The 43,558-nt window shown below is 70.0% G+C and carries 33 protein-coding genes and 1 tRNA gene; 23 read left to right on the top strand and 11 right to left on the bottom strand.

What is annotated here, in order from left to right; all coding sequences use genetic code 11:
• From gltB to pyk, 3 genes are all read left to right on the top strand, one after another.
• A partial coding sequence (gene gltB, locus JWN97_RS06000; RefSeq protein ID WP_297619850.1) for a glutamate synthase large subunit occupies positions 1 to 3,762 on the top strand: 3,762 nt, incomplete at its 5' end.
• Complete coding sequence (locus JWN97_RS05995; RefSeq protein WP_297619847.1) at positions 3,755 to 5,224, top strand: glutamate synthase subunit beta; 1,470 nt, start codon at positions 3,755 to 3,757, stop codon at positions 5,222 to 5,224. The genes gltB and JWN97_RS05995, both read left to right, overlap by 8 nt.
• Positions 5,225 to 5,328: 104 nt before the next feature.
• On the top strand, positions 5,329 to 6,777 hold the full coding sequence (gene pyk / locus JWN97_RS05990; protein ID WP_297619844.1) for a pyruvate kinase: 1,449 nt from the start codon (positions 5,329 to 5,331) through the stop codon (positions 6,775 to 6,777).
• Positions 6,778 to 6,831: 54 nt separating this feature from the next.
• Here the strand turns inward: pyk and JWN97_RS05985 are convergent.
• Positions 6,832 to 6,904 (bottom strand) — tRNA-Leu (locus JWN97_RS05985).
• A 38-nt stretch (positions 6,905 to 6,942) separates the two neighbouring features.
• On the opposite strand from JWN97_RS05985, the gene JWN97_RS05980 reads away from it, so the two are divergent.
• From JWN97_RS05980 to JWN97_RS05950, 7 genes are all read left to right on the top strand, one after another.
• Complete coding sequence (locus JWN97_RS05980) at positions 6,943 to 7,599, top strand: response regulator (protein WP_297619841.1); 657 nt, start codon at positions 6,943 to 6,945, stop codon at positions 7,597 to 7,599.
• Positions 7,600 to 7,773: 174 nt separating this feature from the next.
• Positions 7,774 to 8,931, top strand: a complete 1,158-nt coding sequence (locus JWN97_RS05975; RefSeq protein WP_297619836.1) for a branched-chain amino acid ABC transporter substrate-binding protein — start codon at positions 7,774 to 7,776, stop codon at positions 8,929 to 8,931.
• Between the two features lie 96 nt (positions 8,932 to 9,027).
• Positions 9,028 to 9,999, top strand: coding sequence for a branched-chain amino acid ABC transporter permease (locus JWN97_RS05970; RefSeq protein ID WP_297619833.1), 972 nt, complete (start codon positions 9,028 to 9,030; stop codon positions 9,997 to 9,999).
• Entirely contained in the window at positions 9,996 to 11,129 is a 1,134-nt protein-coding gene (locus JWN97_RS05965) for a branched-chain amino acid ABC transporter permease (RefSeq protein WP_297619830.1), read from the top strand. Before JWN97_RS05970 ends, JWN97_RS05965 begins: the two co-directional genes overlap by 4 nt.
• A complete protein-coding gene (locus tag JWN97_RS05960; protein ID WP_297619827.1) occupies positions 11,122 to 12,075 on the top strand; it encodes an ABC transporter ATP-binding protein in 954 nt (317 codons plus the stop codon). Before JWN97_RS05965 ends, JWN97_RS05960 begins: the two co-directional genes overlap by 8 nt.
• Positions 12,068 to 12,775 (top strand): ABC transporter ATP-binding protein, encoded by a 708-nt coding sequence (locus JWN97_RS05955; protein ID WP_363321257.1) that lies wholly within the window; start codon positions 12,068 to 12,070, stop codon positions 12,773 to 12,775. Before JWN97_RS05960 ends, JWN97_RS05955 begins: the two co-directional genes overlap by 8 nt.
• Before the next feature lie 90 nt (positions 12,776 to 12,865).
• Positions 12,866 to 13,435: a GNAT family N-acetyltransferase gene (locus JWN97_RS05950; RefSeq protein WP_297619821.1), complete on the top strand. Its 570-nt coding sequence runs from the start codon at positions 12,866 to 12,868 to the stop codon at positions 13,433 to 13,435.
• 42 nt (positions 13,436 to 13,477) lie between these two features.
• Here the strand turns inward: JWN97_RS05950 and JWN97_RS05945 are convergent, their stop codons facing one another.
• Positions 13,478 to 13,918 carry a hotdog fold thioesterase gene (locus tag JWN97_RS05945; protein WP_297619818.1) on the bottom strand — a complete coding sequence of 147 codons (441 nt, stop codon included), beginning with the start codon at positions 13,916 to 13,918 and terminating at the stop codon, positions 13,478 to 13,480.
• A gap of 72 nt (positions 13,919 to 13,990) precedes the next feature.
• On the opposite strand from JWN97_RS05945, the gene polA reads away from it, so the two are divergent.
• Entirely contained in the window at positions 13,991 to 16,705 is a 2,715-nt protein-coding gene (gene polA / locus JWN97_RS05940) for a DNA polymerase I (protein ID WP_297619810.1), read from the top strand.
• On the opposite strand, the gene JWN97_RS05935 is transcribed toward polA, so the two are convergent.
• Together JWN97_RS05935 and JWN97_RS05930 are read right to left on the bottom strand one after the other, a co-directional pair.
• Positions 16,664 to 17,956 carry an oligosaccharide flippase family protein gene (locus tag JWN97_RS05935; protein ID WP_297619807.1) on the bottom strand — a complete coding sequence of 431 codons (1,293 nt, stop codon included), beginning with the start codon at positions 17,954 to 17,956 and terminating at the stop codon, positions 16,664 to 16,666. The genes polA and JWN97_RS05935 overlap by 42 nt on opposite strands.
• A complete protein-coding gene (locus JWN97_RS05930) occupies positions 17,953 to 19,200 on the bottom strand; it encodes an oligosaccharide flippase family protein (protein ID WP_297619804.1) in 1,248 nt (415 codons plus the stop codon). The genes JWN97_RS05935 and JWN97_RS05930 overlap by 4 nt, the downstream gene beginning before the upstream one ends.
• 200 nt (positions 19,201 to 19,400) lie before the next feature.
• Between JWN97_RS05930 and JWN97_RS05925 the strand changes: the two genes are divergently transcribed.
• Complete coding sequence (locus tag JWN97_RS05925; RefSeq protein ID WP_297619801.1) at positions 19,401 to 20,666, top strand: PQQ-binding-like beta-propeller repeat protein; 1,266 nt, start codon at positions 19,401 to 19,403, stop codon at positions 20,664 to 20,666.
• Here JWN97_RS05925 and JWN97_RS05920 read toward each other — a convergent pair.
• The gene (locus JWN97_RS05920) at positions 20,660 to 21,349 is read right to left on the bottom strand and encodes a class I SAM-dependent methyltransferase (protein WP_297619798.1); all 690 of its coding nucleotides are present in this window, start codon (positions 21,347 to 21,349) and stop codon (positions 20,660 to 20,662) included. The two genes, JWN97_RS05925 and JWN97_RS05920, sit on opposite strands and share 7 nt — an antisense overlap.
• Positions 21,350 to 21,414: 65 nt before the next feature.
• Here JWN97_RS05920 and JWN97_RS05915 point away from each other — a divergent pair, with 65 nt between their 5' ends.
• Together JWN97_RS05915 and JWN97_RS05910 are read left to right on the top strand one after the other, a co-directional pair.
• A complete protein-coding gene (locus JWN97_RS05915; protein ID WP_297619796.1) occupies positions 21,415 to 23,142 on the top strand; it encodes a hypothetical protein in 1,728 nt (575 codons plus the stop codon).
• 87 nt (positions 23,143 to 23,229) lie between these two features.
• Positions 23,230 to 23,364, top strand: coding sequence for a hypothetical protein (locus JWN97_RS05910; RefSeq protein ID WP_297619793.1), 135 nt, complete (start codon positions 23,230 to 23,232; stop codon positions 23,362 to 23,364).
• Here the strand turns inward: JWN97_RS05910 and JWN97_RS05905 are convergent.
• The 3 genes from JWN97_RS05905 to JWN97_RS05895 form a co-directional block, all read right to left on the bottom strand.
• The gene (locus tag JWN97_RS05905; protein WP_297619790.1) at positions 23,352 to 24,470 is read right to left on the bottom strand and encodes a glycosyltransferase family 4 protein; all 1,119 of its coding nucleotides are present in this window, start codon (positions 24,468 to 24,470) and stop codon (positions 23,352 to 23,354) included. The genes JWN97_RS05910 and JWN97_RS05905 overlap by 13 nt on opposite strands.
• Positions 24,463 to 26,430: a hypothetical protein gene (locus tag JWN97_RS05900; RefSeq protein WP_297619788.1), complete on the bottom strand. Its 1,968-nt coding sequence runs from the start codon at positions 26,428 to 26,430 to the stop codon at positions 24,463 to 24,465. The genes JWN97_RS05905 and JWN97_RS05900 overlap by 8 nt, the downstream gene beginning before the upstream one ends.
• Positions 26,431 to 26,492: 62 nt before the next feature.
• Positions 26,493 to 27,953, bottom strand: a complete 1,461-nt coding sequence (locus JWN97_RS05895; RefSeq protein WP_297619785.1) for a bifunctional glycosyltransferase/class I SAM-dependent methyltransferase — start codon at positions 27,951 to 27,953, stop codon at positions 26,493 to 26,495.
• 90 nt (positions 27,954 to 28,043) lie between these two features.
• On the opposite strand from JWN97_RS05895, the gene JWN97_RS05890 reads away from it, so the two are divergent.
• Entirely contained in the window at positions 28,044 to 28,892 is an 849-nt protein-coding gene (locus JWN97_RS05890) for a 2OG-Fe(II) oxygenase (RefSeq protein WP_297619782.1), read from the top strand.
• Here JWN97_RS05890 and JWN97_RS05885 read toward each other — a convergent pair.
• Positions 28,816 to 30,126: an acyltransferase gene (locus tag JWN97_RS05885; protein WP_297619780.1), complete on the bottom strand. Its 1,311-nt coding sequence runs from the start codon at positions 30,124 to 30,126 to the stop codon at positions 28,816 to 28,818. The two genes, JWN97_RS05890 and JWN97_RS05885, sit on opposite strands and share 77 nt — an antisense overlap.
• A 119-nt stretch (positions 30,127 to 30,245) precedes the next feature.
• On the opposite strand from JWN97_RS05885, the gene JWN97_RS05880 reads away from it, so the two are divergent.
• From JWN97_RS05880 to JWN97_RS05855, 6 genes are all read left to right on the top strand, one after another.
• A complete protein-coding gene (locus tag JWN97_RS05880; protein WP_297619777.1) occupies positions 30,246 to 31,145 on the top strand; it encodes a DUF3068 domain-containing protein in 900 nt (299 codons plus the stop codon).
• Positions 31,063 to 32,343: an acyltransferase gene (locus tag JWN97_RS05875; RefSeq protein ID WP_297619775.1), complete on the top strand. Its 1,281-nt coding sequence runs from the start codon at positions 31,063 to 31,065 to the stop codon at positions 32,341 to 32,343. Before JWN97_RS05880 ends, JWN97_RS05875 begins: the two co-directional genes overlap by 83 nt.
• The gene (locus JWN97_RS05870; protein WP_297619772.1) at positions 32,340 to 33,527 is read left to right on the top strand and encodes a hypothetical protein; all 1,188 of its coding nucleotides are present in this window, start codon (positions 32,340 to 32,342) and stop codon (positions 33,525 to 33,527) included. The genes JWN97_RS05875 and JWN97_RS05870 overlap by 4 nt, the downstream gene beginning before the upstream one ends.
• 98 nt (positions 33,528 to 33,625) lie before the next feature.
• Positions 33,626 to 34,603, top strand: coding sequence for a MoxR family ATPase (locus JWN97_RS05865; protein WP_297619769.1), 978 nt, complete (start codon positions 33,626 to 33,628; stop codon positions 34,601 to 34,603).
• A gap of 62 nt (positions 34,604 to 34,665) precedes the next feature.
• Positions 34,666 to 35,814, top strand: a complete 1,149-nt coding sequence (locus JWN97_RS05860) for a DUF58 domain-containing protein (protein ID WP_297619766.1) — start codon at positions 34,666 to 34,668, stop codon at positions 35,812 to 35,814.
• Positions 35,811 to 38,063: a transglutaminase-like domain-containing protein gene (locus JWN97_RS05855; protein WP_297619763.1), complete on the top strand. Its 2,253-nt coding sequence runs from the start codon at positions 35,811 to 35,813 to the stop codon at positions 38,061 to 38,063. The genes JWN97_RS05860 and JWN97_RS05855 overlap by 4 nt, the downstream gene beginning before the upstream one ends.
• Here JWN97_RS05855 and JWN97_RS05850 read toward each other — a convergent pair.
• Together JWN97_RS05850 and JWN97_RS05845 are read right to left on the bottom strand one after the other, a co-directional pair.
• The gene (locus JWN97_RS05850; RefSeq protein WP_297619760.1) at positions 37,998 to 38,819 is read right to left on the bottom strand and encodes a class I SAM-dependent methyltransferase; all 822 of its coding nucleotides are present in this window, start codon (positions 38,817 to 38,819) and stop codon (positions 37,998 to 38,000) included. The two genes, JWN97_RS05855 and JWN97_RS05850, sit on opposite strands and share 66 nt — an antisense overlap.
• A 68-nt stretch (positions 38,820 to 38,887) precedes the next feature.
• A complete protein-coding gene (locus JWN97_RS05845) occupies positions 38,888 to 41,419 on the bottom strand; it encodes an Ig-like domain-containing protein (protein WP_297619757.1) in 2,532 nt (843 codons plus the stop codon).
• A 180-nt stretch (positions 41,420 to 41,599) separates the two neighbouring features.
• Here JWN97_RS05845 and JWN97_RS05840 point away from each other — a divergent pair, with 180 nt between their 5' ends.
• Both JWN97_RS05840 and JWN97_RS05835 read left to right on the top strand, forming a co-directional pair.
• Entirely contained in the window at positions 41,600 to 42,490 is an 891-nt protein-coding gene (locus JWN97_RS05840) for a phosphotransferase (RefSeq protein WP_297619754.1), read from the top strand.
• Positions 42,491 to 42,731: 241 nt separating this feature from the next.
• The coding region (locus JWN97_RS05835) for a S1 RNA-binding domain-containing protein (protein ID WP_297619751.1) at positions 42,732 to 43,558 on the top strand (827 nt) is incomplete at its 3' end.

Raw genomic sequence — 43,558 nt, 5'->3', positions numbered from 1 at the left:
CTGCTCGAGAGCGACCTGATCCCCGGCGACCTCGAGCGGCTCTTCCCGATCTGCACCCCGGGTGCGTCGGACTCGGCGTCCTTCGACGAGGTCCTCGAGTTGCTGCACCTCGGCGGTCGGTCGCTGCCGCACGCCGTGCTGATGATGATCCCCGAGGCGTGGGAGAACCACCGCGACATGGACGCCCAGCGGCGGGCGTTCTACGAGTTCCACTCGACCCTGATGGAGCCGTGGGACGGCCCGGCCTGCGTCGTCTTCACCGACGGCACCCAGATCGGTGCGGTGCTCGACCGCAACGGCCTGCGCCCCTCGCGCTACTGGGTCACCGACGACGGCCTCGTCGTGCTCGCCTCCGAGGTGGGGGTGCTCGACCTCGACCCCGCCACCGTGGTCCGCAAGGGCCGGCTCCAGCCCGGCCGGATGTTCCTCGTCGACACCGAGGAGCACCGGATCATCGAGGACGAGGAGATCAAGGGCCAGCTCGCCGCCGAGCACCCCTACGACGAGTGGCTGCACGCCGGCCTGATCCACCTCGACGACATCGACGAGCTCGAGCACATCGTCCACACCCACGCGTCGGTCACCCGGCGCCAGCAGATCTTCGGCTACACCGAGGAGGAGCTGCGGGTGCTGCTCAGCCCGATGGCCAACACCGGTGGCGAGGCGCTCGGCTCGATGGGCACCGACACCCCGATCGCGGCCCTCAGCGACAAGCCGCGCCTGCTGTTCGACTACTTCTCCCAGCTCTTCGCCCAGGTGACCAACCCGCCGCTCGACGCGATCCGCGAGGAGCTCGTGACGTCGCTGAGCGGGTCCATCGGGCCGGAGGCCAACCTGCTGGACCCGACCCCCGCGTCGTGCCGCCAGATCGTGCTGCCCTTCCCGGTGTTCTCCAACGACGACCTGGCCAAGATCCGCCACATCAACCGCAACGGCGACATGCCGGGGTTCCAGGTCCACATCGTGCGCGGCCTGTACGACGTCGCCGGGGGAGGGGAGGCCCTGGCCGCCCGCCTCGACGAGCTGTGCGCGGAGGTCTCGGCCGCCATCGCCGACGGCGCCCGCATCATCGTGCTGTCCGACCGCCACTCGACCGCCGACCTGGCACCGATCCCCTCACTCCTGCTCACGGGTGCGGTCCACCACCACCTGGTGCGCGAGAAGACCCGCACCCAGGTCGGGATGCTGGTCGAGGCCGGCGACGTCAGGGAGGTCCACCACGTCGCACTGCTCGTCGGCTACGGCGCCGCCGCGGTCAACCCCTACCTCGCGATGGAGTCGGTCGAGGACCTCGCTCGCGAGGCCTACTACGTCAAGGTCGACCCCGAGAAGGCCGTCGCCAACCTGATCAAGGCGCTCGGCAAGGGCGTGCTCAAGGTGATGTCCAAGATGGGCGTCTCGACGGTGGCCTCCTACACCGGCGCCAAGATCTTCGAGTCGGTCGGCCTGTCCCAGGACGTCGTCGACCGCTACTTCACCGGCACGACGTCCAAGCTCGGCGGGATCGAGCTGTCGACGATCGCCGAGGAGGTGTCGCGTCGCCACGCGATCGCCTACCCCCGCGGCGGCATCGCCCCGGCGCACCGCGAGCTGACCATCGGCGGCGAGTACCAGTGGCGTCGCGAGGGCGAGCCGCACCTGTTCGACCCGGAGACGGTCTTCCGGCTCCAGCACTCCACGCGCACCGGCAGCTACGACATCTTCAAGCAGTACACCGACCGGGTGAACCACCAGTCCCAGCGGTTGATGACGCTGCGCGGCCTGTTCACCTTCAAGGACGGCGTCCGCGAGCCCATCGACATCGACGAGGTCGAGCCGGTCTCGGAGATCGTCAAGCGCTTCTCCACCGGCGCGATGTCCTACGGCTCGATCAGCCAGGAGGCGCACGAGACCCTCGCGATCGCCATGAACCGGCTGGGCGGCAAGTCCAACACCGGTGAGGGAGGCGAGGACCCCGACCGGCTGTACGACGCCGAGCGGCGCTCGTCGATCAAGCAGGTCGCGTCGGGTCGCTTCGGCGTCACGTCCGAATACCTCACCAACGCCGACGACATCCAGATCAAGATGGCGCAGGGCGCCAAGCCCGGCGAGGGTGGTCAGCTGCCGGGCCACAAGGTCTACCCGTGGATCGCCAAGACCCGGCACTCCACCCCCGGCGTCGGCCTGATCAGCCCGCCACCGCACCACGACATCTACTCGATCGAGGACCTGGCCCAGCTGATCCACGACCTCAAGAACGCCAACCCGTCCGCGCGCGTCCACGTGAAGCTCGTGTCGGAGGTCGGCATCGGGACGGTCGCGGCGGGGGTGTCGAAGGCCCACGCCGACGTCGTGCTGGTCTCCGGCCACGACGGTGGCACCGGCGCCTCGCCGCTGACGTCGCTCAAGCACGCGGGCGGCCCGTGGGAGCTCGGCCTCGCCGAGACCCAGCAGACGCTGCTCCTCAACGGGCTGCGCGACCGGATCGTGGTGCAGGCCGACGGCCAGCTCAAGACCGGCCGCGACGTGGTCGTCGCGGCGCTGCTCGGTGCGGAGGAGTTCGGCTTCGCCACCGCGCCCCTCGTCGTCAGCGGCTGCATCATGATGCGGGTCTGCCACCTCGACACCTGCCCGGTGGGGGTCGCCACGCAGAACCCGGTGCTCCGTGAGCGCTACAGCGGCCAGGCCGACTATGTCGTGAACTTCTTCGAGTTCATCGCGCAGGAGGTGCGCGAGCTGCTGGCCGAGCTGGGCTTCCGCAGCATCGCCGAGGCGGTCGGTCAGGTCGGCACCCTCGACATCGCCCAGGCGATCGACCACTGGAAGGCCTCGGGCCTCGACCTGTCGCCGATCCTGCACCAGGCCTCCCGGCACGGCGAGTTCGGCCAGTTCGAGGACCAGGACCTGCGCAACACCAAGGCGCAGGACCACGGCCTCGACAAGGCGCTCGACAACGAGCTGATCGCCATCGCCGCGCCGGCGCTGGACTCCGGCGAGCCGGTGCGCGCTCAGCTCGCGATCCGCAACGTCAACCGCACCGTCGGCACGATGCTCGGCCACGAGGTCACCAAGCGCTACCGCGGCGACGGCCTGCCCGAGGGCACGATCGACATCACCTTCACCGGCTCGGCGGGGCAGTCGTTCGGTGCGTTCGTGCCGCGCGGCATCACGCTGCGGCTCGAGGGCGACGCCAACGACTACGTCGGCAAGGGCCTGTCGGGCGGTCGCCTGGTCGTGCGCCCGGACCGCGCCTCGACCTTCGAGGCGGCCGAGCAGATCATCGCCGGCAACACGATCGGCTACGGCGCCACGTCGGGCCAGATGTTCCTGAGCGGTCGTGCGGGGGAGCGGTTCTGCGTCCGCAACTCCGGCGCGAGCGCGGTCGTGGAGGGGGTGGGCGACCACGCCCTCGAGTACATGACCGGCGGCGTCGTCGTCGTGCTCGGTCCGACGGGACGCAACGTCGCGGCCGGCATGTCCGGCGGCTACGCGTTCGTCCTCGACCTCGACGAGGACCGCGTCAACCCCGAGCTGGTCGAGCTCGCCCCGGTCACCGGCAAGGCCGCCGACGAGCTCAGGTCGCTCGTCGAGCAGCACGCGGAGGAGACCGGGTCCGCGGTCGCCGCCGCGCTGCTGGCCGACTGGGACACGTCACTGGCCCGCTTCACCGAGGTGATGCCGGGCGACTTCAAGCGCGTGCTCGAAGCCCGCGAGGAGGCCCTCGAGGAGGGGCTCAGCGAGGACGAGGCCGCCGCCCGCATCATGGAGGTGCTGCATGGCTGACCCGAAGGGCTTCTTGAAGCACGGTCGCGAGGTCGCCTCGCGCCGTGACGTCGCCGAGCGCGTGCACGACTGGGACGAGGTCTATCCCGACGGCATCGGCCGCGCACTGCTGCCCATCATCACCACCCAGGCCGGGCGCTGCATGGACTGCGGCATCCCGTTCTGCCACCAGGGCTGCCCGCTGGGCAACATCATCCCGGAGTGGAACGACCTGGTCTGGCGCGACGACTGGGACGGCGCGATGGACCGCCTCCACGCGACCAACAACTTCCCGGAGTTCACCGGGCGGCTGTGCCCGGCGCCGTGCGAGACGTCGTGCGTCCTCGGCATCAACCAGGAGCCGGTGACGATCAAGAACGTCGAGGTCTCGATCATCGACCGGGCCTGGGGCTCGGGCTACGTCCGCCCGCAGCCGCCGGAGTGGCTCTCGGGCAAGACCGTCGCCGTGATCGGCTCCGGTCCGGCCGGGCTGGCGGCGGCCCAGCAGCTCACGCGTGCCGGCCACACGGTCGCCGTCTACGAGCGGGCCGACAAGATCGGCGGCCTGCTGCGCTACGGCATCCCCGAGTTCAAGATGGAGAAGAAGCACCTCGACCGGCGCCTCGACCAGATGCGCCGCGAGGGCACCGTCTTCCGGGCCGGCGTCGACGTCGGCGGCGACCTCACGGGACCGCAGCTGCTGGCGCGCTACGACGCGGTCGTGCTGGCGATGGGCGCCACCGACGCCCGCGAGCTCCAGGTCCCGGGCCGTGAGCTCGACGGCATCCACCAGGCGATGGAGTTCCTGCCCCAGGCCAACCGCGCCTCGCTCGGGGAGGCGCCGACCTCCGACGGGTCGGAGCAGATCCTCGCCACCGACAAGGACGTCGTCATCATCGGCGGCGGCGACACGGGTGCCGACTGCCTCGGCACGTCGATCCGCCAGGGAGCCCGCTCGATCACGCAGCTGGAGATCATGCCGCGCCCCGGCGAGGACCGCCCCGCGGGCCAGCCGTGGCCGACGTACCCCATGACGTTCAAGGTCTCCTCGGCCCACGAGGAGGGCGGGGACCGGGTCTACGCGGTCTCGACCCAGGAGTTCCTGGGCGACGCCGACGGCCGCGTCGCGGCGCTGCGCCTCGTCGAGGTCGACGCGAAGTTCCAGCCCGTCGAGGGCACCGAGCGCGAGATCCCGGCCCAGCTGGTGCTGCTCGCCATGGGCTTCGTCGGGCCGGAGAAGCCGGGCCTGATCGAGCAGCTCGGCGTGGACCTCGACGAGCGGGGCAACGTGCGTCGCGACGAGTCGTACGCCGCCTCCGTGCCCGGCGTCTACGTCGCCGGCGACGTGGGTCGTGGGCAGTCGCTGATCGTCTGGGCGATCGCGGAGGGCCGCAGCGCGGCCGCCGCGGTGGACGCCCACCTCACCGGCTCGACCGCGCTCCCGGCCCCGATCAAGCCGCACGAGCGCCCACTGGTCGTCTGAGCGGTGCGGGGGGCAGGTTCTGGCGCGCCGAAACCTGCCCCACGCACCGACACCCTGCGCGGTGTGCTCGTTGGAACGATCCAAGACCCGCTAGGCTGAAGCACGTGCGAAGAGCGAAGATTGTCTGCACCCTCGGCCCTGCGGTGAACACGCCGGAGGGGATCCGAGCCCTTGTCGAGGCCGGCATGGACGTGGCCCGCCTCAACATGAGCCACGGGGCGTACGCCGACCACGAAGCCGTCTACCGACTGGTCCGCCAGGCCTCCGACGACACCGGCCACGCCATCGGTGTCTTCGCCGACCTGCAGGGGCCGAAGATCCGCCTGGAGACCTTCGGCGACGGACCCGTCAAGCTCAAGAAGGGCGCGACGTTCACCATCACGACGCGCGACGTCGTGGGCGACGTGCACCAGTGCGGGACGACCTACAAGGGCCTGCCCGGCGACGTGAAGCCAGGCGACCCGGTGCTGATCGACGACGGCAAGGTCCGGCTGAGGGTGGTGTCGGTCACCGACACCGACGTCGTGACCGAGGTCGTGGTGCCCGGCAAGGTCTCCAACAACAAGGGGATCAACCTCCCGGGTGTCGCGGTCTCCGTGCCGGCGCTGTCGGAGAAGGACACCGACGACCTGCGCTGGGCCCTGCGGCTCGGCGTGGACTTCATCGCGCTCAGCTTCGTCCGCAGCGCGACCGACGCCGCCGACGTGCGCGCGATCATGAGCGAGGAGGGCATCTTCGTGCCCGTCATCGCCAAGATCGAGAAGCCCCAGGCGATCGACAACATCGACGAGATCGTCGACGCCTTCGACGGCATCATGGTCGCCCGCGGCGACCTCGGCGTCGAGTGCCCGCTCGAGGACGTGCCGATCCACCAGAAGCTCATCATCGACAAGGCGCGGCGCAACGCCAAGCCCGTCATCGTCGCCACCCAGATGCTCGAGTCGATGATCAGTGCCCCCGCGCCGACGCGCGCGGAGGCCAGCGACGTGGCCAACGCCGTCCTCGACGGCGCCGACGCGGTGATGCTCTCGGGCGAGACGAGTGTGGGGGAGTACCCCATTCTCGCCGTCGAGACGATGGCCCGGATCGTGGAGTCGACCGAGGACCACGGCCTGAGCCACATGGCCGCCGTGACCTGGCAGCCCCACACCCGTGGCGGCATCATCGCCAAGGCCGCCGCCGAGGTGGCCGAGTCGGTGGGCGCCAAGTACGTCGTCGCCTTCACCGTCAGCGGTGACTCGGCCAAGCGGCTCTCCCGCTACCGCGGCCCCATCCCGATCCTCGCCTTCACGCCCGAGGCCCGCACCCGCTCGCAGCTGGCCCTCACCTGGGGCGTCGAGACGTTCCAGGGCGCCGAGGTCGAGCACACCGACGAGATGGTGCGACAGGTCGACGAGGCCCTCATCCACATCGGCCGCGTCAAGAAGGGCGACCTCGTGGTGATCATCGCGGGCAGCCCGCCCGGCATCCCCGGGTCGACAAACGCGCTGCGGATCCACCGGATGGGCGACGCGATCGACGGGGCTGCCCCGGCCTACCGCCGACAGCGCTGACGCCCTGCTCGACCGCTGCCCGCTGAGCCCCGGCCAGCGGCGGGGCGTGAGCGGTGCCCCGGGTGAGATTCGAACTCACACTGAATGCTGTTTGAGAGCATCGCCTCTGCCGTTGGGCTACCGGGGCCGAACGCGGGGAAACCGTACCCGACTAGCCTTGCCCCCGTGACGCAGCCCGTTGACTCCAGCCCCGCCCCGACGCCGAGCGACGACGTACGCCGTGTCGTCATCGCCGAGGACGAGGCGCTCATCCGGATGGACCTCGCCGAGATGCTCGGCGAGGAGGGGTACGACGTGGTCGGCCAGGCCGGCGACGGGCAGCGGGCGATCGAGCTGGCGCGCGAGCTGCGCCCCGACCTCGTCATCCTCGACGTGAAGATGCCGGTGCTGGACGGCATCGCCGCCGCCGAGGCGATCGCGGCCGAGCGCATCGCGCCGGTCGTCATCCTCACCGCCTTCTCGCAGCGCGACCTCGTGGCGCGCGCACGCGATGCCGGCGCGATGGCCTACCTCGTGAAGCCGTTCCAGCGGGGCGACCTCGTGCCCGCCATCGAGATGGCCGTCAGCCGCTATGCCGAGATCACCGTCCTGGAGCAGGAGGTCTCGGACCTGCAGGAGTCCCTGGCGACCCGCAAGTCCGTCGACCGGGCCAAGGGTGTGCTGCAGGAGCAGCTCGGGCTGAGCGAGCCCGACGCCTTCCGCTGGATCCAGAAGACCGCCATGGACCTGCGCCTGTCGATGAAGCAGGTGGCCGACGGAGTGGTCGAGCACGGGGTGGCCGGACTCGGCGCCCGGCAGGGGCTCGGTGACACCTCGGTCTGACGCCCCGATACCACGCTGAGTTCCGGGATCGTTTCCGGTACAGACCGGTTGGTCACGAAACGGCAACGGCGCGCATCTTGGGGCACTCAATCGTGTCCTGGGCCACATGCAGGGTGTTAGGTTCCCGGCACGAGGCTGCCGAGGTGGACAGCCCACTGAAATACGGAGTGATCCATGATCCGCTCATCCAAGACGTGGCAGGCAGTCGCTTTGGCGGCTGTCGCCGGGCTGGCGCTCAGCGCCTGCGGCACGACTGACACCGGCGGCGGTGGCGGCGACGCTGCTGGCGACGACTGCAACTTCAAGATCGGCGTGATGGGTGCCCTGTCCGGCGCCAACGCCAGCATCGTCCTCCCGTCCGTCGACGGTGCCGAGCTGGCGCTGAAGCAGTGGGACAACGACGACTGCGACGTCACGATCGAGAAGTTCGACACCGAGGGCGACCCGGCCAAGGCGACCCCGGTCGCGACGCAGATCGCCGGTGACGACTCGTTCATCGGTGTCATCGGCGGCGCGTTCTCCGGTGAGACCCGGGCGACCAAGGCGATCTACGGCGACGCAGGCGTCACCATGATCAGCCAGTCGGCCACCGCGACCGACCTGACCCAGGACGACCCGTCCCCGGTCTTCCACCGCATCGTCCCCTACGACGACTACCAGGGTGCGGCCATCGCCAAGTACCTCACCGAGGAGCTCGGCGCCTCCCAGGTGTTCGTGGTCGACAACTCCGAGGCCTACGGCGAGCCCCTGGCCGACCGTGTCGAGGAGACCCTCGGCGACGCGATGGTGCAGCGCGACAAGACGCAGGTCGGCCAGACCGACTTCGCCCCGACCATCTCCAAGATGGAGTCGGCCGAGCCCGACGCCGTCTTCTACGGTGGCTACATCGCCGAGGCCGCGCCGCTGCTCAAGCAGATGCGCGACGCCGGCATCGACGCACCCTTCATCGGTGGTGACGGCCTCTACGGCTCCGACTTCGGCAACGCCGTCGGCGACGCCGGTGAGGGTGCCATCGTGATGTGCCCCTGCGCCCCCATTGAGGGCGACAGCACCTTCGCTGCCGACTTCGAGGAGGAGTTCGGCAACGCTCCGGGCGCCTACGCAGCCGAGGGCTTCGACGCGATGAGCGTCTTCCTGGCCGCGCTGGACGACGGTGCCCGCACCCGCGAGGACGTCGAGGCATTCGTCGACGCCTACTCCGCGGACGGCCTCAGCAAGGAGATCTCCTTCGACGAGAACGGCGACGTTCCGAAGGAGAAGGTCTCCTACTGGGCCTACGTCAACGAGGGTGGCACTCTCACCCCCGACGTCGAGGTCAGCCCCGCCGGCTGATCCGCACGGATTGACCATGCACCACGGGGGCGGTCGGGCTTGCCCGGCCGCCCCCGATCCATGGCCCCAGCGGGCCGCAACCTGGGAGGGCCCTGAGTGGACTTCGATGCCCTGATCAGCGGACTGGACCGTCACACTCTCGACGGCATCACCCGCGGATCCATCTACGCGCTCGTCGCGCTCGGCTACACCATGGTGTACGGCGTGATGAAGCTGATCAACTTCGCCCACTCCGAGGTGTTCATGGTGGGCACCTGGACCGTGCTGGGCGTCTACACCGTGCTCGGCGCCTCGTCCGGCCTGGGTGTCGGCATGGTCATCGGTGCGACCCTGCTGGCCCTGCTCGCCGCCATGCTCGCGTCCGCAGGCACCGCCCTCGCCGTCGAGCGGATCGCCTACCGGCCGCTGCGCAAGAAGGGCGCCCCGCCGCTCATCTTCCTGATCACCGGCATCGGCTGCTCCATGGTCCTGGTGGAGATCTTCGGCCAGGTCTTCAAGGTCTTCTTCGGCCCGCCCTTCGGCCGCGTCCTGGTCAACGTGCCGGCCGTGCTCGAGACCAAGGTCCTCTTCACCGTCCCGGGCCTCGACCTCGCGATCAGCAACACGCGGGTCATCATCATCTTCGGCGCCATCGCCATGATGGTCGCCCTCGACTTCTTCGTGAACAAGAGCCGCCTGGGTCGCGGCGTCCGTGCCGTGGCACAGGACCCCGACACCGCGTCCCTCATGGGCGTCAACCAGGACCGGGTCATCATGCTCGTCTTCGTCCTCGGTGGCGCGATGGCGGGCGTCGCGGCCCTGCTCTTCACCATGCAGTACGACAGCACGAAGTTCGACATCGGATTCCTCATCGGGGTCAAGGCCTTCACGGCAGCCGTGCTCGGCGGCATCGGCAACCTGCGCGGTGCGCTGGTCGGCGGCCTGGTCCTCGGCGTCGTCGAGGTCTACGCCTCGACCGTGTGGGACTCCAGCTGGGCGGACGTGACCGCGTTCATCGTGCTGGTCCTCGTGCTGATGTTCCGCCCCACCGGCCTGCTCGGTGAGTCCCTCGGAAAGGCACGCGCATGAGCCTGATCATCCAGTACACCGATCGGCTGCGCGACCGGCTGGGCGTGCTCCCGGCCTGGGCGCGGGCCCTGGGGATGCTGCTCGTGGTGGCGTTCGCCTTCTACCTGCCGTACCTCAACATCCTGCCGTTCGCCTACGTCCGGACGGACCTCAACGCGACCGGCACCGACTGGGCCAGCGTGCTGTTCCTGATCGTGATCTACATGATCGTGGCGGTCGGCCTCAACGTCGTGATCGGCCTCGCGGGCCTGCTCGACCTGGGCTACGTCGGCTTCTACGCCCTCGGCGCCTACTCGGTCGCGCTGTTCGGCTCGACCTCCTCCCCGGTGGTGGAGGGCCTCCAGTCGAGGTTCGGGCTGTCGGAGGAGTGGGCCGTCCCGTTTGCGATCTGCGTGCCGATCGCCATCGCGATGGCGCTGGTCGCCGGTGTCATCCTCGGTGCGCCGACGCTGCGGCTGCGCGGTGACTACCTGGCCATCGTGACCATGGGCTTCGGCGAGATCATCCGCATCTGCGCGCGCAACCTCGACAACGTCACCAACGGTGCCGCCGGCATCACCAACGTCCCGGTGCCGCCTGGCCCCGAGACGGACGGGCGTCCGTTCTTCAACGTCTCCGAGCCGGAGCGGTGGTACTGGCTGGCGCTCGTCGTGCTCATCATCTTGATCTGGATGGCGCGCCGCCTGGAGCACAGCCGCGTCGGCCGTGCCTGGCTGGCCATCCGCGAGGACGAGGACGCCGCGGCGATCATGGGCGTGGCCGCGTTCAAGTACAAGCTGTGGGCGTTCGCCATCGGCGCCTCCGTCGGCGGCATGGCCGGCCTGCTCTTCGGCAGCAAGCAGCAGTACGTCGAGCCCAACGGCTTCATGCTCAACCTGTCGTTCCTGTTCGTGGCGATGGTCGTCATCGGCGGCTCGGGCAACATCGTGGGCGTGCTCCTCGGAGCCTTCCTGCTCACCTACCTGCCCGAGCGCTTCCGCGAGTTCCAGGAGTGGCGACCGTTCGCCTTCGGTGTCGCCCTCGTGGCCGTGATGATCCTGCGGCCGCAGGGGCTGGTGCCGAGCAGGCGAAGGGCCCGAGAATTCCAAGATCGCAAGGTCGAAGCCGAGGAGGCTGCCGCCGATGCCTGACGAGACCATCCAGGACCACACCGCGGGTGACGCTCCGCGGACCGTCGCGCCCGACACCTCCGACCACGAGGTGCTCAGCATCGACGTCGGTCCCGAGGGCGAGACGCTGCTGGAGATCGACCACGTGACGCTGCGCTTCGGCGGCGTGGTGGCGCTCAACGACGTGCACTTCTCGATCAAGCGGGGCGAGATCCTCGGCCTGATCGGGCCCAACGGTGCCGGCAAGACGACCTGCTTCAACGTGATGACGGGCGTCTACACGCCCACCTCGGGCGAGGTGCGCCTCAACGGCCGGGCGATCAGCGGCAACAAGCCGCACAGGATCAACCAGCTCGGCATCGCGCGCACCTTCCAGAACATCCGGCTCTTCCCGGAGATGTCGGCGCTGGAGAACGTCATGGTGGGATGCGACGCCCGCCACAAGACCAGCGTGCTGGGTGCGCTGTTCCGCCTCTACCGGGTCCGGCCCGAGGAGCACCAGCTCCCGGACAACCCGGTGCGGCGCAGCTTCGCCAAGGTGTTCGGCATCAGCCGCCACACCCTGGAGGAGCGTGGTGGTCGGGAGAAGAGCATGGAGCTGCTCAAGTTCGTCGGCATCGCCGACCGGGCCTACGAGCTCTCGCGCAACCTGCCCTACGGCTACCAGCGGCGCCTCGAGATCGCGCGTGCGCTGGCCACCGAGCCACAGCTGCTGTGCCTCGACGAGCCCGCGGCCGGCTTCAACCCGGCGGAGAAGGAGGACCTCATGGACCTCATCCGCCGCATCCGCGACCTGGGGCACACGGTGCTGGTCATCGAGCACGACATGAAGCTGGTCCTCGGCGTCACCGACCGCATCGTGGTGCTCGAGTTCGGCCAGAAGATCGCCGAGGGCAGCCCCGACGAGGTCGCCCACAACCCGAAGGTCATCGCTGCCTACCTGGGAGAGCCCGACGATGCTGCTTGAGCTAGACACCGCCACTCTGAGCTACGGCAAGATCGAGGCCCTGCACGGGATCAGCCTCGAGGTCGCCGAGGGCGAGATCGTCGCCCTCATCGGTGCCAACGGTGCCGGCAAGACCTCCACGATGCGTGCGCTCTCCGGGGTCCGCGGCCTGTCCTCCGGGTCGGTCACGTTCAACGGCGAGGACGTCACCAAGCTCCGGGCCGACCAGCGACTGCGCAAGGGTCTCGTGCTCTGCCCCGAGGGCCGCGGGATCTTCCCCGGCATGACGGTGACCGAGAACCTCAACATGGGGGCGTACACACGCAAGGACAAGGAGGCGATCGAGCAGGACTACGAGCGCGTCTTCGGTCTGTTCCCCCGACTGCTCGAGCGCAAGAAGCAGGTCGCGGGCACCATGTCCGGCGGTGAGCAGCAGATGCTGGCCATCGGTCGCGCGCTGATGTCGCGTCCCAAGCTGCTCATGCTCGACGAGCCCTCGATGGGCCTGGCGCCGATGCTGATCCAGCAGATCTTCGACATCATCTCGGAGATCGCCGAGCAGGGCACCACGATCCTGGTCGTGGAGCAGAACGCCAAGCAGGCGCTCTCGCGGGCCCACCGTGCCTACGTGCTGGAGACGGGTCGGATCGTCAAGTCGGGCACCGGCGCCGAGCTCCTCGACGACCCGACTGTGCGCGAGGCCTACCTCGGCGTAGCCTGATCACCCCGCCGGGGGATAGTGTCGCCCGGGTGTGGTGCCGGGACAGGTCGGCAGGGGGCCACTGTGGGTGCTCGAGGAAGTGGTGGGTCGATGAGTCGGACGCCGGTGGCCGTACGCGCTGCACAACCCTCGGACGTCGCCTCCCTGCGTGAGCTGTGGGGCGACATCCTGCGCAAGGGCGGCCTGGACGAGCAGCTGGCCGACGTGGCCCGCGTGGTCGCGACGGCCAGCGAGCGCGAGGACCAGTGTGTGGTGGTGGCCGAGGTCGACGGCGAGGTGGCCGGCGCGGTCTACCTCGAGGCCTCGACCTTCACGCCGCTCAACCTCGAGCCCGCCGTCCTGGCCGTGTCGCCGCACGTCCTGCCGCAGTTCCGCCGCAAGGGCGTCGGGAGTGCGCTGATGGAGGCGGCCTGCCGGTTCGCCGAGCAGCACGGCATCAGCCACGTCCAGACGGCCGCCGCGGCCGAGCTGCGCGACGCCAACCGCTTCATGGCGCGGCTGTCGTTCGCGCCGCAGGCGATGCTGCGTGCGGCGACGACGAGCTCGGTGCGCGCCAGGCTCCCTCAGTCGCGCCAGGTCACGCCGGCCGCGACCAGCAAGCAGCGCATCGACCGGGTCCTGGCCGCGCGCCGCATCCGGCGCGAGCGCGTCCCCGGCTGACTCGTTCCGGGCCACACCCCGTCGGTCCTATGCCCGCCGGTCCTACGCCTGCGGTGCCGGCACCAGCGCGCAGGTGATGCGCGAGGTGCACACGCGCTTGCCGCGCTCGTCGGTGATGACGATCTCGTACGACGTCGACGTACGGCCGAGGTGGATGGCGGTCGCGACCCCGGTGACGATCCCCGTGGTCGCCGCGCGGTGGTGGGTGGCGTTGATGTCGACGCCGACGGCGAGCTTCTCGGGGTAGGCGTGGATCGCGGAGCCGATGGACCCCAGCGTCTCGGCGAGCACGACCGACGCACCACCGTGCAGCAGGCCGAAGGGCTGCGTGTTGCCCTCGACCGGCATGGTCCCGACGACCCGATCGGCGGAGACCTCGACGAGCTCGACGCCCATCTTCTCGTTCAGCCGACCGTTGCCCTCGGGCAGGAACGCGATCAGCTCCTCGATGGTCAGGTCGGCCAGTGACTTCGGTGCGCTCATGGATCCATTCTGGCCGAGGAGGGGGTCGTTCCCGGCCGCGGGGCTGTCGGCGGAGACGGATAGAGTCGGCGGGTGCCTGGATCGAGTGAGACCACGAGCGAGCAGACCCGCCCCCGACTTCTGTTGCTCGACGGTCATTCGTTGGCCTACCGGGCCTTCTTCGCGCTGCCCGTGGAGAACTTCGCGACCGCCACGGGGCAGCACACCAACGCGGTCTACGGCTTCACGTCGATGCTCGTCAACGTCCTGCGCGACGAGGTGCCGACCCACGTCGCCGTGGCCTTCGACAAGTCCCGCCAGACCTTCCGCCTCGAGCAGTACGCCGACTACAAGGCCAAGCGCAACAAGACGCCCGACGAGTTCAGCAGCCAGCTGCCGCTGATCCGCCGGGTGCTCGACGCGCTGTCCATCCAGCACCTCGACGTCGCCGGCTTCGAGGCCGACGACATCATCGCCACCCTCGTCACCGAGGCCCTGGCCGACGGGATGGAGGTGCTGATCCTCACCGGTGACCGCGACTCCATCCAGCTCGTCACCGACAGCTCGACCGTGCTCTACCCCATGCAGGGCGTGAGCAACCTGGCCCGGCTCACCCCGGCGGCCGTCGAGGAGAAGTACGGCGTCCCTCCGCACCGCTACCCCGAGTTGGCGGCGATCGTCGGCGAGACCTCCGACAACCTGCCCGGGGTCCCCGGCGTCGGCCCGGGCTTCGCGGCGAGGTGGATCAACCAGTTCGACGGGCTCGACAACGTCATCGCCCGCGCCGACGAGATCAGCGGCAAGAAGGGGCAGGCACTGCGCGAGCACCTCGGCGACGTGATCCGCAATCGCCAGCTGAATGCGCTCGTGCGCGACATGGCGCTTCCGTTGCACCCGAGCGACTTCGACCGCCGCGCCTGGGACCGGACGGCCGGCCTGGAGCTCCTCGACGAGCTCGAGTTCCGCGGCGAGCTCCGCACGCGGCTGCTCGACACGATCGACCCGGCCCCCGAGGACGAGGTCACCGCCGAGGCGGGCTTCGAGCTCGACGGCCGCCGGCTGGCCCCCGGCGAGGCCGGTGCCTGGCTTTCCGAGCACGCGCCCGCAGGCGAGCGGGTCGGTGTGGCGGTGACCGGCACCTGGCGCGCCGGCACGGGCGAGGTCATGTCCGTCGCGGTCGCCACGGCGGCCGGACAGGCGGCGTGGATCGACGTCGCCGACCTCGGTCCCGACGACGACACCGCGGTGGCCACGTGGCTGGCCGACCCGGGTCGTCCCAAGGCGCTCCACGACGCCAACGGCCCGAGCCTGGCGCTCGCGGCCCGCGGCTGGGAGCTGGCCGGCCTCGAGGTCGACACCGCCCTCGCTGCCTACCTCGTCCAGCCCGACCAGCGCTCGTACGCCCTGGCCGACCTCACCCTGCGCTACCTCAAGCGCGAGCTGCGCCAGGACGCGACCGATGTCGACCAGCTCAGCTTCGACGCCCTCGACGACACCACGGCCAGCGACACGGCCATGCTGACGGCGCGCGCCGTGCTCGACCTCGCCGGTGCGCTCGACGGCGCGGTCGAGGAGCACGGCGGCACCCGTCTGCTGAGCGACGTCGAGCTGCCGCTGATCGGCACCCTCGTCCGGATGGAGCAGGTCGGCGTCGCGGTCGACACCGACTACCTCGAGGGCCTCGAGTCCGAGTTCGACGACCAGGTGCGCGCCGCGGCGACCGACGCCTACGACGTCATCGGCAAGGAGATCAACCTCGGCTCGCCCAAGCAGCTCCAGGTGGTGCTCTTCGACGAGCTGGCGATGCCCAAGACCAAGCGCACCAAGACCGGCTACACCACCGACGCCGACGCCCTCCAGGCGCTCTTCGAGAAGACGGAGCACCCGTTCCTCCAGCACCTGCTGCGCCACCGCGACGTGATCCGGTTGCGCCAGACCGTGGAGGGTCTGCTCAAGACCGTCGCGTCCGACGGCCGCATCCACACGACCTACAACCAGATCATCGCCGCGACCGGTCGCCTCTCCAGCACCGACCCCAACCTCCAGAACATCCCGATCCGCACCGAGGCGGGTCGCCGGATCCGTGAGGGCTTCGTGGTCGGCGCGGGCTACGAGTCGCTGATGACCGCCGATTACAGCCAGGTCGAGATGCGGATCATGGCCCACCTGTCCGAGGACGCCCTGCTGATCGAGGCGTTCCGCTCCGGGCACGACTTCCACTCGATCACCGCGGCCCGCGTCTTCGGGGTCGACGCCGACGCCGTCACCTCCGAGCAGCGCGCCAAGATCAAGGCGATGAACTACGGCCTCGCCTACGGCCTGTCCGCCTTCGGGCTCTCCCAGCAGCTGCGGATCAGCACGAGCGAGGCCGCGGGGCTGATGGAGGAGTACTTCCAGACCTTCGGCGGGGTGCGTGACTACCTCGGCGGCATCGTCGACGAGGCGCGCCGCTCGGGGTTCACCGAGACGATCCTCGGGCGACGCCGCTACCTCCCCGACCTCACCAGCGACAACCGCCAGCGGCGCGAGACGGCCGAGCGGATGGCGCTCAACGCACCCATCCAGGGCTCGGCCGCCGACCTGGTCAAGGTCGCGATGCTCGGCGTGGAGCGGGCGCTGGCCGAGCAGGGCCTGCGGTCGCGGATGCTGCTCCAGGTCCACGACGAGCTCGTGTTCGAGGTGGCGCCGGGCGAGAGCGAGGCGCTCGCCGAGCTGGTCCGCGCCGAGATGGGCGGGGCGGCCGACCTGGCGGTGCCGCTCGACGTCTCAATCGGCTCCGGGCGCAGCTGGCACGACGCCGCCCACTGACCCGCCCGCGGGCGCGCCGCCCGAGGCGTCGCTGCGGAGGCTGATCGCCACCAGGGCCGCCGTCAGCACGGCGGTCACCGTGATCATCACGCCCAGCAGCTGGGTCGGCGTGGACGTGGCCGACCCGGCGAGCACGGAGACCACCAGCGCGGCCCAGACGAGGGCGATCGACTTGCGGCCCTGGCGCGCCAGCGTCGCGTAGACCAGCAGCTGCGTGATCGACAGCAGCGTGCCGAGGACGGCGAACAACCAGAGGTGGCCCTCGACCGCCTGCAGCTTCTCGCTGCGCAGCACGTCTGCCGCAACACCGGCGAGCAGCGCGACGCCGAGCGTGCAGGCCACGCCGAGGCCCAGGATCGCCGAGGTGCCGCGGACCACCGCCCGCCGCCGCTCGTGCGCAGTGGCGAGGGACGGGAACATGACGATCACCACGAACTGCGGCAGGTAGAGCATGATCTTGGCGACCAGCAGGCCGACGGCGTACAGGCCGGAGGCGTGGTCGCTCAGCACGTGCCTGGCCACGACGATGTCGACGTTGGCGAGGGCGAAGAACGCCAGCAGGGCCTGCGTGCTGTGCAGCGACTCGCGCAGCAGCGCCCACGCCGAGGTCGTCTCCCCGGGGACGTCGGCCGGGCTCGCCTCAGGCGACTCGCGGGGGCGGCGCAGGATCCACCAGCCGAGCACGACGGGCGCGATGTAGCCCAGGCCGCTGCCGAGGAGCGCGATGCTCTCGGTCGGGCGCCACCACAGGACGGCCAGGCCGGCGATGCGCGGGACCCCGGCGAGCACGTAGACCCACGACAGGGCGGCCCACCGCTGCTCTCCCTGGAGGATCCCGACCTGCGCCCCCATGATCGTGGTGGGCACCGCCAGGCCGGCCAGGACGAGCGCGGGCACCACGGAGTCCAGCTGCAGCAGCCAGGTCACTGCGGGGGAGAGGACGGCCAGCGCCCCGCCCACGGCGAGGGCCGTGGCCCAGCCGACGTGCAGGATGAGGCGCTCGATCCGGGCCACCGCGCCGGGGTCGGCCACGATCCGACGCGCGGCGGTCGCCTGCAGCCCCATGTTGACGACCGAGATGACCATCAGCAGGTTGAGCAGGGCGAAGAAGGCGCCGTACGACGCGGTGTCGAGGATCCCGGCGGCGACGATGGTGAAGCCGAAGGTGCAGACGTTCATCACCGCGGTGCCGACGATGATGCCGCCGCTGCCGCCGAGGAAGCGGCGCAGGGACCCGCTCGCGTTGCTCATGCGGGGACGTGGCTGACGTGAGGGACGGCCTGCTTCGCCAGTCGCAGGCTGGCGACCGTGAGCACCATGAGCAGCACGGCGTCCACCCCGACGACGGCGCCGACCAGGCCGGCGACCGTGTCGGCCCGGAAGCCGAGCACCGTCAGTGCGACGAGGGCGACCCACAGCAGCAGCACCGAGCGCCGGCCCTGGCGGGCGAGCACGGCGTAGACCTGGAGCTGCAGCATCGCCAGGACGGTGCCGAGCACGGCGAAGAGCCAGAGCAGGTCCTCGACCTCGCCGAAGTCGGAGCCGCCGACGAAGACCATCGCCAGGCCGGAGAGCACCTTGGCCGCGACGACGGCCAGGATCCCCAGACCGGCGACGACCAGCAGGCTGCGGACCAGCGCGCGCTGGCGGCTCTCGGGCGTGGCCATGTCGGGGAAGGCGATCACCACGACGAACTGCGGCAGGAAGAGCATCACCTTCGCCATGATCAGGCCGGCGGCGTAGAGGCCGGCGTCGTGCCCGGTGAGCACTTGGCGGGCAATCACGATGTCGACGCTCGAGAGCGCGAAGTAGGCGAAGAGGACCTGCGCGTTGTGCGCGCTCTCCACGAGCATCGAACGCGCGGAGTGCTCGGGCGCCGGCCGCTCCGGCGTACGACGGTCGCGCAGTACCCACCAGCCGACGATGAGCGGGAAGAGGTAGCCGATGCCGACGCTGAGGATCGCGCTCGTGGCGTCCGGGCGCCAGAGGATGATCGCCGTCCCGATGACCAGCCGGGGGATCCCGCCGGCGAGGTAGAAGACGGCGAGGGCGCCCCAGCGGCGCTCGCCCTGCAGGATCCCGGCCTGCCCACCGGCCAAGGTCAGGGGCACCGCTGCGACCGCCACCACCGCTGCAGTGATCAGGCTGTCGAGGTTGAGCAGGGCGTCGATGGCCGGGATGAGCAGGCACAGCACCAGCCCCACGAGGAGCGAGACCTTGGTCGTCAGGGACAGGATCGCGCGCTCGATGGCCCCGACGTGGCCGCTGTCCACGGCGATGCGCCGCGCAGCGGTGGCCTGGAGCCCGAGCGCCACGACCTGGACGACGATCAGCAGGCTCAGGCAGGCGATGAACGCGCCGTACTGGCTCGGGCCGATGAGCCGCGCGGACAAGATGGTGAAGCCGTAGGTCGCGACGTTCATGACGCTGGTGGCCACGGCGACGGCGCTGCCGTCGAAGGAGCGACTGCTGCGCGCGCTGCTGGTGGCGGACACCCGGCGAATCCTAGGCCGTGAGGGGTCCGGCCGTGGAGCAGGGAGGGGGCGGGGGCACCGGGTGTCGTGCGAAGCGCCAGTCCTCGTGCTGACCGGTTGCCCGGGAACCGACCAAGCGTTCCGGTCGCGGGTGCTACCTTCCCGGTTGGCTGTGGATGCCACCGCCGAGGAACGTGACCTAGGGAAGGACTGGGCTGCAGATGCGCGCCGCGAAAGGCATGATCGTGGTGCTGACGACGCTGCTCGCGAGCGCCTGTGCGCTCGTCGAGAGCCCCGCGGACGACAGAGCATCCTCGGACGAGAAGAGCGGTCAGCAGACCAGTGAAGCGCCAGCGACACCGACTGCCGATCCGTCCGCGACCGACGTCGAGCCCGTGGACCCGGAGGCGTACCCGCTCGCCTTCGACGCCGAGGCCAAGAGCGTCTTCCCCGAGACGCCCGTGTACGACGGTGCGCTTGTCGGAACGCGCCTGATCACGATGACGCTCGACCAGCTGCGGGCACGAGCCCTGCCTGAGCTCGAGACAGCGTGGCAGATGGCGCCCCTCGGTCTGTTCGTCGACGTGGACACGCGCGACGAACAGCTGTATGCCCTCGACCTCCGAGTGGAAGAGGGGGCCGGCACCCGAGCGGGCCGGCTGGCGATGACACTGAGCCGCATCTCTCCGGCGACCGGCACAGTCCTGGACGAGGTGGCGTGGGAGAAGACGCAGGACGTGCAGTCCTCCGGCGACCCGGTGGTTCGGATCGCCTCGATCATGGACGGCGTCGTCTTGGTCGAGTCCAGCGGCAGCGACGAGGGCAGTCGTCACACCCTGACCGCAGTGGACGTCGCCTCGGGCGAGGAGCTGTGGACGCGGCGTCCCGGCACGTTCGTGGCCGCCACGGACACCTCGGTCGTGCTCAGCACCGCCGCAGGCTCCGAGTCCGGCACCCTGCTTGGGGTCGACCCGGAGTCGGGTGCGGTGGAGTGGACCGGGCCGCGCACCATCGTCACGGCCGACCTTGTCGGGGTCCATGAGGACACCCTCAGGCTCGTGACGAGCTCCACCGAAGACAGCGATCCAGAGCTGTTGGCGCTCTCCACGGCCGACGGCTCGGTGACCGCGCGCCGCGCCACCAGCCTGGGCGACTGGGGGTGTCATCCGGCGGAGGAGTCCATCGTCGTGTGCTCCTTGCCGGGGGAGCGCGCTGTCGGGTTCGACCTCGCAACGGGCAAGAAAGTCTGGCAGCTGCCCACCGCCGGTCGCTACGGCGTCTGGGTGAGCTCAGTGCGCGGCGGCTACGTCTACGGCTTCACCACGGGCGGGCGTTCGGTCGTCCTGGACGCCGAGACCGGGCGGGACGTGACCGAGACCGCGGGCGCGGCTCCGGTCTCGTCGAACGGATATGGCGGACTGATCTTCTACAGCGGCCAGGCGATCTTCTACCCTGCAGTTCCCGATCGGACCGAACCTCCTCAATAGGGGTCGGCCCTGCCGATGTGCCCCATGAGGCGGGCCACCGCGCCCAGCCGCAGACGTAGCAGGACCTTCACGACCAGGTTGCGACCGAACCAAGGCAGCTGCGCCAGCAGACGCAGCCGGTCGGCGGGCGAGGGAGAGGCGCGCTCGAACAGTGCGAGGCTCCCGGTGCGTCCGAGAAAGCGGCTGCGCCGGCTCGTCACACCGACCACGAGCATCGCCAGCGTGACGCCCACGGAGGAGAAGGCGTCGTGAACCAGGAACGACGCGCCGTCCGGCAGCCAACGCGTCCATCCCAGGTCGCGCAGGCACGACACCACGTCGTGCTTCCCGTCGACGTACAGCAGGCCGATCTCCTGGTCCCACCTGGCGAGGACGTCGGTGCTGTGCTCCTCGAGCAGCGTGACCACGCCGGCCACGTCGGCGGCCAGGAGGTTGTGCCGGAAGCTGGCGGCAGTTCCGTGGTCGCCGTAGCGCCAGTCGCTGGGGAACGGGTCGATCGCGACCACCCGCTCGGCTGCTGAGGCCAGCACGACGGTGGAGCGACCCAGGTGGCTGCCGATCTCCACGACGATGCCGCAGGCCCGCGAAGCCTCGTCGTGGAGCACCTGCGCCTGGGCCTCGGTGAGCCAGCCGCTGATCGTTCGCGCGTGCTTCCACGCGTGGTCGAACGAGCGGGTGGGCATGTGACCTCGGCTGGAGCGGGGGTGTTGCGGCCCGATTGAGCGCGCTGCAAGCATAGGGTGCGTTCGTGGCGGAGTCGGTGCGGGGGAGGTCCTCGCCACCATGGCTTGGCGTCGCTCTCCTGGCCTGGCCGGTGCTGCTCGCGGTCGCGCTGCTGTGGCCCCTGCTAGCTCACGGCGGTCATCCGCTCGGGCGTGACCTCGTGTTCCCGCCGCAGCAGCCCTTGACGTGGAGCGCAGCGGGACTGGCGGACGGGTCGCCACGGGCCGTGCCGCTGGACGCGGTGGTTGCGCTGCTCACGACTGTCATCGACGGCGGCGCCCTTGCTCGGATCCTGCTCCTGGCGATCCTGGTGCTTGCAGCCGCAGGAGTCATGCGTTCGTTGCCCTGGGTGGGGCCTGTCGGCCTCCTGGTTGCAGCTGGCGTCGCCGTGTGGAACCCGTTCGTTGTCGAGCGTCTGGCCCTCGGCCAATGGGCTCTGCTGACCTCGTACGCCGCCCTGCCATGGTTGGTCCGAGCCGCTGCTGCCAGCGCCGACCGGACGCCGCGGCGTCTTGGCGCGCTGGCACCGGTGGTCGGGTGGGCCGCTCTGGCCTCGTTGACCCCTACGGGCGGTCTGCTGGCGCTCGCCGTCGTCACCGTGCAGGTAGTGCTGCGCAGGAAAGCAGCGGCCATGCAGCTGCTCGCCGTCCTCCTGCTTCAGGCGCCCTGGGTCGTCGCCGGGCTCGTCGGATCCTCTGCCACGGTCAGCGACCCTGCAGGAGTGGCCGCCTTCGCGCCGGACACCGAGGGTCGATTCGGGACACTCGTGGCGTTGCTCGGTCTCGGCGGCATCTGGGACGCGGGAAGCGAGCCGTTCAGTCGCACGACCGTGCTGGCGCCCGTGACGGCTCTCGCGGTGGTCGTGGTGCTGGTTCTCGCCGGTCGTGGGCTCCACCGGCGGCTGGTTGCTCCGGTCACGTGGTGGGTGCTCGGCATCGGCGGACTGTCGTACGCACTGGTCCTGGCCACAGGGCCCGGCCAGGCGGGCTTGCGCGTTCTCGTGGCCCACGTCCCGGCTGCCGGGCTGCTGCGCGACGCACAAAAGTTCCTGCTGCCGACGGCACTGCTCGTCGCCCTCGCTGCGGGCGTCGCAGCAGATCTGCTCGTCCGCCTCCTCGCGCGTCGTGTCCCCGACGCCGTGGAGGTACGTCTCGTCCTGATGGTCCCCGCGATCGTGGCGCCGTTGCTTCTCCTGCCGGACGGCGCCCGACTGGTGTGGCAGACCGTCGACCCCGTCCGATTTCCTGAGTCCTCCTATGCCGAGGTCGACCGCATCACCAGCGGGTCCGGCCGCGCTGTGGCGATGCTGCCGTGGCGCGCCTACCGGCGTTTCTCGTGGGGCCACGGCCTGACCTCCTCGGATCCGGCGACCCGCGTGCTGAGGGCTCCCACCGTCGTCTCCGACGACCTGCAGGTGGGCTCACGGCTGGTCCGGGGAGAAGGCGCCCTCGCGGGCCAGATCGGCGACATCCTCGAACGTGGGGGAGACGCGCGCGATCTGGGTGCGTTGGGGATCGGGTGGGTCGTCGTATACCCGGATGACCCGGATGCGGGCACGGTCGACGTCGACGGACTCGTGCCGACGTACGCGGACAGTGTGCTGACTCTCTACGCGGTTCCCGACTCGGTGCCATTCGCAGGGCCGCCGCTGATAGCCCGGGCCTTGCTGGCGGCGGCATACGCGCTGGTCGTCGTGATGCTGGCGGCCGCTGTCGTCCGGAGTTCCCGGCAACTCCGGCGGCAGCGGCGATGAACGCATGCACGGCTCGCGGTTGCTGTATGCTCGCGCCGAACCAGTCCACCCCTAGGGAGTTCAGCCGTGCCGTCTTCGCTGTCTGTAGTGCTCAAGCTCCTCGTCGCGCCGCTCGTCGGAGTGCTGCTGGGCCTGCTGGCCATGTTCGGTCTGGTCTACTCCCAAACCCAGGCCCCGGAGACCAACCCGGCGTCGCAGCCGATCCTGACCTACGGCGACTGATCGCTCAGCCCCGCGATAACGCGCTCCACGGTCGTGGCGGTCGCCCGCCAGGTGAATCCGGTCGCCCGATGACGGGCCATCTCGGACATCGCGTGCCGTCGCCGGCTGTTCGACAGCAGGTGGCGAGTCGCCTCGACCATCTCCGTCACGTCGTCGACGAGCAGCCCCGTCTCGCCGTCGACTACGGACTCCGCCACGCCGCCCGCTGAGCGGTAGGCGATCGTCGGAGTTCCCTGTGCTGCGGCCTCCATCACGGCCAGGCCCCAGCCCTCCTTGACGGAGGGGAGCAGCATCACGGCTGACGAGGCAAGCAGCTCGTCACGCCGGTCGGCGCTCACCCGGCCGTGAAACACGACGCGGTCCTCGACCCCGAGGTCCTGTGCTGCCTGCACCAGCTGGTCACGCCACCAGCCGTCACCGATCACGTCCAGTGCGAGGTCGGGGTGGGCGTCGTGCAGGGCACCGACGACGCGGAAGGCGTGGTCGACCTGCTTGTGCGGCACGAGCCTGGCCAGGACGCTGATGCGTGTGGCGTCGTGGCCGGCGTGGATGACGGGCCGCACGTCAAGGCCGTTGTGGGCGACATGGATGAGGTCGGGCTCGACCCCGAGGGCCACGAGGTCCCGGCGGGAGCTTTCGGACACCGTGACATGAACGACGTGGCGATAGACGGCAGGGGTGAGCCGGCTCTCGATCCACCACCCCAGTCGGCCGCGCCAACCGGGGTAGATGATGTGCCACTGCTCGCGGTGCACGTGGTGGACCAGCGCGATCAGGCCCTTGCGGCGGGCCACGCGTGCCATGAACGGCAGACCGTTGATGACGTCCACGATCACGTCGGTCCGACGCCCCGCGGTGAGGGCCCACCACAGTGCCCTGGGATAGACCGTGAGCCGACCGCCGTTCCGTACGAGCTCGACCCCGTCCTCCACCTCGCGGGCAGCACTGCCCGGGTAGCGGGCGCACCGGACCTGCACGCGGTGCCCCCGGCTGGCGAGCTCGCGGGCCACCGACTCGACGTACACCTCGGATCCGCCACCGTCGGGGTGCTTCTGGTCGCGCCAGGTGAGGAAGGTGATGCTTCGGGCAGACGGCTCGCTACTCATGGGCGGAGTAGTCACCGAGGATCCGTCGGCACGTGGGCGGTGTGACCCCCGCCTCCGGCTCGACGTGGATGCCGCGCTCGGCCAGGTCGGCGGTGTCGTCGACCGTCACCTCGATCGGGATCGGCTGCCGCACCCAGTCCTCACTCCAGCTGAACGAGCGGGTGAATCCCACGTAGCCGCCGGGATTGGACCCCACCTCTGCGTAGCCCCACTCGGGCAGGTCGCGGACGCCGATGCGGATCTCGTAGGGGGGCAGCACGTCGAACCACGGGCCGTACCACGGGTCCTCCTCGTGCTGCAGCACCACGCGCGCCTGACCGTCGTCGTTGGTCTGGAGACGGATCCACCGGCGGGGCTCGGTGCCGATGGTGACGATGATCGAGCTCGAGGCGGTGAAGTCCGGGTCGAGCCGGGCTGTCACGACCACGCTGCGACGCTCGGCCAGGAGCCACCGGTCGGCGTCCTCGCCGGTCTCGACATAGAGCGCGTCACAGGAGCCCTGCACGTGGATCGCGTCGGGGGCGCCGCGCTCGGACGGCGGGCCCTGGCCCACTGTCGTGAGACGGGCCTGCGCACCGGGGCTGATGTCTTCCTGGGTAGCGAGGTACCGGGCGAGCGCCGGCCCCGGCGACGTGAACGCAGCCGCCTGGAACCCAACAAGTAGGTGTGCGCCGGTCGAGTACGCGGTCCCAAGGGCAAGGAGCGTCACGGACGCCGTCACCACCGAGGCTCGCACCCTCTGCAGGACCCGAGCGAGCAGGACTCCGGTGACGACGGACCCCACCACCAGCGCTGGAACGATGTCGCCGGTGTAGCGGTAGGCGTAGTAGCCGTAGTTCATGATGGCACCGGTGACCAGGACCATCGACAGGACCGGGACCCAGAGCACCAGCGTCCGTGGCTTCGCCGAGGTGCGCATGAGCCACGGCACGCTTGCCAGCGCCATGATCAGGAGGAGCGGCATGAAGGCGGTGACCGACCCCGTGCGGTAGCTCTGGTCGATGAAGGCCGAGCCCACTGCACGAGCCGGCTCGGCGGGGAACGTCACCCAGGGGAAGTAGTCGACGAAGCGGATGCCGTCGAGCCGGAAGTACGTGAGCAACCCGGTGGTGAAGAACTGCGGACCAGTGATGGTCCCGCCGTTGGCGGCCAAGGCTTCGCGACGGTGCTCGTTGAGCTGTGTCCAGACCTGGTCCTCGAGGGGGAACAGGAACGGGTGGCCGAACTTGGCCATGTTGACGGCGACGCCGGCGCCGAGACAGGCCAGTCCACCGGCCACGAGCACCGCCCCCACCCGGCGCAGCGGACGGGTCCCGCGGCCGGACGCCCACCACACGCCGATCGCCACGGTGCCCAAGCACACGGCGAATCCGCCGGGGGTGCGGGTGAGCACGAGCGCAAGGTCGAACGCGATGAGCCAGCCGATGGTCCATCTACGTGGATCGATCTGGACGCGCACCATCCAGTAGGCGCACCCGAGCGCCAGGGCAACCGCCCAGGCGTACACCTCGTGGTAGACCCAGGGCAGCGAGGCGTTGTAGGTCAGCGACGTACCGGCCAGGCACAGCGCGAGCACCGTGCCGAGCACGGCGCCCTCCCGCCCGGTGACCGGCTCGCCGCTCCCGCGGACGACGTCACGTACGAGCCAGAGCAGGCGCGTGGTCATCGTCGCGAAGATGGCGTACGCCAGGAGCATCGACACGACAGTGAGCCGGCCATCGAACTCCGAGGTCGTCCAGAGGACCGGGATGCGCAGGAGCGCCGGGAAGGGGCCGAAGTACATGTACTCGCGCCCATCGACCTGGAACGCCTCGATGCCCAGCGATCCCGGAGCTACCCACAGGTGCCCATCCATCAGCGCCCGCGCCTGGAAGTCGAAGAAGTTGGAGGCGTAGCCGAGTGGGTTCGCAGTGCGGTCGAGGTCGGTCGACCAGTTCAGGAGCGCACCGACCTGCACCACAGCCCCGACCAGAAGGGCCACTGCACACGTCGCCGTGCGGTGGACGCGGTCCGACCCGGCGGTCAAGCACGCTCCAGGCGGTAGAGGAACTGGTAGCCGAACAGCGTCGGCCAGGTCCGGGTGGCCGCCCGGTCGGCGGCACCCACCGCGTGGGCAACCCTCTGCACGCGCGGAGACACGCCGCCACGCTCGAGGACGTCGACGGGGGAACCCACCGTGACCCGATCTGTGATGCGCATGCCGGCCCGGTCGACGAGCTTCTCGAAGCTGCGCCGGGTGAAGAACCGCACGTGCCCGTGGTCGAGGGGCCCCCGCTGGTCGTAGTCGAATCGTCCCGCGGCCACTCGGACGCGGGGGTACCAGTGTCCGAAGTTGGGCACGGAGACCAGGACCTCGCCGTCCGGCGCCAGCGTGTCGCGGATCTCCTGCAGCAGCGACAGCGGGTCGATCACGTGCTCCAGGACGTCGCCGGCCACGACGACGTCGAACTCGCTCGGCAGGTCGGCAGGTAGGCCCGCGTTGAGGTCTGCGGTGTGGAAGGAGTCCAGACGCTGCGCGACACCCGGATGTTCCACGAGGTCGACACCCGTGACGTGATGCCCCTGCTGCCGCGTCAATGAGGCGAACCGACCGTCGGAGCAGCCCACATCAAGCACCTTGCCGGGCCTCCGAGAGCCGAGCCAGCGGAGTAGGACCCCATGCGAGGAGTGCGGTGACGGCTTCAGGTCGTAGGCGTCCGCTGCGCCCGCGGCTCCGTCCCCGAAGCCCATGCGACGGGCCCGGAAGCGCACGACGTCCTTCGCGACGTTGGCGGCGTACGCCATGCCGTTGACGTAGCAGATCTCGTCGCCGTAGTAGGTCGGGATCGGGACCTCGACGATGCGCTTTCCGAGCGCGTGCAGGCCGAGGATGATCTCGGTGTCGAAGTCGAAGTCGTTGGTGAACGAGGCGAGGTCGAGACTCTTGAGCGCGTCGACCCGGTAGGCGCGGTAGCCGCTGTGCCACTCGGAGAGGTCGAGCCCGACCATCGTGTTCTGGAACCCGGTGAGGATCCGGTTTCCCACGAACTTGTACAGCGGCATCCCGCCCGCCCGGGCGCCGCCCTTGATCATCATCCGCGAGCCGAACACCGCGTCGGCGTCGTCGGCCACCAGCGGCGCGACGAGGTCCTCGATGCACTCGGGGGCGTACTGACCGTCGCCGTGCAGGAGCACGACCACGTCGAGGCCGTGGGAGATGGCCCACTCGTAGCCGGCCTTCTGGTTGCCGCCGTATCCCAGGTTCTGCTCGTGGCGGATGACAGTCATCGGGAGCGTGGACCCGTTGGCAAACCTGACGCCCACCTCGTAGGTGTCGTCCTGGCTGCAGTCGTCGCTGACGAGGATGTGGTCGACGTTGCGCCGGAACGCCTCGGGGAGCCGCTCGAGCGTCGAGACCAAGGTCGACGACGCGTTGTAGGCAACGACGAGGACTCCGATCCGCGGCGCGCGGTCGGCGTTCGTCTGGGGTGCTGGCGCGGACATGACCCTCCAGTAACTTGTCTGCGGCGTGAAGTGTAGCCGCCGTGGATGCCTTCGCCTGCGTTCTCGTGATCGTCGTGGTTGGATGCGCGCATGGAAGCACTCGCACACGTGAACCTGCCGCGAATGATGGACGAAGTTGACGATCTTGCCACGCGATATCGCGCCGGGCAGCCGTTCCCGCACATCGTCCTTGACGACGTGCTCCTGCCCGAGGTCTTCGCCCGGGCCACCGCAGAGTTCCCGGGCATCCGCGACGAGTTCTGGAAGGGCTACCTGCACGTCAACGAGACGAAGTACTCCAACACGCAGCCTGATTCGTGGGGTCCGACGCTGCGCGCCGTGGCCGAGGACTTCTGCTCGCCCTCGTTCGTGGAGTTCCTCTCCCGCCTCACCGGCATCGAGGCGCTCATGCCCGACTGGTCGATGGACGGAGGCGGGCTGCACCAGACCCTCAGAGGCGGCCACCTCAACATCCACGCGGACTTCACCACGCACCACGAGCACGACAACTGGGCGCGTCGCGTGAACATCCTGCTGTATCTCAACCAGGAGTGGAACAGCGACGAGTGGGGCGGGAAGCTCGAGCTGTGGGATCCCGAGATGACGGCATGCCAAGCGAAGGTGACGCCCGCCGGGAACCGGATGCTCGTGTTCACCACGACCTTCGACAGCTTCCACGGTCACCCCGATCCGCTCACGTGTCCCGACGACGTGGCGCGACGCTCCATGGCGCTGTACTACTTCACCGAGGAGGAGAAGGCAGTCCGCCGCTCCACCAACTACCAGGCCCGCCCCGACGAGAGCATCAGCAAGAAGGCAGCCGTGTGGGCGGACCGTCGCGCACTGGACGTCTACGACCGCTTCAAGCGCCGTCTCGGTGTGTCGGACGAAGCTGTTCAGAAGATCCTGTCGAGGGTGGATCGCCTTCGGCGTCGCTGAGGGGTGCGGTGGCGACCGCCGTGGAGTGATGAGCGACGGGATCGCGGTGCGCGGTCGACGATCCCCCGGCGACTCCGCGCACTGTCGCTCCTGCCAGCGCCCCCAGGTAGGTGGGGATGCCGCGGTCGACCCGGCTCCACCGCGGGTCGACCAACGCCCGCCCGACCCAGTGCTCGACCGTGCGGTCGTTGATGACGGCGATGGTCACCGTGAGCACGACTGCCACTGCCGTGCGCAGCTGGTAGCTCCACGACTCGGTGTGGTGGTAGAGGTACATGTAGATCGGGAAGTGCCAGATGTAGAGGCTGAGTGACCGTCGGCCCAGGAGCGCCAGCGGGGCGAAACCGACGATGCGGGTCAGGCCGGCAGACACGGGCGCGATGGTGCAAGCGACGACGAAGACCGCCAACGCGACGTCGACCAGGTCTCCGGGAAGCCGGAAGAACTGGACGTCGTCGACCGTTGCGAACGACAGGGCCAGCAGCACCACCAGGGACCCCACGGCGGCGGGGGAGGCCCAGCGCGCCGCGCGGCGGGCGTACGGCGTCAGGCAGGCGGCGAGCGCCCCGGAGAGCGGGGCGTCCATGCGGGCGTTCGTCCGCAGCAGGGCCTGGTAGAGGCCCTCGGTCTGGTAGACGTGGGTCCGCCACGCGAAGACCATCACCAAGATGACGGCCAGGGTGCCGATCAGCGCCCACGGCTTCTTGTGCAGCAGCCACACCAGCAGGAGCACGAGCAGGAACACCTGCATGTCGACCGACAGGTACCACAGGTGCCCGAGGTCGGGTCGGGCCACGAGGGAGTTGTCCTTGACGTACCAGTTCCAGGTGTAGGTCACGATCGAGCGCGCCGAGTCGCCGAGGTGGAGGCCTTCGTAGGTCGGCGTGGGCTCGAACAGCTTGACGAGCGCGAGCGCGCACAGGAGAACCAGCACCGCGGGCGTCAACCGGAGGACACGACGCACGACCTGGACACCTGGGTGCAGGCCGTGCGGCGAGGCGGCTCGGTTGAGGAGGCTCCTTGTGTAGAGGAACGCACCGACCACGAAGAAGATGGAGACGGCGAAGTTCCCGTTCTCCAAGAGTGCGCGGGTGACCGGGTTGCCCTCGCCGCGAACGTGGGGCCAGGTGAGCCACGCAGTGTGCGACAGCATCACCAGCACGATGGCGATCCCACGGAGTCCGTCGAAGACCTGGACGCGGTCGCGGACGACGGTGTGAGGTCGGTCTGACATGGGCGGAACTCTAGCCCGGCAGATGCACGTGACGTTCGTCTCCGAAGTACGTTACTCGCGGGTCATCTCGCTGCTACAGTTCCCCCGATTATGTCCGTGGCACCCTGGGAGGGCTTCTCGTGCAGAGAATTATCGGGTCGGTTCTAGCGCTGCTGGGCGCGTTCCTGCTCACGGTGGGAGTTCTCGCGCAGTTCTACGCGGAGCCCCGGCTGGAGAAGACCCCGATCGACGTCGACAGCACGACGTTGTTGTCCGGGACCGTGCAGTTGTCGGACGGGAGCGGTGGGCTCGAGGAGTCGCCGGTGAAGGCGTTCAGCGTGACCCACGCCGACTCGGAGCGCTCGGACGGTGACGTGGTCGTCTTCGCCAACTCCAGCTGCTTGGTCAAGGACGAGGGCGACATCGACACCTGCGTGTCGGCGAACGACCCGCAGGACCGCTTGGTCTCCGCGAGCACCGACGACTTCGCCACGGACCGGGTCACCGCAATGGCTCTCAACGAGCCGCAGTACCTCCCGCCGAGCGCCGACGAGAAGACTGGCCTCGTCAACAAGTGGCCCTTCGGGGCGCAGAAGGAGACCTACCCCGTCTGGGACGGCCTCGCTGGCGAGGCGGTGGACGCCGAGTTCGACCGTACCGAGTCCATCGACGGCCTCGAGGTCTACGTGTACCGGGTCGAGCAGTCGGGCACCCCGATCGAGCTGTCGGCGGGCGTGCCCGGGACGCTCGACGCTGAGAAGGAGCTCTTCATCGAGCCCATGACTGGCAGCATCATCAACCAGGTCGACCACCAAGAGCGTCTCGACAGTGACGGCAACCCTGCCATCGTGCTCGACCTGGCGTTCACCGATGAGCAGGTCGCCAAGAATGTCGAGGAGTCCAAGAGCAACGCGTCCAGCCTCGAGCTGGTCACCGGCACCGTGCCGATCATCGGGTATGCGGTCGGCATCCCCGCCCTGCTGGTCGGCCTCGGCCTCCTCCTCCTGGCGCATCGCCGAAGGAGCAGCAGCCCTGCCTGAGCAGCATCCGCTCGTTGACGGGCCGGCTCCGCATACTGCGGAGCCGGCCCGTTCGACGCGTCCCGACGGGGCGCGGGCGTCGCGCAACGCGGCACTCGACGGCCTGCGAGGGCTTGCCATCGTGCTCGTCGTGCTTGGTCATGCCGGGACCGTCCTCTGGCCGACGCTGGTCGTCGGCGAGCAGGGGCCGTACGGCGTGCCGGTCCTGAGAGGGCTCCTCGGCGGCGGCGCGGTCATCGTGTTCTTCGTCGTCGGAGCCTTCATCGTGACGCTCGGCCTTCTCCGCGAGTCGGCGCGCGGGACGATGGACCCTGCGCGGTTCCTCCTGCGCCGGCTGGTGCGACTGGGTGTGCAGCTCGTGCTCCTCGCAACAGCCCTCGTGCTCGTCCAGTTGCTCGACCCCACGGCACCGGGATCCATGCAGGGACTGGTGCAGAACCTGGGGCACGTGCTCACGTTCACGCTCAACCTGCTTCCTCTCGACCACGCGACGCCGGTGCGGGCAGACGTGGGACATCTCTGGTACCTATCGGTCCAGCAGCAGTGCTACCCGGTCCTCCCGCTCTTCGTCCTGGCCTTCGCGCGGCGCAGGATCGTCGGGGCGCTGGTGCTGGTGGGGCTGATCTCCGTGGTCTACCTGCACCGGGTCGAGGTGTTCGACGAGTACGGCTGGGTGCTGGCGTCGATCCTCACCACGACGCGGTCGGACGGACTGTTCTGGGGTGTGCTGCTCGCACTGGCGTTGCCGCTGCTCAGCCGCTTCCGGCGCTGGTCGTGGCCGCTGACCATCGGCGCACTGGGCGCCCTGGCATGCCAGCTCGCGATCCAGGAGCTGCCGCCCTTCTCCTATCTCGGACCGTGGTCGCTCGTGTACCAGCTGTTCATCGGTCTGGTCGTGGTGGCGATCTGGTTGCAGACCACGCCCTCGGTGGTGTCGCGAGGGCTTGCGGTCGCACCCCTCACGTGGCTGGGCCGCAACTCGCTCACCATCTACTTCTGGCACCTGCCCGTCTTCTTCGTGGTAGCCCGCCATGTCGGTGAGCGGCCGTGGTGGGTCGGCGCGGCACTGTCGTTCTTTGTGGTCGCCGTCCTCGTCGTCGTCCTCGAGCGCGTGCTGGAGCAACCGACGCGTCACCTGCTGGCCACCCACCCGTTGTTCCGGCGTCAGGTCCCGCGCCCCGACGGGGGAGCGGCATGACGTCGGCCAGCACGCCTGTCGCACGTCTCGTGCTGGTCGCCGGAGCGGTCCTGGTCGCTCTCGGCGAGGTCCCGCGGTTGGTGGAGCCGGATCGCATCGCCTGGACCGTTCCGCTCGACGCGTTCTTCCACAGCAGTGCTGTTGGCGGCACGCTGGTCCTCACCGGCCTGGCGTTCGTCGCGACGACGGCCCTGCTCACGGCCAGGGGCGCGGGGCGTACGGCACCGCTCTTCACCCTGGTGAGCATCCTCGCCCCGCTGTGGATCCTGCAGGTGGTGGTGCTCGGAGCGGTGATGGTCGCGCGCACGCTCGACACGCTCGCGCCGCCCTCCAATCTCACGGGGGGAGTGTGGTCCTCGGTGTTGACGTTCCGGTGGAACTTCTGGATCACCGACAACATGTTGGCGATCCCGGCCGAGCTCCTGGGGCTCGCGCTGCTCAGCATCGCTGCGCAGCTGCTGGTGCTGGTGGCCGCGGCCGTCGTGGTGCTCCCCAGCCGCTGGAACCGAGTCGTGCTTGGGTGGGCAGCAGTCCTGGCCGCAGTGGTGGTCGTCGCTCTGCGTGTACGCGTGGTCGGGGCGCAGGATCCCTACGTCCTCCTCCTGGACACCTTCGCTCGCTCGGACGCCTTCTTCCTGGGGGTGGCGGTTGCCTGCGCCGTGGGCTCGGGCCGCCGGGTCGGCCCGTCGGCATCGAACGCGGCGTTGGTGGTGATCGTCGGCGCGGTCCTCGCCTCCGGGTTCGTCTCCACCGAGCAGCAGCTCGTGCTGCAGCTCCCCGTGACCGCCCTGCTCGCGAGCTTCGCCCTTCTCGACCCGGGTGTCGACGTTGGAGACTGGATCCTCGAGCACGCGATGCGGTCGAGGGGGGTCGAGCTGCTCGCGCCGATGTGGGCCCCCGTCTTGGTGTGCACCACGCCGGCAGCGGTGATCATCGGCCGGCGGACCGAGATGCACTGGGTCCTGCGCGTCATCGTCCTGCTCATCGTGCTGGCCATCGTCGTCCGAGTGGCGCGGTCGGTCGCCGGGCGTGTCCGCTTGCCCCAGGGGCCCATCGGCCTCACGTCGCTGGCCGACACCTGGCGCCGTGTGGTGGCAGAAGCAGACGCCGAGGTGAGGGACGGCCGGAGAGCCCGCCCCTCGCGGTCCGGAGACGACGAGATCGGGGGACGGGGTGCCGGTTGACGCGATGAGTTCGCGCGCAGGCGGTGGACCACCAGGTTGTCCCGCCGATGCTCCTCCTTCCCCACGAGACCTGACTTCGAGAGGCAGTTCCCCAGCGCATGGCTGACATTGCGACCGTCCACCCCGACGACGTCCGGTGGTACGCCGATTCCTTCGAGAGGGTCGTGCACAACGTCGAGTCGGCCGTGCTCGGTAAGAGGCACGTCGTACGACTGGCATTGACCTGCCTGATCTCCGGTGGTCACCTGCTTGTGGAGGACCTCCCCGGCACCGGGAAGACCATGCTGGCGCGCGCCCTCGCGAAGTCGCTCGACTGCTCGTTCGCCCGCATCCAGTTCACTCCTGACCTGCTGCCCTCCGACGTGACAGGCGTCACCGTCTACGACCAGGCGCACGGCGAGTTCTCCTTCCACGCCGGGCCGATCTTCCACAGCGTGGTGCTCGCCGACGAGATCAACCGCGCGTCGCCCAAGACGCAGTCGGCGCTGCTCGAGGTGATGGAAGAGGGACACGTCACGGTCGACGGCCAGGCGCACGACGTCGGACGTCCCTTCATGGTGATCGCCACCCAGAACCCGATCGAGCAGGCCGGCACCTATCAGCTGCCCGAGGCCCAGCTGGACCGGTTCCTGATGCGCACGAGCGTGGGTCACCCGGACGCGACGTCGACCGAGGAGCTGCTCGCCGCGTCGCGTGTACGCGACCGCGCTGCCGGGCTCGCCCCGGTCATCGGTGCGGCCGAGATCATCCAGATGGCCCAGCTGGCCGACATGGTGCACGTCGACCGCGCCATCATCAGCTACGTACGACAGCTGACCGAGGCCTCCCGCGATGTCCCTGACGTACGTATCGGTCTGTCCACGCGTGGCGCCCTCGCCTGGATGAGAGCGGCCAAGGCGTGGGCGCTGGCCGACGGCCGTGCGCACGTCGTGCCGGAGGACGTCGCGACTCTCGCGCAGCCGGTCCTCGGACATCGGCTGATCATGTCCTCGGGCGCGGCGTTCGGCGGGGCCACTCCTGAGGCGGTCATCTCTGACCTGCTGGCGCAGGTCCCGGTGCCCCGAGACCGGGCGTGAGCTCCCGCCGCCCACCGTCGGTCCGCGGCGGGCGCCTGACCCGGGGGAGACGGCTGGCGTCCATGCCCCTACGAGTTCTGACCCCGCTGGGCCGCAGTCTCCTGGTGCTGGCGTCCGCTGTGACCAGCGTCGCGGTCTGGCTCAACTGGCACGAGTTCGTGCAGCTCGGCGTGGTCGCGTTCGGACTGCTCCTGGTGGGGTTGCTGTGGCAGGTGCTGCCCGGGACACCTATGGCCGACGTGGGGTTGCGCCCCAGTCGGTTGGTCGAGGGGGGCACGACCGCGACCGCGACCGTTCATGTGCAGGCGGGAGCGGTGCCGATGCTCTTCCCCAAGATCACCGTTGCGGTGGGACATCGCGACGTCAGCATCAGGTTGCCGTTCCTCGCCCCGTTCGCCCACCACACCGAGTCGTTCCTGTTGCCCGCGATGCCTCGCGGCGTGCACCCCGTCGGCCCCGTGTCGTACGAGAAGACCGATCCGGTGGGCCTGGTCAGCCGACGTTTCGACACCGCGACCGGCCTTGAGCTGTTCGTCGCGCCGCGCGTGACTGATCTGTCCCTCTTCGCGGGCGGGCTCACGAACGACCTCGACGGTGCCACCAGCAAGCAGCTGTCGATGAGCGACCTGGCGTTCCACGCGCTGCGGGAGTACGTACAGGGCGACGACCTGCGGCACGTCCACTGGCGTTCGTCGGCCAAGGCGGGCGAGCTCTTGGTGCGGCAGTATCACGAGACCAGGCGCGGCCACGTCACCATCCTCCTGGACGGTCGTCGCTCGTCCTACCGCCGACTCAGAGACTTCGAGCTTGCCGTGTCTGTGGCGGCCTCCATCGCGCTCCGTGCGGTGCGCGACGACTTCGACACCTACCTCCGCTGCGGGTCGCACCTCGCACGGGGGCGTAACGCGACAGCCTTGACCGACATCGCGTGCCGCTTCGAGGCGCAGGTCGAGGACGACTACCTCGTCCAGTCCGACGACGCGGCGAGCGCAGTCTCCGGCACCGGTCTCGTGGTGCAGGTGACCGGGCCTGAGCGTGACGTGGTCGAGCTCGACGCCGTCGCCCGTCGGTTCGACCAGGGCGCCACCTGGATCGTCGTACGTGCCGACAGCGAGAGCGAGGCGAGCCTTGCCGACTCACCGAGGTTCCGCGAGCTGACGGTGCCTGATCTCTCGCACCTGCGCGAGCTGATGGCGAGGGGACTGCGGTGAGCGGCCAGGGCAGGCAGGATGCGGTCGCCGTCGCTGATGCTCTCGTGGTCGTCGGGACGGTCGCGATGGTGTTGACGCTGCTCGACGAGAGCTTCTGGTCGCGGGACTACCTCCTCGCGGGACTCGTGCCGGTTCTCCTGCTGCTCGCCGTCGCTCGGCTGACGAGGAAGATGCAGGACGGGGTGTGGATCTACACGCTCGTCGCCCTTCTCGCCTACGCGCCAGTCGGCGCGCTTGCGGCCCTGCACCGCCCGGGTCCCTGGGTGGTGCCGACCTTCGAGACGATGAACCAGGTGCTGGGGGACACGTTCGCGGCGCCTCGGCTCTTCGTGAGCACGCTGCCACCCGTGGAGGCCTCCGGCACGCTCATGCTTCTGCCCTACTCCATCGGGTACGCCGCTGCCCTGCCGGCGGCCTGGCTCGCCCTGTCGACGACTCGGCCCCTTGCGCCCGCAGTTCCCCTGGTGGCGGCCATGGCGGCCACGATTCCGGTCGCAGTGCTTGTCCCTGACCACTACATCCTTCGTGGCGTCGTCCTGGCAGTAGTGCTCGTGACCTGGGCGGCAGCCCGCGCCCGCCGAGCCGAGTCGCTGGTCGGTGGGCAGCGCTCCGGCCTGGTGAGCACCCTGGCAGCCGTGGCGGTCGTCGCTGCGGTCTCGGGACTAGTGAGCGTCCTGGTGCCGGACAACGACCAGACAGACCGCACGCGACTCGACCCGGCGGCTGATGAGGGCACGGCCACCAACGCCGCGGACTCGATCGTTCCACCGGCGGGCGGCCGTCAGGAGCTGTTTCGGGTGACCGGTGCACCGCTCGGTGCCAGGATGCGCTTCGGCGCCCTTGACCTCTACGACGGTGAGGCCTGGGTGCCAGCCGACGAGTCTCCCGGAGCCGGTGCAGCAGGCACGTTCCGGCGCGTGGGCCGGACGATCGATCCGCTGCGTCCGGGGCCGGAGATCAGTCTCAGGGTCAGGATCCGGCCGGCCTACGCCAGCGAGTGGCTTCCGACCCTGGGCGAGCTGACGAGCATCTCCCTCGACTACAGGGACGGCCGCACCCAGCTGAAGGACATCCGCTACAACCAGGCCACCTCCAGCGCCGTAGTGGTGGGCGGCGTCGACCCGCGCGACGACTACACGCTCACCACGGTGCTCGCCCCCGAAGGGCTCTCCGGCCAGGACGCCGCGCAAGAGGCCACCGACGGCCAGCGCCAGCCCGAGGGTGCCTTTCTCGACCAGTTCCTCGTGCCCTTCGACCGGACCGAGCTCGCGCCAATGCAGCGGGTGCTGCTGCTGGCGCGCTACCTCCGGCTCAACGGCGCGGTCCGGCTGACGGGCCCGTCGTCGCAGGAGCCGATCGACCTGGGGCTGCGCCTCTTGGGGGCCGATCGCATCGTCGCCACTCCCTTCCAGTACTCCGCGGTGACAGCCCTGGGCGCTTCCCGGCTCGGGGTGCCGGCGCGGGTCGTGGTCGGCGCGCGTGCGGGCCAGCGCGGCATCGTGCTGCAGACCGACGTGTTCTCGTGGGTCGAGCTGCAGCTGGCCGACGGGTCCTGGCGCGCGCTCGACCCGGAGCGATACACCGGTGTCCACAGCCAGGCTGAGGACGAGGCCGACGAACGGTTCGGGGCCTCCGCGTGGGTGGCCGGCGCGCTCGGAGACGGCGACGGCGAGAAGGTCAGGGTCAAGATCCCGAAGGGCGCGGACATCGAGCTGTCCCCGGACATCGTCCTCGAGAAGGAGTCCCACCCGTGGCGCACGATGGGGCTCGCGGTTTCGGCGCTTCTCGGCCTCGCGCTGCTGTTCTGGCTCGCCGTGCCCGTGGCGAAGGTCGCGCGCCGCCGCCGTCGGAGGTCAGCGGGGGGCTGGTCGGGGCCCTACGTCAACGGCTGGCAGGAGGTGCTGGACGCCGCCCGCGACCGGGGGACCCCGGTTCCCGACTCGTGGGGGCGGGTCGCCCAGGCCCGGCAGCTGGGCGCGGGGCTCGACCTCGCCAGGCAGGCCGATGCCGCCGTGTTCGCACCCGGAGCCGGCGACGCCGAGGAGGGACGTACGTTCTGGGACGCGTGCCTCGACCTGCACGGCGGCCTGATCGCGCAGGCCGACCGTCGCCACCAGTGGTGGGCGCTCTTCAATCCGGCCTCGTTGCTCGCCGGATGGGCGCGGCACAGGTCGGGAGCGGGATCAGGCGTCAGCCAGGTGCGCGGCGAAGATCGCGGTGCCCGGCGTGAGCATCCCGCGGGTGCGTGACCAGCCGCCCCACACGCGGTCGTGGTCCTCGGGCCACTCCGGTTCGACCAGGTCGTCGAGCATGAACCCGTGGCCCGCCAGGAGGCGCACCCAGTCGCCCAGCGTGCGGTGGTGCTCGACGTACGACACCACGCCGGAGGCGTCGTCGACCTCGACGTAGGGGGTGCGGTCCCAGTAGGACTGGGTGGCGGTCAGGCCGGCATCACCCGGGTCGTCGGGGAACATCCACCGGGTGGGGTGGGTGATCGAGAAGGCGAAGCGACCACCGGGGCGCAGCACCCGGGTCACCTCCGACACGGCGTCCTCGATGTCGGCGATGAACTGCAGCGCGCCGAAGGAGCAGAAGACGACGTCGAAGCTCGCGTCGGCGAAGGGAAGGTCGGTGGCGGTGCCGCGCACGGACGGGACGGGCACCCCGGTCTCCTCGTCGAGGCGGAGCGAGTGCTGGAGCTGGCGGTGGGAGAGGTCCAGGCCGAAGCCCCGTCCACCCCTGCCACGCACCCAGCGCGAGCACTGGCCGGCGCCGCTGCCGACCTCGAGCACGTCGAGGCCCGCGACGTCGCCGAGGACCTGGAGCTCGTCCTCGGTGTGGCCCTCGGGGCCCCAGACGAAGCCGGCATCTCCGAGGAATGCCCCGTGGGTGGCCTGGTACTCGTCGGCGTAGCGGTCCCAGTCGGGCCCGTTGGCCCGACGTGACTCGCGCTCGGAGACGGGGCGCCGTTCGACTCGCACGGACTGCGGCAGGTGATCCTCCACCCTCGGAGCGTAATGGTGCCGGTGCACCGGGCAGCTTCCTGCCCGGTGCACCGGCACCTCGAGGGGCGTCAGCCCATCCCGTGGGGCAGTCGGTCGCTGGCGTTCGCGCGACCCTGCGGGCGGCGCGGGCCGGACTTCACGTCGGACGGGTTGGACCGGGCCCGGACCTCGGCACCGTCGGAGATGCCTCCCTGGTCGGTGTCGCACTTGCTGGGGTCGGTCTTCGCCCTGCCGAACCGCTTGTTGGCCTTGCCGGTCTTCTCGACCTTGTCCTCGAGGCCGTCGCGGTCAGTGTCCTTCTTCGTCGGGTTCGAACGAGTCCTGCCGATGACGAAGGTGCCGGCGCGGGTCAACACGTGCTGCTTGATCGTGTAGCCCTTGACCTCCTCGCCGTCGCTCAGACCGTCCTTGTCGGTGTCCTTGCGCAGCGGGTTGGTCGTCACCGTGATCGACGTGCGGGCCTTCTTGCCGCAGACCTCGAAGCGCTCGCGGATCTTGACGCCCCCGACCTCCTGGCCGTCGGTCAGGCCGTCCTTGTCGGTGTCCTTCACCGTCGGCTGCGTGCCGTGGACGTGGACCTCGTCGCCGTCGGTGAGGCCGTCCCCGTCCGTGTCGGGGTTGGCGGGGTTCGTGCCGATCGTGCCCTCCTGACGGTCGGGCAGGCCGTCGCCGTCGCCGTCGCCGTTCCCCGGTCCGGCCACGACGCTGAACGTCGTCGTGTCCGAGGGGCTGGTGTTGCCGGAGGCGTCGGTCTGCGTCGCAGTCACGGTGTGAGCTCCGAGCGGGAGGGCCACGGCCGGGGTGCAGGACCACGACCCGCCGCCGCCGACGACCGCGGTGCAGAGCACCGTGGAACCCTCACGGACGGTGACCGTGGCGCCGGTCTCGCCGGTGCCGGCGATGCGCGGCGTGGTGTCGTCTGTCGACGAGCCGCTGGTGGGCGTCGCGATGTCCGGAGCAGCCGGTGCGACGGCGTCGCCGCCAGCGATGATCACGACCGAGAAGGTGGTCGCGGTGTCGGCCGCGTTGCCGGCTGCGTCCTGCGCCGTGGCGGTGAAGGTGTGCTGCCCCACCGTCAACGGCGTCGTCGGGGTGCAGGACCAGGCGCCCGAGCCCGAGGCGGTGGTCGTGCAGACGGTCAGTCCACCCTCGCGCACGGTGATGGAGGCACCCGCCTCGCTGACTCCCGTGACCTCCGGCGACAGGTCGGTCGTCGCCGCTCCGTCGGCCGGGGTGAAGATCGTGACCGCGGGTGCGGTCGTGTCGACGGTGAACGTGGTGCTGGTCGCCGGAGAGGTGTTGCCCCCTCCGTCCGTGGCGGTGGCCGTGTAGGTGGCCTCACCGTCGGGGAGCGGGGAGCCCGGGGTGCAGGTCCACGCGCCGTCGGTGTCGGCCACGCCGGTGCACACCTCGGCGCCGGAGGGGTCGCGGACGACGACCGTGGAGCCCGGCTCGGCCGTGCCCTCGAAGGTCGGCGTCGCGTCGTTGGTCACCGAGCCGGCGGCGGGGGTCGTGACGACCGGGACCGCCGGGGCAGTCGTGTCACCGGCGCCGCACTCCACGCCACCGGCGGGAGCGCTGGCCTCGACCGACATGGGGGCCACGGCGAGCGACACCTGCGCGACGGGCGGTGTCAGCGGGACCAGGCTGAGGACCTTCAGGTCGATGCGCAGGAGGGCGTCGAGCGTGCCCTTGCCGGTCGCCCCGGAGGACTGGTCGGTCGGGTTGAAGGCGGTGATGGTCAGGTCGACCAGCGGTGCCAGCTCGTCCGGGAGGGCGATGCTCTGCGGGGTCGCGTTGAGCGGGATGTCCACCGGCGTGCCAGCAACAGTGGCGGTGATGGCGGGCGGGCTCACGAAGCCCGCGCTCCCGGTCGTGCCGTTGGACCGTGCCTGGAGGACGACCGGGTGGGTGACGTCGACCGTCACCTGGCCGCCCAGGAGGTCGATGTCGCCCACCGTCGTGGTGGCCCGGGAGACGACGTCGGAGCCGGCGCCGACGTCGACCAGGGCCGTCCGGGTGCGGATCTCCGACGCGGTGACCTCCGCAAGGGTGCCCACGGGAGGGACGTCGAGCAGGCTGACCCCGGCGAGGGTCGTGCGCGCGTCGGAGAGGATGCGCTCACCGCCGGTCGGCGGCACGCAGGCGTTGCTGCCCGCCCACGCTGCCTGCACGTCCCCGGTGACTGCCCCGACGTCGGCCAGGACGTCGATCGGGAGGTGTGCCAGGGCCCGGGAGGGGGGATCGGCGGTCGGGGGAGCGGTGACCGTCTCCCGGTCGACCGGGATCGGCACGCCACCGAACACGAGCGTGGCGTCGAGGTTGGAGGAGTCGGCGCCGGAGGTCCCGCCCCCAGCGGTGCTCGTGACGGTGCTCGCGCTGTGCCCGATCACGGCGTTCGCGAGCGAGCCCTGGCCGAGCACCTGCGCATCAAGGTCGACGATGTCCGCGTTCGCCGAGGCGGCGTACGCCGCCGGGAGTGGCGCGGCCGCTGCCGGTGCCTGGGTCAGCCCCAGGAGCGAGCCCGGCACGACCACCGCCAGCGCGACCGTCGAGGTGGTGAACCGGTTGAGCACCCGGCAATGGGCAGGTCTGTTCATGTCTCTCCCCTGTGGTTGCCGCCCGCGGATCTGGTGTTATCCACGGCGCGGTTACGACTTATGTACAGCGATCAACGAAAAAACCGCATAGAGTTATCACAATTCCCCCTCGGAGGGGTGAGACCCGCCCTAGGTTCGTCGAAGATCGTTCGAAGAGAGGGCGCGTGCCACCATCGCCGGGTGAGCGAGATCCAGTCCCCCCTGACCCCGTTGGCCGGCGGCCACTCGGGTCGCACGTTCGTCGGCGAGGTGGCCGGTGAGCGGACCGTGCTCCGGATCTACCCGCCGGGCGATGCCCGTGGGCCGGCCGCCCCCGACGTCGACGCCGCGGTGCTGCGGCTCGTCCGCGGCCTGCTCCCGGTGCCCGAGGTCGTCGACGTACGCCGGGAGGACGCGCCGTCCGGCCAGCCCGGGCTGCTGGTGACGTCCTGGATGCCGGGACAGCGGGGTGACGAGGTCGTGGCCGGCCTCGACGAGGCGGGGCAGCGCCGCTTCGGTCGGGCCATGGGCCACGCCGCCGGGACGCTGGCAGGCATGCCGATGCTGCGCCCGGGGCCGTTCGTCGACGTGGACCTCGCTGTGGGTCAGTTCCCCGGCACTGACCTGGCCGAGTGGGTGCAGACCCGCCTCGGGGCCTGGTCGGCCCGCGACCGGGACCGGCTCGTCGAGGTCGCCGAGACGGCGCAGGACCTCATGGACGGCATGACCCGCACCTGTGTGGTCCACAGCGACCTCAACCCCAAGAACGTGCTCGTCGACCCGGAGTCCCTCGAGCTGACCGCGGTCCTGGACTGGGAGTTCGCGCACGCCGGGCACCCGTGGACCGACGTGGGCAACCTGCTGCGCTTCGAGCGCCACCCGGCGTACGTCGAGGCGGTGCTCGAGGCCTGGACCTCGCTGCGCGGCGGGAGCGTCGGCGCCCTGCTCGACGGTGCCCGCGCCGCCGACCTCTGGGCGCTGGTGGACCTCGCGGCACGCGCCGGCGCCAACCCGGTGGCCGACCGCGCCGACGCGCTGCTGAGGGCGATCGCCGACAGTGGGGATCTCCACGCGTGGCCGCCTCGGGAATGAGCCGCATGCGAGCGCGGCGCTGAGCGTGCCGCGAGCGTGGAGCGAGCGGCCTCCCCGGTTGGACGCCGGCCGACGTACGCGCGTAGGCTTGGGTGTTGCGCCAGTCGTCTGCCCGGCTTCCATACCGAGCGAAACCCGGCTCGCCGTGTCCTCCTCAGTGACTCGTCACCGACGGGACCAGTGAAACAGACTCCTCACGCGCGTCCGCACAACTCCATCCATCCAAGGAACCTCCTCCCTTATGACGAGCACCCTCTCCACTCTTCCGGACTACGACGCCCCCCAGGTGGCGATCAACGACATCGGGTCCGAAGAGGACTTCCTCGCGGCCATTGACGCGACCATCAAGTACTTCAACGACGGCGACATCGTCGAGGGCACCATCGTCAAGGTGGACCGCGACGAGGTCCTCCTCGACATCGGCTACAAGACCGAGGGCGTCATCCCCTCGCGCGAGCTGTCGATCAAGCACGACGTCGACCCCAACGAGGTCGTTTCCGTGGGCGACAAGGTCGAGGCTCTCGTCCTCCAGAAGGAGGACAAGGAAGGCCGTCTGATCCTGTCCAAGAAGCGCGCTCAGTACGAGCGGGCCTGGGGCACGATCGAGCAGGTCAAGGAGGAGGACGGCGTCGTCGAGGGCACCGTCATCGAGGTCGTCAAGGGCGGCCTCATCCTCGACATCGGCCTGCGCGGCTTCCTGCCGGCGTCCCTCGTGGAGATGCGTCGCGTCCGCGACCTGCAGCCCTACGTCGGCCAGACGCTCGAGGCGAAGATCATCGAGCTCGACAAGAACCGCAACAACGTGGTCCTGTCGCGCCGTGCCTGGCTCGAGCAGACCCAGTCCGAGGTACGCCACGGCTTCTTGACCCAGCTCCAGAAGGGCCAGATCCGCAAGGGTGTCGTCTCCTCGATCGTCAACTTCGGTGCGTTCGTGGACCTCGGCGGCGTCGACGGTCTCGTCCACGTCTCCGAGTTGTCGTGGAAGCACATCGACCACCCGTCCGAGGTCGTCGCCGTGGGCGACGAGGTCACCGTCGAGGTCCTCGACGTCGACATGGACCGCGAGCG

The organism is Nocardioides sp. (genome assembly GCF_025965415.1).
In the GTDB taxonomy this organism is placed as follows: domain Bacteria; phylum Actinomycetota; class Actinomycetes; order Propionibacteriales; family Nocardioidaceae; genus Nocardioides.
This window is presented reverse-complemented; position numbering and strand designations above follow the sequence as displayed.

Coding starts and splice junctions, on each gene's coding strand:
- JWN97_RS05925 (WP_297619801.1), top strand. CDS start 19,401: ATGCGCGCCGCGAAAGGCATGATCGTGGTGCTGACGACGCTGCTCGCG.
- JWN97_RS05975 (WP_297619836.1), top strand. CDS start 7,774: ATGATCCGCTCATCCAAGACGTGGCAGGCAGTCGCTTTGGCGGCTGTC.
- JWN97_RS05870 (WP_297619772.1), top strand. CDS start 32,340: ATGACGTCGGCCAGCACGCCTGTCGCACGTCTCGTGCTGGTCGCCGGA.
- JWN97_RS05995 (WP_297619847.1), top strand. CDS start 3,755: ATGGCTGACCCGAAGGGCTTCTTGAAGCACGGTCGCGAGGTCGCCTCG.
- JWN97_RS05860 (WP_297619766.1), top strand. CDS start 34,666: ATGCCCCTACGAGTTCTGACCCCGCTGGGCCGCAGTCTCCTGGTGCTG.
- JWN97_RS05875 (WP_297619775.1), top strand. CDS start 31,063: ATGCGGTCGGCATCCCCGCCCTGCTGGTCGGCCTCGGCCTCCTCCTCC.
- JWN97_RS05945 (WP_297619818.1), bottom strand. CDS start 13,918: ATGAGCGCACCGAAGTCACTGGCCGACCTGACCATCGAGGAGCTGATC.
- JWN97_RS05950 (WP_297619821.1), top strand. CDS start 12,866: ATGAGTCGGACGCCGGTGGCCGTACGCGCTGCACAACCCTCGGACGTC.
- JWN97_RS05890 (WP_297619782.1), top strand. CDS start 28,044: ATGGAAGCACTCGCACACGTGAACCTGCCGCGAATGATGGACGAAGTT.
- JWN97_RS05960 (WP_297619827.1), top strand. CDS start 11,122: ATGCCTGACGAGACCATCCAGGACCACACCGCGGGTGACGCTCCGCGG.
- JWN97_RS05965 (WP_297619830.1), top strand. CDS start 9,996: ATGAGCCTGATCATCCAGTACACCGATCGGCTGCGCGACCGGCTGGGC.
- JWN97_RS05935 (WP_297619807.1), bottom strand. CDS start 17,956: ATGAGCAACGCGAGCGGGTCCCTGCGCCGCTTCCTCGGCGGCAGCGGC.
- JWN97_RS05865 (WP_297619769.1), top strand. CDS start 33,626: ATGGCTGACATTGCGACCGTCCACCCCGACGACGTCCGGTGGTACGCC.
- JWN97_RS05895 (WP_297619785.1), bottom strand. CDS start 27,953: ATGTCCGCGCCAGCACCCCAGACGAACGCCGACCGCGCGCCGCGGATC.
- JWN97_RS05885 (WP_297619780.1), bottom strand. CDS start 30,126: ATGTCAGACCGACCTCACACCGTCGTCCGCGACCGCGTCCAGGTCTTC.
- JWN97_RS05905 (WP_297619790.1), bottom strand. CDS start 24,470: ATGAGTAGCGAGCCGTCTGCCCGAAGCATCACCTTCCTCACCTGGCGC.
- JWN97_RS05920 (WP_297619798.1), bottom strand. CDS start 21,349: ATGCCCACCCGCTCGTTCGACCACGCGTGGAAGCACGCGCGAACGATC.
- JWN97_RS05845 (WP_297619757.1), bottom strand. CDS start 41,419: ATGAACAGACCTGCCCATTGCCGGGTGCTCAACCGGTTCACCACCTCG.